Source organism: Bacillus sp. RE35 (assembly GCF_052146655.1).
Classification (GTDB): domain Bacteria; phylum Bacillota; class Bacilli; order Bacillales; family Bacillaceae_G; genus Bacillus_A; species Bacillus_A cereus.
In genome coordinates this window covers 4,815,001-4,872,671 of record NZ_CP197377.1, presented here as the reverse complement: position 1 = coordinate 4,872,671, position 57,671 = coordinate 4,815,001, and the positions used below count along the sequence as shown (strand labels likewise).

Sequence of the window (57,671 nt, the reverse complement as noted above, 5' to 3'; positions counted from 1 at the left end):
ATTTATTACGAACTACAAAGTTCGCTCATATTTACAAAGTAAGCTAAGAGTTCGATTGCTTGTAAAAAATAAAAATGCACAACGAAGATTTTTAAAATTAGTAGAAGAGCAAATAGAAAAACGGCATACAAATTGAAATTTTGTAAAATACAATAAAAAATGAGAATTTGAGGTAGGCTTGTCAATAACGTGAGACTATGGCACTATAAAGAAATGCTATACAAATTTTATTTATCGAGATGTAAACATCAATTTTGATTTTTACGTATAAATAATGAACGGAGGAAATGAATTTATGGCTACTTTACCAAATTGTCCAAAATGTAATTCAGAATATACGTATGAGGATGGCGTTCTTTTCGTATGTCCAGAATGTGCTCATGAGTGGGGCCAAGAAGCAGAAGCTGAAAATAATGATGGTGCGAAAGTTGTAAAAGATGCGAACGGAAACGTTCTTCAAGACGGCGATGCAGTTACTGTTATTAAAGATTTAAAAGTAAAAGGAACTTCTTCAGTTGTGAAGATCGGTACGAAAGTAAAGAGTATCCGTCTAGTTGATGGCGATCACGATATCGATTGCAAAATCGACGGCTTCGGAGCTATGAAGTTAAAATCACAGTTCGTTAAGAAGGCGTAAGTAAATAGAAGAGGAGGCGAATAGCCTCCTCTTTTTATTATGTCACTTTTTGTCGGTAAATCGATATTTCGTACAAAATCGTTGATATATTCTGAGTTATGATAGATATATTTGAAAAATCGTTGATATATTGCAAGTTATGATAGATATATTTGAAAAATCGTTGATATATTGCAAGTTATGATAGATATATTGAAAAAATCGTTAATATAATTTCATTCATCGTGAACTACGCACCATTCACCTCGTACCATAGTCAATTTCTTTCAATTGACATCGCTTATTAAAGAACGTTTTATATCCAAGCTGTAAAAAGATAATGACAGCAAAGGCAGTACTTCCAGAAATACCGAGTATGATGGCGATTTGATATTGAATGGCTGTGAATGGTGATACACCGGATAATATTTGACCAGTCATCATGCCTGGTAAGCTTATAATTCCCATTCCGACCATAGAATTAATTGTTGGTAAAATAGCAGAGTCAAAAGCGTCTCGAATGAGCGGAGCAGCTGCTTCTTTCGGTGTTGCGCCGAGCATAAGTGCACCTTCAATTTGACCTCTTTGCGATTTCATATTGTTTAAGAACGTATTTGCGCCGAGAGAAACACCAGTCATGGCATTCCCAACTAACATTCCTGTAATAGGGACGATATATTGCGGAGCATACCACGGATCATGTCCGATAATAACAAAGATAAATAGTAGAAGTGGCCCAATTGATCCGGCGACCATGGAAAGGGCGGCTACTCGTTTTAATTCTTTAGACATTGGGATGTTAACTCGTTTATAAATATTAAAAATTGCAAAGGTAGTAATAGAAGTAATGAGAGCAATTGTATAAAATGGATTACTGTTTTCAAATACGTATGTAAGGACATATGCAACAAGTACGAGCTGAATGGTCATACGGAATGTTGCGAGCGCGATTTGTTTTTCGCGAGGTATTCCTTTTAATTTTACAAGTCCAATTAAAATAAGAATAAAAATATAGGCAGCTGCAAGTTGCCAAATTTGGAGTTCAATAACGCCCTTCAACAGAGAGCACTTCCTTTCTAGTTGCACCGTTTGCTTTACTAATCTCAATAATGTCGTCTGCAATTTCTTCTGGAAGTTGTTGTGAGTGTGTGATGAAGATAATTGTTTTTTTCTTTTTTCGTGCTAGTTCAGTAAATTGTTTCATAACGCGGCGTTCTGTATCACTGTCTAATGCTGAAGTAGGTTCATCTAATAAATAGACAGGCGGATCCATAAGTACGATACGTGCAAAGGCAAGTCTTTGTTTTTCACCGCCAGATAGTGAGGAGGCGCTATCTTCTAATTGCTTGTCTAAGCTAACGGTTTGTAATGCACTCCGCAGGGCATCATCATTTGGAAATGGTTTTTCAGAAAGACGAAGTCCCATTAATAGGTTGTCTTTAACGGTTCCATCAAAAATAGGTGGAGTTTGCCCAAGCATAACTACGTCACGACGTAATTGAATAGGATGATAATCAGAAATTAATTTTCCGTTATATTCAATTGTGCCGGATGTTGGAGATTGTAAATCGTTTAACATGCGAAGCAACGTGCTTTTTCCGCTTCCGCTTTCACCGATAATGCAAGTAATCTTTTCTTTTTGAATCTGTAAATAAGGAATGTGTAGTATATCTTTATATATAACGTTTTTTAATATAAACATAAATCGCTCCTTTCTGATTCTAGTTATATCGTATCAAAAAAGAGAAGATAACGGTTATAAAGAGCAACGTTTTTTCTTCGTCTTGAGTTTTATTAATAAGTTAAGTAAACGATCTAATTCTTGGCTGAAAGAAATCACTTTATCATGAGTCAATCCGTATCGTTCAACGAGATAGATTAACTCTTTCTTTTTCGCTTCTATTCGATTGTTTAGTTTCGATAAGTTCATAAGTGGAATGTAATGCCTCCTACAAAAGTATTTATCACATAAAAAATAAGACCGAATGAATTCGGTCTTCAAGGAAATAATAAAACAACTTACAAATAGCATACACTGTTTATCCGTAGTTTTTAATATAAAAATGAAAAATAAATCATTATAAATATTGAGAAAGATGTGTCTGATAATTTTTAAAAACTGATGCAAAGAGGCTGCCTACATAGTAGACAGCCTGTAAAGTATTAACCCTTATGATATTTGTACATCCAAAGAAGACCAGATTTTAATAATCTCGGTACACGTCCCATTAACGGTTGGTTTGCGAGTAAACCAAATCCGTGTTTTTTACCAAGAGATCCTAGAACACCTTTTAATTTAATAACAGGTAGTTCATCAGGGAGTGGTTCATTATTCCAACGTTTTAATAATATTTGGACAATTTGTTCTCCTTGACCTTCAGCAAGTTGGGCAGATGGTGCATGTGGAAGTGCTGCGCAATCTCCTACAACGTAAACATGCTCGTTGTTTGGAATATTGTGATATTTCGTTAAGACAACCCGTCCGCTACCATCTTGTTCAACTGGAAGGTTTCGAACAACTTCATTTGCTTGAATACCAGCTGTCCAGACAATTGCATCACATTCAAGTGGTTCATCGTGATTATACACAATATTTGGTTCCACTTTTGTAATGTTAGAGTTTCTTATAATATTAACTTTATGTTTTACGAACCATTCTTCTACGTATCTACTTAATTTCTCTGGATACGGGAATAAAATTCTATCTTTTCGATCAAATAAATAGATTTTTAAATCAGAACGGCTTTCACGAAGTTCACTTGCTACTTCAACGCCACTTAAGCCAGCACCAACAACAGCTACTGTTGCATTTGGTTCTAGACTATTTAATTGTTCATATGTTTTACGTGTTTGTTCAATTGATTGTAGACTATGTGTATATTCCCTAGCCCCAGGAACGTTATGATATTTATCTTCACAGCCAAGTCCGATAATTAAGTCATCATATTGGATTGCTTCGCCGCCATCGAGATGAACAGCTTTTTCTTCGAGGTCAATATTTGTTATTGTGCCGTATTGAATATTGAGGCGTGGGTGTTCAGGAAACGGTATACGAATATGCGTTTCTGAAATAGTACCCGCAACTAATGCATAATATTCAGTTTTGAAGCAATGATATGGTACTTTGTCGATTAATGTCACTTGTACATCATCTGGAAGTTGGTTGCTTGGAAGTAGCCTTTGCAGAATTCTCATTCCACCGTAGCCGCCACCTAGTATTACGAGGTGTTTCATGATGGATTACCCCTTTTCTGTTGAAATATCCCCTAATCATAAAATTTTATATTAATAAAATATTTTGACTTTACTCAATCAAATTATATCGAATTTGTGAACAAATAACAATGCATGAATGAATACTCTGTTGTACAATAAGAAGAAAAGTAAAATAAACTGTTTTTCCTTTGTAGTTACTATTTCATTGGAAGTAGCATGTTATATAGAAGAAGTCATCTACTTTGAAGTGAAGTAATGAAGTAACTAAATAGTTTAGACTGTGTAACGAAAACAACAAGAAACAGCTTAGTTTTCTTCTTATAGATAAAGTGAAAAGGTAATTTGTTTTGTAGTACAGGGGGGAGAATTTTGATTAAACCATTAATTGAATTTTGTGTAGGTAACCTTGCAAGTGGTTCACAAGCAGCTCTAGAAAAATTAGAAAAAGATCCGAATTTAGATGTAATGGAGTACGGTTGTCTAGGGTATTGTGGTATTTGTTTTGAAGGACCGTTTGCACTTGTAAATGGTGAAGTTGTACAAGGTGCAACAGTAGAAGAGCTTGTTAATAATGTATATGAGTATTTGGATGAAAATCCAATGTTTTAAGGTGTTGCGAATTAGCAGCACCTTTTCCATTAGATAAAACTTTATTTTGTGGGGAAGGCTAATGCTGATTATTAGCCTTCCCCAATTGAAAATAGTGGGATAAATAAAAAAAGGCCCTTTTTAGAAGGGCTTTTTTCTTACACAAATTGTGTAAGAGTGGCTCATCGCCAAACGTTGTCAAATATGAGAAACGGGGGACATTCATATTGTGTTCTAAAAGCATGCATTCTATACTTAAAATAACAAATTATTTTTGGAGTGAATACAAATGAGCCAATTTTCTTTTACAAAAATGCATGGTCTTGGCAATAGTTATATATATGTAAATATGTTTGAAGAGCAAATTCCTGAAGAAGATTTAGCTCTTGTGGCGGGAAAGGTTTCAAATATTAATACTGGTATTGGAGCAGACGGGATGATTTTAATTTGCCCTTCAGACGTAGCTCCGGTGAAAATGCGCATGTTTAATAATGATGGTTCTGAAGGAAAGAGCTGTGGTAATGGTTTGCGCTGCGTAGCGAAATATGCGTATGAGCATAAACTAGTAGAAGAAACAGTTTTCACAATTGAAACGTTAGCTGGTATTGTAACGGCTGAAGTAACAGTAGAAGATGGTGTCGTGACATTAGCGAAAATTGATATGGGGGCACCGCGTCTAACACGTGCAGAAATACCGATGCTTGGTGAAGGTGAAACGCCATTTATTCGTGAAAACTTCTTATATAATAATCATCGTTATGCATTTACAGCTGTTTCAATGGGAAATCCGCATGCGGTTATTTTGGTTGATGATGTAGAAAAAGCACCTCTTACAACACTTGGACCAGTCCTCGAGACACATGAAATGTTTCCAGAGCGAGTAAATGTTGAGTTTATCGAAATTTTGAATGATGACGAGATGAACTTCCGCGTTTGGGAACGTGGATCTGGTGTAACGCAAGCTTGCGGAACAGGAGCGTGCGCTGCAGTTGTAGCTGCTATTTTAAATGGAAAGATGGAACGCGGTAAGGAAATTACTGTTCATTTAGCTGGTGGCGATTTAATGATTGCGTGGACTGAAGAAGGAAACGTGTTGATGAAAGGACCTGCGGAAGTAATTTGCCGCGGAGTGTATGAGTACAAGATAGAAGCGTAAAGATGTATAATGGACTAAGAACAGAAAGGAAGGTGTATTTCATGATTAAAGTAACAGAACAAGCAGCTTTTCAAATTAAAGATATGTTAAAAGATGCTGAAGATGGAGAGAAGTATGTGCGCCTTGCTGTACACGGCGGCGGATGTAGCGGTCTTTCTTACGGCTTAGGATTTGAAGTAGAACCAAAAGAAGACGACACAGTTCTTGAGTTTTTCGGTGTTGAATTTGTTATCGATAAAGAAAGTGCTCCAATTGTTAAAGGAGTAAAAATTGACTATAAACAATCTATGCTTGGCGGTGGATTCACAATCGACAATCCAAACGCAATCGCATCATGCGGATGTGGATCATCTTTCCGTACAGCGACGAATGCTGGTAAACCAGAAGAGTGCTAAGTTTTTAGACGAAATAGAAAAGGCCTTTTTAGCGATGGAATAAAATCGTTAGAAAGGTCTTTTCTTTTGGCATTAAAACAGAAAATGCATGTAAAGTTACTTTGGAATTTAATTTAAATGTTATTATATATAGGATATGTGATTTATATTGTGAATTCCAGTTTCATATTGCTCGTTTTAAGATAAGATTTCGTAACGGAAATGTAAAAAAATAGAAGAAATATACTATTTATTAGTTGTATTTAATGTTAATATTTGTAACGAAGATGATTGGCGATCGTGTTCGGACTAGCTGTAGTTTCACCGGTTATTACTAATAGGTAGATTTATCCCATAAAAGCCCGATTGGTGAGGGCTGATTAAAGTTTCACTTTATATAAAAAAGGTGTATGAGGGAGAAGGCTATAGCAAATTGTATAGAACTGAATAGTTCCGTATTCATTAAAATACGTTGATTACTAGATATTAAAAAACACCGGGGGGATTAGAATGAAGTTATTTAAGAAAGTACTTATAGTAGGGGTGGCGTTGACTACAGTATCGATTTTGGGGGCTTGTTCTAGCGATACAGACGTATTAACAAAAGTAGGAGCAAAGCAACCAGCGAAGGCCGAAGGTGAAGAAGTATTAAAAGATCAGAAGAAAACACCTATGACCACGAGTAAACGTGAAAGTATTAAAAATGAGGATGCTCCATCATCAAAGAAGCGTTATATTTCTCATGACGAATCTCAAAAGATTGAGGAAGGTATGACGTATACGGATATTCTTAATACGATTGACTACGGTGGTGAGAATATAAAACATTATAATAATAATGAAAAACGCGTATTTTATACTGAAAAAGATACGGATGGTACATATGAAATTATGGTTGAATTAAATACATATGGTTACGTTGTGAATATTGAACGTACTGCTATAAAGGGTACAGATAAAGAGAATGAGAATGAGGTATCTATGAAACGTATTGAAGAGCCTGTAAAGGAATATGAAGAAAAAAACGATCGTGTACCGTGGTATAAAGATGTAAATAACAATTCGGCAGCAGTAAGTTACAATCACTATTTGAAAATCAAAAAAGGTATGCCCGCGAATCAGGTAAAAGCTGCAATTGGACAGCCACATGTGATTGAGAAATATAAATCTTATTCAGTATATGACTATACTGGTTATGGTGGAGAAGGACCATTACGTGTAATCTTTGAACCGAATGGAACTGTTACGGATGTAGTGGAAGACGGTTTACCACGATAATAAATTAGTTACGGGAAGAGTTGTAGTAAAGTTGTCTTTGATTTTATAAAGTTTTTGGGAGCATCCCCAAATATAGATGAAAAAATAATTCTTTTAGCCATGTTATAGTATTAGTATTTACCGAAGTTTCTTCCAAATTCAATAGCGTTATTGTGGATGTTGTTGACGTATTAGTTTTGTTGATATATGCCGCAGTAGGGCAGCAATTGTAATTGGACGTAAAAGGACGCGGAGGAGTAGCAGCTTCCTTTTGAAAAAAAGGAGGGAAATATGATGGAGGATATTCTTGAATTCATAAGGAAATACGTAATTAAACCTATTATTAGTTTAATAAGATACCTTGTAATAGAGATTATAATTGAGGGTATAATAGAAGGCGTAATAAACGGTATAAGGAAATTACGTGATAAGTGGTGAAATTGGCGTGAAAGACGTTATTGGCGGTAGTGTAGCTGAGAAGCGTGCGAAACAAAAACGTTATACAGAAGTTTAATGAAATGATAGAAATCGACCCGCATTTAGAATCTGTACTCGTTCCAATTGGTGATGGAATGACAATTTCTAAAGTGAAGAAATAATTATTATCTTACAAAAGTGTAATGTTCATGTCATGTTTTTGAATTTCTTCTTTAAGCTCTGGGCTTTAAGATAAGAATATAAGAAAAAACATATGAGGTGAAGGAAATGAAAAGATACATTGCACTATTTAGTATTTTAGTTGTATTCGCAAGCTTGTTAGTTGGTTGTGATTTAAACCGTATGGGTAAAGATGAGTACTACGTTCAAATTACAGTAGATGGAAAAGAAGTTCATAGTAAAGCTGATAATGGTCAAAAATTTAAAGATTATGAGTATAAGCTAACTGGCTTTGATAAAGACGGTAAAGAGAAAGAATTAGAATTTACAGCTCAAAAAAATCTTCGTAAAGAAGCATTCCTACGCGTATATCACTCAGATAAAAAAGGTGTATCAGCTTGGGAAGAAGTAAAGAAAGACGAGCTTCCAGCGAAAGTGAAAGAAAAATTAGGCGTGAAATAAGACAGATAGAAAAGGAATTGACGAACAGGGTCAATTCCTTTTTTTGTTTTCAAATTCTTCTTCTGAAATGACTTTAAATCCGTGTCTTTTAAATAAAGCAGTAGTTACCCCGTAACCAGTTTGCTTATTGCCATTAAATTCACCAGTGTAAATCGTAGAACTGCCACAAGATGGACTACGTTCCTTTAAAATAATATATTCTGGGTGTAAATTTTTAATTTGTTCTAATGCTTTATAAGCACCATTTACGAAAGCTTCTGTGACATCTTCACCATCTTTGGTCATCACTTTCGCTTTTCCGTCCAAAACGTCGTCGCCATTCCCGCCAATAATTTCAGCAGAAGGACGAGGTGTTGGCAGTCCTCCTAATACTTCAGGACAAATGAGGACTGTATCTTCTTTTTGTAGTAGCTCCTCTATTTTTGAAACGAGATTGTCATTTCCGTCATATCGACAAGCTATACCACCTAAACAAGCGCTAATTACGATCATATTTTCATCTCCATTAAAAAAATATTAAATTCAACGCCAAATTCTCTTCCTGCCTCTTACTTATAAATGAGGTGATATAAATGGGAAGCTTATATAATTTAATGAAACCATACAGTGAATTTCGAAGTAAAGAAGAGTTTAATACATATCAAAAACAAGTTTTGAAACATTATCGATTTCAATTAAATAAAACGGATGCTACCATTATTCATTTTTTAGGAAAGTATGCAGTGAATGAGAAACAGAAAACAGTGGGGGTTGCTTGTCCATTAATGGAGACGATTGCTACAAATGTTGGAAAGAGTATTCGTACAGTACGCCGCTCTATTGCAAAGTTAGAGGAACTAGGAATTATAAAGCGTGTTGCGACAAAAGAAAGACATAGGCGCGGCGGATATAGTGCGAACTTATATGTATTTCTTATATCTGTAATTGACCGCATGGATGACCGTATGAAAATGTCCGCATGTGAAAGTGAGGATCGTGCATCTGGCTGTAGTAAAAATGTGCAAAAAAATGAGGGTGAAACAATTCTTTCTAAAAACATTCCACAAATAAAAGAGAATAGAAAAGAAACGTACGAGCTTGATGAGACGTATTGCCGTCACGATATACCAAAGCCTTTTATATACGCACTGGTGCCGATGTCGAGTAATCCGAAGAAAATTAATATATTTTGGAGTAAGGTCGAGCTTGCATATAAAAAGAGCGGGTTACTAGAACAAGGTGTTTTACTAGAGCAAATATTAGCTGACGAAGAAGTGTATGGAAATTTAATTTGGCGTGTGAAAAGTGTTGTAAGAGCATATAAATATGGGGAAATTCGTAAAGACATTGGGGCACTTTTATACAGTACAGTGCGAGATTTATTTTTAGAGATTGGATTAGAATGGGGAGCAGCTGTGAGAAGAAGTAAGGGGATAGCGTTATTTGATCCATTTAAAAAAGAGCCATGCGTATAATACATGACTCCAAGTAGCTAGTCGAACTTTCTTACAACTGGAACACGAATCGCTACAAATAGTACGAAGACGATAACAGCTATTGCACCACTTTTCATAACGGTTACGATTGGAATTCCTATTGCAAGTGCAATGGATGTGAATGCATAAGAGAGCGGGATAAAGCCCATTGATGATAGCATAAGTAAACTCATTACGCGTCCCATCATTTCTTCTTTGACTGTCGATTGAATCATTGCCATAAGCGGTACAATCGCCATTGCGATTGTAATACCGTAAAACATGCCAGCTAATAGTGCTTGCCAAAGTACGGTACTAAAGTTGATGGCTAAGAAGAATATACCAGACAATAGCATCATGATAATACAAAATAGACCGCGTCTACGATTAATATTTTTTAAACCGACAATGACAGCACCGATTGCCATTCCGCCGCCTACAGATGCTTCTAAGTAACTAAACTGGAGCGAATCACCATGCAGCACGTTTTTAACAAAAAGCGGGAAACCAACTTGCATCGGGCCGATTAAAAATAAGTTTAAAAAGGCGCTACAAATAAGGAAAGTTGAAAGGAATGGCGATTCCTTTACATATAAGATTCCTTCTTTAATGGAAGTGAACATACCTTTATCTGTATCTTTTTGTTCTGGCATCGTAAATTGTATTTTTTGAACGAGTATGGCCGCGACAATCAGTAATAAAATCGTAATGGAAAAGATTGTCTCATAGTTCGTAAATTTAATGAGAATTCCGCCAAGTACAGGGCCTAAGATGACCGATGCTTGGTTCGTCATTTGTGTAAGTGAATTCGCTTGTGTTAACCGGCTTTTTTCTACCAATTCGGGTAAGATAGATCCATCTGCTGACCAGAAGAAAGCATCAGCAAGTCCAAAGAATAAAGCGAATAAAGCAAATGTATATAGCGTTACATCACCAACGATAAACCATGTGAGAATGGTTGCGACAAGAATCGCTCGAATGATATTGGAGTAAAACATAATATTTTTTTTCGGGAATTTATCAGCTACAGCGCCGCCGACAATCATAAAAATAAGCCTTGGAACACTAAGGGCTACGAAAACAACACCGAGTGAAGCTTCAAGGTTTAATGTTTTTGCTATGTACCACGTTTGTGAAAAAGTAAAAAAGGCTAAAGCAAAGCTTGAAAAAAGAGTAGCTGCCCAAAGAAAAAGGAAATTCGTATTTTTTAATAACGGTTTTCCGCTTCCTTCTAAAGCAGTTTTATTTTGTTGTAGTTCCTCCATATTGCTTCCTTTCTATGTGACAAATTTAAACTAAAAAACAAGTAAACGCCCGATTGGTGAGGGCTAATACTTAATGGGAGATGCCCCCACTGATTATAGTTTCACTTTATACAGTTTCTAATATTTCTATACTGCACTTTCTCATTGTAGACAATAATAATGAATTTGCCCAGTAGCTATTTAACGACAAAAAAAGATGCCGAATGGGCATCTTTTTTTAGGCTAACGCAATATAAATATCCAATTGTGCATGATTTGGGTCTAATGCTCTTTCGTCGTAAAGCTCGAAGTCTGTTGTGAAGGTACGTTTATTTTCTTTCGACCATTGCCAAATATATTCCCAAGCTTCGCAAACGACTTCAGCAACTGGTCCCTTTCTCGTTGTAAATACCGCATATGTAGCAGCAGGTATTGTTAAAGTTGTCATATTTTCAGGAACGTCTTCTAATGAAGAAACGGGCGTACCGATTGTGAATGTATATGTACCAGTTTCATCTGATTCGTAGTTTGAGTAGAAAGCGAATGTTTCTTTCGTTTTTTGATTTGGGATGTGATGCATCATTTGTTCTTGAAAGTATTTGTTCCAAAGCCCGGGGATTTTTCCTTCAGGAGATGCCTCTATTTCATTAGTTGTCGTAACCGAAACGCCGATTGCTTGGAAAGCTTCTTTTTTTACGATAATGGGTTCGTTTATCATTACAAATTCCTCCTTTAAAATAAGAACATACGTTCTTTAATAATATAATATATTTTTACATGTAACGGTTATTGTTTTTTGAAAATTTTAATCATAAACAACAAACTGAAATAACTAAAAAATGGTAAAAATTCTATTGTATGTATGAATAGGTTAGGGAGTATGTTAAGATTTTTATGTATCCTTTAACTGTTATATAAGCCTATGCAGTAGAACGTTTTTACTATATTAAAAATGGTAAAGGTTTGTATAAGTGTCCGATATATATATGCTATTTTTGATAAATTAAAATAGTAATATTCTATGAGATTTATATTGTTGACATTGGGATTTCAACGATACATTTTCGTAGGTCGGATTGTTGCGAGTGGATATATATTGCTATGTATACGGCTACGAAATTAAGTAGACGGATAGCAAGTATATAGAAAGGAGAAAGGTAGAAAATATGAAGCAAGTATTGAAGTGTTTTAATGTCGTAACGATGATCACACTTCTCCTATCCATCATATTGCCTTCACCCAGTGCTTTTGCTACAGAGATAAATAAAAAAAGCTGGGATGAGCTACAAGGAAATGATGTGAAAATTAAGGCAGAGCAAGTAAATGCTGAAATATATAAGGGAGAAGTAGCAGAGAGGGAGCACGTATTTCAATATACGATTGAAAATACGGGAGCTACACCAATTCAAGAATTGGTGCTTAAACAAAATAATGAAAATGAAATTACGTTCCCTTCGCAATCTGTGAAAGTAAACGGAGAGAAGTTACCTGAAAATAAGGTAGCGGATTTCTATGTAGAGGAAAAAGATAAGGGAGGAAAGGTTCTTTCTTCTAATCTTAAAATTAAAGATTTAAAATCACATGAAAAAATGACTGTGTTAATAAAAGCTCGTCGTGCACAACATTTTAATAATGAGTATAAGCAAAAAATTAGTGTGCAAAAGGATCAACTACAAATAGGGAACATGTCTGTAGATGTTGAGGGAATCCCTTCTGAAGAAAAGGTAGCAGCTAATGCCGATGAGGAGGCTGACAGTAGTAAGAAAGAAGTTGGCCCATCAGCTAATAATACAATTAAAAAAGTTGATGAAAAGCTAAAAGTATCTGTAGAAGATAAAAATAACCCTACATCAAAAACAGAACCACCAAAACAACCAGTAACCGAGGCTGAGAAACTAGAAAAAGAAGCGGAAAATCAGAGCGATGCAAAAGTACAAGCTGCATCAGAGAATGCTTCGAAGGTTCAAATGCAAACAGGGGATAAGCAAGGATTTGGAGATCCACTGTATTCTACAATTACTGCTGGTAATTTAGTACAGACTGGTAATGTAACACTTGGTTTGACGACCGATCATTATGGCAGACAAAGTATGGGTTATAAAACGAATAAAATGACTGTGGACGTTGATAACGATGATAGTACTTTTAATTCGTCAACAGGTGCATTTCCTAATATTCCTGCCGGAAGTAAAGTGAAAAAGGCTTACTTATTCTGGACAGCAGCAATGGGGTTACCAGGAAATATTGCTGATAGAAAGGTTACCGAGGATCAAGTAAGGCAACCAGTCAAAATGAAAATGGGAAATAAAGAATATGCAGATGTAACTGCTGATAGCATACGAAAAGCGGATAGCTTACCTTTTATTTCTAATTACTCAGGTGCTGGTGCTGGTTATGTTGCATATGCGGATGTAACAAATGTAATTGCGCAGCAAGGGATTTCTCAAACTTTGACAGTTGCAAATGTGCCACAAATTAAAGATGTAACAGGTGGCGGCTATTACTGGGGTAACTGGAATCTTATATTAGTTTATGAAAACTATAAAGAAACAGTAAAAGACATGAAGATTTGGGAAGGGCTAGTCTCTCAAAAAAGTACAGCCTGGACAGATATTAGTGTTAATAAAATAAATACACCCAAAGAAGGTACTTTTAAGGCGAAATTTAGTTATTTTTCATCGCAAGGTGATCCAGCTGAGAAAGATGGATATGCATATGATTATGGAGAATATGATTTTGGTGCTGGATATATAAAGATAAAAAATATTAACGGTAAAGATAATGATGCGAATGATTCGTCTATGACAGAAGTACAAGTAGACGGTACTAACGAGTTTGTTACGAAAAAATATCCAGGATATAATCCGGATTGGACGAATTCATTCAGTACTGACATTCATACGTATCATCTTGAAGGACCGAATCAAGTAAAAAATGATTTAAAAGAAGCAAAAATGCGTTTTAGAGCAAATAGTGGCTATGGTGATATTTACGTATTAAATAACGCTACATTTGTTACAGAACATAATGCTCCAAACTTACAAGTTGATAAAAAGGCGTTAGATAGTGCCGGAAAAGAAATTAAGGACATTAAAGCTGGTGAAGAGTTTACGTATCAAATTGAAGTGAAAAATGATACGAAAAATAACCAAGCACCTGTATCTAATGTAAAAGGTTTTGATAAATTAGATGATCGTTTAGAGTATGTTCCGGAATCTATACAATATATTTCTGGAAGTAATAAAGGAAATAAAACAGATAATGCAAGCGATGATGAAGCAGAGTTTGTAAATAATCAAATTGATTTCCGTATGGGTGAAGGGGCAGATGCTAAAGACGGCGGTGTTTTAAAACCTGGTGAGAGTGCTATTATTACATTTAAAGTAAAAGTGAAAGCTTCTGTACAATCAGATACAACAATAAAAAATATCGTTGCGGTAAAGGGAAAAGATAGTACCGAGGTAAATTATGAAACTGCAGATGATGCAAATGTTACGGTTACGCTTCCAAAAGAAGTTCCGGGAGAAATAGAGGCGAGAAAAATAGCTTCTAATAAAACACCGAAGTTAGGTGATGAAGTAGAGTATCGTATTACATTTAAAAATACGGTAAAAGATGGACGTCTAGATGTATTGACAATTGAAGACGAATTACCAAGTAGTCTTGAATACGTGAAAGATAGCTTGAAAGCAGAAGGTGCAAAACCAGAGCCAGTAGAGCTGAAGTTTGAAAATGGTAAAGTAATTGCAAAGTATCCAGAAATTATGGATATGGAAGAAAGAAGTATCGTCTTTAAAACAAAAGTAAAAGAAACTGCAAAAATTGGTGAAGAAATTGTTAATAAAGCAACCGTTAGTGATAAAACAAATCCACCAAAGGATTTAGAAGAGAAGATTACACCACAGCATAAGTCCGGTAAAATTGCTGCAAAGAAAAAAGCAACAAATAAAAAGCCGAAGCTAGGAGAAGAAATTGAATATCAAATTAGCTTCCAAAATACGGTGGAAAACGGAAAACTAGATGCAGTTACAATAGAAGATGAAATTCCAGCTAACTTAGAATTTGTTCAAGGCAGTGAGAGAGCTGAAGGTGCTGAACCAAATCCAGTAGAGTTAAAAGTAGAAAATGGTAAGGTAATCGCAAAATATCCAGAGATTACGGATACAAAAGAGCGAAGCATTGCCTTTAAAGTGAAAGTAAAAGAAGAGGCAAAAGCCGGAGAAACGATCGTTAATAAAGCGGTTGTGAGTGAGCCGAATGGACAAACTGAGCATCCAGAAGAAAAGATTACGCCGGATTATAAATACGGTAAAGTGGATGTTGAAAAAAGCGTAACGAATCAAACACCAAAACTAGGAGAAGAAGTGGAATACCGAATTACATTTTATAATACGGTAGAAAACGGAAAACTAGAAAAGGTGCTAGTAGAAGATACACTACCTAAAGGTGTTGAATACGTGAAAGATAGTTTGAAAGCTGAAGGTATAAAACCAGAGCCAGTAGAACTAAAAGTGGAAGACGGCAAAGTAATGGCAAAGTATCCAGAAATTACGGATACAGAAAAAAGAAGTATTGTTTTTAAAGTGAAAGTAAAAGATTCGGCAAAAGTAGGGGAGGCAATCGTAAATAAAGCAATTGCAAAAGATCCGAAAAATGAGCCTGTTGAATCAAAGGTTGTTATTACACCGCAAAGTAAAAAAGGTGAAATTGCTGCTACAAAGGTAGTTAATAATAAGAAGCCAAAGTTAGGCGAAGAAATCGAGTATCGGATTAGTTTTCATAATACGGTTGAGAACGGAAAACTTGAAGAGGTGCGAGTGGAAGATACAATTCCAAAAGGTCTTGAATATGTAGAAAATAGCATCAAGGCCGAAGGAGAAGCACCTGGACCAGTAGAATTAGCTGTTGAAAATGGGATAGTCAAAGCTAAGTATATCGATATTATGGATATGAAAGAAAGAAGTATCGTCTTTAAAGTAAAGGTGAAGGAAGAAGCAAAAGTAGATAAAGAGATTGTCAATAAAGCAATTGTTGATGATACGAAAAATCCACCGATTGAGCCGGAGGAAAGAATTACTCCGCAACATAAGGATGGAATAATTGATTCGAAGAAGACAGTAGATAATCCATCACCAAAACTAGGAGAAGAAGTAGAATACCGAATTAGCTTTAAGAACACGGTAGAAAACGGAAAACTAGAAAAGGTAATAATAGAGGATACAATTCCTAACGGTTTAGAGTATGTAAAAGGCAGTGAAAAGGCTGAAGGTGATAAACCAGCTCCATTAAAGTTAAGTGTGAAAGATGGAAAAGTCATTGCTGAATACGAAAATATTACGGATATGAAAGAAAGAAGTATTGTCTTTAAGGTAAAGGTAAAGGTGAAGGAAGAAGCGGAAGTAGGTAAGGAAATCATCAATAAGGCAATTGTGGATGATATGAAACATCCGAAAGAACCAGAAGCAAAAATCACACCATTACACAAAGATGGAAAAATTAAAGCGAAGAAAAGCGTAAATAATGAAACACCGAAGTTAGGAGAAGAAGTAGAATACCGAATTAGTATGAAAAACACGGTTAAGTACGGAAAGCTAACAGACGTGATAATAGAGGATACTTTACCAGAAGGTTTAGAGTATGTAGAAAATAGTTTGAAAGCAGAAGGTATCGGAACAGATTCAGTAGAGCTGAAATTTGAAAACGGTAAGGTAATGGCAAAATATCCAGAAATTATGGATACAGAAGAAAGAAGTATCGTTTTTAAAGTGAAAGTAAAAGAAGGAGTAACAGTCGGTAAAAAAATCATTAATAAAGCAACTATTGATGATTCGCAAAATAAGCCAGTTAATCCGACTGCGGAAATTATTCCTCAGTATAAAGATGGAAAACTTGAAGCGAAAAAGATGGTAAATAATGAAACGCCGAAGTTAGGAGAAGAAGTGGAATACCGAATCAGCTTTAAAAATACGGTAGAACATGGAAAGCTAACAGAGGTAAAGATAGAAGATGATTTACCAAATGGATTAGAGTATGTGAAAGATAGTGTAAAAGTAGAAGGTTCTAAGCCAGATCCAGTGGAATTGAAATTTGAAAACGGTAAGGTAATGGCAAAGTATCCTGAGATTACAGATACAAAAGAGAGAAGTATTACCTTTAAAGTGAAAGTAAAAGGTAAAGTGAGCGATTCAATTGTTAATGAAGCGATTGTGAGCGATACGAAACATCCGCCAGAAACACCGACAGCAGAAATTATTCCGCAACATAAAGACGGAAAAGTGAAAGCGAAGAAGACGGTAAATAATGAAACGCCGAAGTTAGGAGAAGAAGTAGAATACCGAATTAGTTTTAAAAACACGGTAGAAGACGGAAAACTAGCAGAGGTGAAAATAGAAGATACTTTACCCGAAGGTTTAGAGTACGTAGAAAACAGTGTGAAAGCAGAAGGTTCTAAGCCGGATCCAGTAGAATTGAAATTTGAAAATGGTAAGGTAATGGCGAAGTATCCAGAGATTACGGATACAGAAGAAAGAAGTATCACTTTTAAAGTGAAAGTAAAAGATGAAGTGAAAGTCGGTAAAAAAATCGTCAATAAAGCAATTATTGATGATACGAAAAATGAGCCAGAAACACCGACGGCAGAAATTACTCCACAGCATAAAGATGGAAAAGTGGAAGCGAAGAAAACGGTAAATAATGAAACACCGAAGTTAGGAGAAGAAGTGGAATACCGAATTAGCTTTAAAAATACGGTAGAAAACGGAAAGCTAGCAGAGGTAACAATAAAAGATGATTTACCAAATGGATTAGAGTATGTGAAAGATAGTTTACGAGCAGAAGGTTCTAAGCCAGATCCGGTAGAACTGAAAGTGAAAGATGGAAAAGTAATCGCAAAATATCCAGAAATTATGGATACAGAAGAAAGAAGTATCGTCTTTAAAGCGAAAGTAAAAGAAGAATTTAAGGTTGGTGAAGGCATTGTCAATAAAGTAGTTGTTGATGATACAAAAGATCCAACAACTTCAGAAGTAACAATTACGCCAGAATATAAAGACGGTAAGCTTAAAGCAGAGAAATTTGTAAACAATAAAAAACCGAAATTAGGAGAAGAAGTAGAATACCGAATTAGTTTTAAAAACACGGTAGAAAACGGAAAACTAGTAGAGGTTACAGTAGAAGATGAAATTCCAGCTGGATTAGAGTACGTGGAGAACAGTTTACAAGCAGAAGGTTCTAAACCAAGTCCGGTAGAATTGAAATTTGAAAACGGCAAGGTAATGGCAAAGTATCTAGAAATTGCGGATACAAAAGAAAGAAGTATTATTTTTAAAGTGAAAGTAAAAGAAGAGGCAGAAATAGGCAAGGAGATTGTTAATAAAGCAATCGTAGTAGATACAAAAAATGAGCCAGAAGAGCCTCGTGTGGAAATTACTCCGCAATATAAAGATGGTAAAATTGCTGCGCAGAAAGTAGCAAATAATCATAAACCGAAACTAGGAGAAGAAGTAGAATACCGAATTAGTTTTAAAAACACGGTAGAAAACGGAAAACTAGTAGAGGTAAATATAAAGGATACATTACCAAATGGTTTAGAGTATGTAGAAGGCAGCATCACAGCAGAAGGTTCTAAACCGAAACCAGTAGAGCTACAGGTGAAAAATAATAAGGTAATGGCAAAGTATCCAGAAATTACAGATACAGAGGAAAGAAGTATTGTCTTTAAAGCGAAGGTAAAAGAAAGCGTAAAAGTGGGAGAAGAAATCGTAAATGAGGCAATTATAGATGATACAAAGAATCTGCCAGAAGAGCCTTATGTACCGATTACACCACAATATAAAGATGGGAAAATTGAGGCAAGAAAAGAAGTAAGTAATCATGAACCGAAGTTAGGTGAGGAAATCGAATATCGAATTATTTTTAATAATACGGTGAAAGATGGAAAACTAGCAGAGGTAAAAATAGAAGATGAAATTCCAGCTGGATTAGAGTTTGTAGAAGGAAGCGAAAAGGCTGAAGGTGAAGAGCCAAAACCAGTGGAGTTGAAAGTAGAAAATGGTAAGGTAATGGCAAAGTATTCAGAGATTATGGATACGAAAGAAAGAAGTATCGTCTTTAAAGTGAAGGTGAAAGATTCAGTTGCAATAGGTAAAGACATCACAAATAAAGCGATTATCCATGTTGATGATCCGAACCATCCAGTAATTGATCCGACAGCAAAAATTACACCGCAATATAAAGACGGTAAAATTGCTACTCATAAAAAGGTGAATAATCATAAACCGAAGCTAGGGGAAGAAATCGAATACCGAATTTCATTTAATAATACGGTGAAAGATGGAAAACTGGCAGAGGTGAAAATTGAGGATGAAATTCCGTCTGGTTTAGAGTATGTGAAAGATAGTCTAAAAGCAGAAGGTGATAAGCCAGCACCAGTAGAGTTGAAAGAAGAAGCTGGTAAGGTTAGTGCGAAGTATGAAAATATCACTGACATGAAAGAAAGAAGCATTATCTTTAAAGTGAAGGTGAAAGATTCTGTTGAAGTGGACAAAGCAATTGTAAATAAAGCAATTGTTGATGATACAAAAAATCCACCAGAGCGACCAGAAGTAGAAATTACCCCGCAGCATAAAGACGGTAAAGTTAAAGCTGATAAAAAGGTAAATAAAAAAGATCCAAAGCTAGGAGAAGAAGTAGAGTACCGAATTAGTTTTAAAAATACGGTAGAAAACGGAAAACTAGCAGAAGTGAAAATTGAGGATCAATTACCAACTGGTTTAGAGTATGTGAAGGATAGTTTAAAATCAGAAGGTAATGAGCCAGCGCCAGTAGAGTTAAAAGAAGAAGCTGGGAAAATTACAGCGAAGTATGAAAATACTATTGATACAGCTGAGCGTAGTATTATCTTTAAAGTGAAAGTAACGGAAGTAGCAAAAGTCGGTAAGAAAATCGTGAATACGGCAATTGTGGATGATGACAATCCGAAGAATCCGCCGCAAAAACCAGAAGCGATTATTACGCCGGAGTATAAGGACGGAAAACTAAAAGCTGAGAAAACAGTAAATAATCCAGCTCCAAAATTAGGAGAAGAAGTAGAGTATCGAATTACTTTCCGTAACGTAGTAGAGCATGGAAAAGTAGCGAAGGTGAAGATTAAGGATGAATTACCAACTGGCTTAGAGTTTGTAGAAGGTAGTGAAAGAGCCGAGGGAGAGAATCCGAAACCGTTGTATGTGAAAGTGAAAAACGGAATCGTCCTTGCGGAATATCCAGAAATTACGGATATGAAAGAAAGAAGTATCGTCTTTAAAGTGAAAGTGAAAGAAAAAGCTAAAGTAGGCGAAGAGATTGTGAACAAGGCGATTGTGGAAGATACAATAAATCCACCAGAGCAACCGAATATCTCTATTCAGCCTCAATATAAAGATGGTGCATTACAAGCAGAAAAAACAGTAAGTAATCATGAACCAAAGTTAGGAGAAGAAGTAGAATATCGAATTAGCTTTGAAAATACGGTAGAGAACGGAAAACTAACTGAGGTAAAGGTAGAAGATGAAATTCCAGCCGGTTTAGAATACGTAAAAGATAGTATAAAGTCTGATGGGCCGGAACCATATCCGGTGGAACTTAAAGTAGAGAATGGAAAAGTAACAGCAAAGTATCCAGAAATTACGGATACGAAAAAAAGAAGTATCATCTTTAAAGTGAGAGTACAAGAGACGGTACAAGTAGGAAAAGAGATTGTAAACAAGGCGATTGTTGATGATAATAATCCGACGACTCCGCCAGTTGAGTCACTTATACCAATCACACCGCAATATAAAGATGGGAAACTAGAGGCAAGGAAAGAAGTAAGTAATCATGAACCAAAGCTAGGGGAAGAAATTGAATATCGAATTACTTTTAACGGCACAGTAGATGGCGGGAAGTTAGTTGATGTAAAGATTGAAGATGAAATTCCGTCTGGTTTAGAGTATGTGAAAGATAGTCTGGAGGCCGTAGGTGATAAGCCTGTGCCTACAGAACTTAAAGTAGAGAATGGAAAAGTAACAGTGAAGTATCCAGAAATTACGGATACGAAAGAAAGAAGTGTCATCTTTAAAGTAAAGGTAAAAGAAACAGCAAAAGTTGGAGGAGAAATAACAAATAAAGCGATTATTGAAGTGGATGATCCGAAACATCCAGTTATAGAACCGACAGCGAAAATAAAGCCAGAATATAAAGATGGTAAGTTAACAGCAGCGAAGACAGTAAGTAATAAAGAGCCAAAGCTAGGAGAAGAAGTAGAATACCGAATTAGCTTCAAAAATACGGTGGAAAACGGAAAACTAGATGTAGTTACAATAGAAGATGAAATTCCAGCCGGTTTAGAATACGTGCAAGGTAGTATTAGATTTGAAGGGGCTGAGCCAAATCCAATAGAGTTAAAAATGGAGTTTGGAAAAGTAATCGCCAAGTATCTAGAAATTACAGATACGAAAGAACGTAGTATTATTTTTAAAGCGAAGGTAAAAGAAGCGCCGAGTAAAGGGATAACAAATAAAGCAGTAGTGGACGATAAAATAAATCCGCCACTTGAGCCTACAGTTACAATTTTACCGAAAACAAAAGAAGATTTTAAGATACCGGAAGATCCGAAAGAACCGAAGGAGCCAGAAGTGAAACCGGAAGATCCGAAGGAGCCAGAAGTGAAACCAGAAGATCCGAAAGAACCGAAGGAGCCAGAAGTGAAACCGGAAGTAAGATTGGAAAAATTAATTAAAGAGCCGCAAGTAAAAACAGAAAGAGAATTACCGAAAACAGGGGCAGCGTCTCCATGGATGATGTCAGTTGGTGCTGGAATTTCATTCTTAGTTGGCGGAGTATTATTCGTATTAGGTAGAAGAAGAAAACAATAATTTTTTTAGACGAAAAGCACACTGAGTTCGATAGTTTATCGAATTCAGTGTGCTTTCGTGGTATATAAAATAAAAGCTCCTTCCACGTATGGAAGGAGCTTTTATTTCTACATATTAAAACATGCTTGAGCTATGCATTGGTTGAAGTTTTGCATTTGGATCGAAGTAAGCTTTTGCATTGTTTACTGCTGTTGGTGCTTCACCGAAGCCGCAAGCAATGAGTTTTACTTTTCCTTCATATGTACAAATGTCACCAGCAGCGTAAATGCCAGGAATATTTGTTTCCATTTTTGAATTTACAAGGATGCTGTTTTTTTGTATATCTAAGCCCCAGTTTTTAATTGGGCCAAGAGAAGAAACGAAGCCATAGTTTACAATTACGTCATCAACATCGATGATAACTTTTTCTTCAGTTTTTACGTGCTGAAGAACGACTTGTTCAATTTTGTCATCACCAATGAGTTCAACTGGAACATACGGTGTACTTACTTCTGCACGAGAATTCATTAAGTTTTCGACGCTATGTTCATGCGCACGGAATTTATCGCGGCGATGAACGATTGTAACTTTTTCAGCGATCGGTTCTAACATCATTGTCCAATCAACAGCTGAATCGCCGCCGCCAAATACTACGACGCGCTTACCGGCAAATTTATTCATATCATCAACGAAATAATGTAAGTTTTTCTTTTCATACTTTGCTGTACCTTCTAATTCTAAGCGGCGTGGTTGGAAAGCACCATTGCCAGCAGTAATAATAACTGATTTAGAATAGTGAGTTTGCTTATTCGTAACAAGTTTAAATATACCGTCAGCTTGTTTCTCAAGCGTATCGACAGCTTCTTCTAAACAAACGGTTGGGTCAAATTTCTTCATTTGCTCTTTTAAGTTATCAACTAATTCTTGTGCGCGCACTTTTGGGAATCCAGCTACATCATAAATGTATTTTTCAGGGTAGAGTGCGGATAATTGTCCTCCAAGTTGAGGTAAGCTTTCAATGATTTTTACACTTGCTTGTCTCATACCGCCATAAAATGCTGTGAACAGCCCTGTTGGACCACCACCAATAATTGTTATGTCGTAAACTTTTTGATTTTCTGCCACTTTCATTCCCCCTATAGATGGAATTTTGATATTGATTTCATATATTGTTCATATGTACACGAAAATCCTGCAAATGATGACACTTTCAAATAAATGATAGCATATTTGAGTTCATAATACTTCTGAAAACGACTGAATTGTGTGTAAGTTTTCGCATAGGTTCTTTTTTATTGTATAAAATATACAGAAAGGAAAATACATGAAAAAAAGTCTAAAAAACCCTTGAAAACGCTATGTTATTTTAAAATATTGATAATTCTCCAGACGCTTGAATTCTGGAATAAAACCGACTAATATAGGGAAGTATTATGTTAAATTTCTATGACAAAATTCGTACGATTTTTTGACTGCGTTTTGTTATGATATAGAATGTGATAAATTCCACATTCTTGACAAATAGAGTTTTTAGTACTTGGTATTATTTCTCATTACTATTATATAAAGAAAAGGGTTGTGATTTGGTGAAGACTCCAAAAATCGTAGTTTTAGGTGCAGGTTATGGCGGGATGATTACGACTGTTCGTCTGCAAAAAGCATTATCTGTAAATGAAGCTGAAATTACGCTAGTAAACAACAACAGCTATCACTACCAAGCGACTTGGTTACACGAGAGCGCAGCTGGTACATTACAAGATGAAAAAATCTGTCTAGATATTCAAGACGTTATTGATACAAATAAAGTGAACTTTGTACAAGACACAGTAGTAGAAATTAAAGCTGCTGAAAAACGCATTATCTTAAAAGACGGCGAGTTAGAGTATGACTACTTAGTAATTGGTCTTGGTTTCGAATCAGAAACATTCGGAATTACAGGATTAAAAGAGCATGCATTCTCAATCGCTAACATTAATGCAACTCGTGAAATTCGTGAGCATATGGAAGCTAGTTTCTCTAAATATGCAACTGAACAACGCGATGAGTTAGTAACAATCGTTGTTGGTGGTGCTGGATTTACTGGTATCGAGTACGTAGGTGAGCTTGCAAACCGTGTTCCTGAACTTTGCAAAGAGTACAATGTACCACGTGAAAAAGCACGTATCATCTGTGTAGAAGCTGCTCCAACAGCACTTCCAGGTTTCGATCCAGCGTTAGTAGAATACGCTGTAAAACAACTTGAGAAAAAAGGTGTAGAATTCCGCATCGGTACAGCAATTAAAGAAGCAACTGAAGAAGGTATTATCGTTGCGAATGGCGATGACACTGAATTAATTAAGTCTGAAACAGTAGTTTGGGCTGCAGGTGTTCGTGGTAACGGTATTGTGGAAGAGTCTGGATTTGAAGCAATGCGCGGACGTGTAAAAGTTGATGAGTACATGCATGCTCCAGGATACGAAGATGTATTTATGGTTGGTGACGCAGCGTTAATCATTAATGAAGAAATTAACCGTCCATACCCACCAACAGCACAAATCGCAATTCAACAAGGTTACAATATTGCACACAACTTAACTGTATTAGTTCGTGGTAAAGGTGAAATGAAAAAATTCGCATTTGATAATAAAGGATCTGTATGTTCTTTAGGTCATGACGATGCAATGGGCGTTGTTATGGGTAAAAAGTTAACAGGTTGGAAAGCTTCCTTCATGAAGAAAGTAATCGATAACCGTTACCTATTCTTATTAGGTGGACCTTTATTAGTTCTTAAAAAAGGTAAATTAAAGTTCTTTTAATATATAGTAGAAAAAGCAGAAACGGCTAAGAGCTGTTTCTGCTTTTTTCATATTAAAAATATAGTATAATATAAAAAGAAAGAATATTCTGTCCGTTCTGAAAGAGGAGGTTATTACATCATGGAGAAACGAGGGAAGGTATGGCTAGCTGTTAGTGGCCTAGTAGCTACAAAAGATGGCAGGTGGCTATTCGTTAAGAAAAAATACAGTGGATTAAAAGGGAAATGGTCTTTACCGGCTGGTTTTGTAAATGAAGGTGAGACGGTTGATGAAGCTGTGAAACGCGAAGTATTAGAAGAGACAGGCATTGTCGCTCATGTGAAGGGGATCATTGGTGTTCGATCGGGTATTATTCGTAATGAGATTAGTGATAATATGATTATTTTCCTTTTGGAGCCTGAAGGAGAAAATATTATTATACAGGAGAAAGAATTGTCTGAAGTGGCGTTTCTACATCCAGATACGATTGCGGACGATCCAAATACGTCTGTGCTTATTAAGTATTTGTTAGAAAGAAAATCAGAATTACATCTTGAAATGGATAAAACATTAAATCCAGGAGAGCAATTTGGTTATACAGCCTATCACGTATTTACGGCGCATGCGAAGGAGAGGGAGAAAGAGTGAGTATACCGGTACTACTTATTTCAATGATGTTATTTTTTATTTTGTTCTTTGGAATTGGATTTTTACTCAACATGATTTTGCGAGCTACTTGGGTGATGGTTATTGTGTATCCGATTGTTTGTATGCTTATTATTAATAAAGCGAGTATGTGGGATTATTTTTCAAAACCGAAAGAAACATTTTCTTCATTTGGGACAAGTGTATCGCACTTAGGACAAGCAGACGTATTTATTCTATCTACTGGATTAGTAGGGGCTGCTTTAGCAGGAGTCGTAATCAAGAAACTTCGGAAAAGCGGATATCAAATGTTTTAATCTCCAATTAAGTTGGAGATTATTTTTTTGCATATTCCTTCATGGTATAGGGAATGATTAACGATGAAGGAGTGTGGAATATAAAAATGTTAAAACGATATTGTATTCGCATTATGATGACTTGTTTACTTGCAATTGCATTATGCGTAACATGGAATGCTTTCACAGGAGTTTCTTTATTAGAGATTGTAAAGAAGTATGAGGGAACGAGTGCAAAAGAAGTACATGCAGCAGAAGTTAAGAGAAATGTTGCTCCGAGTAAAGAAGTGATAAATGCTTTAGAGCAGGCAAACGACTGGTCTAAATATCGTTCAATTGAAATGACGGCAACAGGTTATACGTCGGGAATTGAATCAACTGGTAAGAGGCCGGGACATCCGGAGTATGGTATTACATATTCAGGTGTTAAGGCGAAAAGGGATTTATATTCCACAATCGCAGCAGACTTACGCGTATTCCCAATTGGAACAATTTTATTCGTACCAGGTTATGGGTATGGTGTAGTAGCAGATAAGGGCGGTGCAATAAAAGGAAACCGTCTTGATTTGTACTATGATACGGTGAAAGATGTTTATAGCCAATGGGGTAAGAAAAAAGTAAATGTGTATGTAGTGAAAGTTGGAAACGGTAAGTTTTCAGAAGAAGAATTAACGATGTTAAATCAAGACGAAACGATGCAGGTGTTTCGGGGGCAATATTTGAAATAGAATATATAGTTGATAGGGCTTCCTTCTGTATTTTTTAGAAACATTAATATAGAGGAGAGCCCTTTATTATTGGTATTTAATAACTGATTTTCAATGTTTAATTTATGTGTTATAATTTTTCCTGTATTAGAAGGAAATTACAATTGAATAGGGAGGGAAAGAAGAGAGTGACAAAATAGAAGCACTCTTATTATTATGAGAGAAGGAACTTTATCTCAACAAAATATAGTTGTATTGTTTTTTAAACAGTTACGCCCGAAACAATGGACTAAAAACTTGCTTGTATTTGCAGCGTTAGTCTTTTCAATAAAACAAGTATCTTTAACTATGGTGGCACAAGCTGCAATTTGTTTTGCGCTATTTTGTGCAATATCTGGCTGTGTCTATATTTTAAATGATTTTATGGATATCGAGGCAGATCGACAGCACCCTGTTAAGCGATATCGACCGATGGCATCGGGGGCATTAAATCCGTACTTTGCTATTACGGCAGGTTGTGTTATTTTAGTAGCGTCTTTAGTAGTTTCATATATACTAAATCCGTTATTATGCTTAGTATTAGCAACCTATTTTATTTTAAATGTAGCGTATTCAATTCGTTTAAAGCACGTTGTAATCATTGATATTTTAATTATTGCATCTGGATTTGTTTTACGAGCATTGGCCGGTGGATTAGTTATTCAAGTGCCATTTACACCGTGGTTTTTATTATGTACATTATTACTGTCACTATTCTTGGCTATTAATAAAAGAAGACATGAATTAGTATTGTTACAGAATAATAAAGGTTCTCATAGAAAAGTATTAGAAAGTTATTCCCCTGCTTTGTTAGACCAATTAAGTACAATTGTTACATCGGCAACTATTGTAACTTATGCTATCTTTACTTTTAATGCAGGGAAAAGTATCTATTTAATGTGGACAATCCCATTTGTAATTTACGGGATTTTTCGTTATTTATATTTAGTTCACATGGAAGATAAAGGTGGAGAACCAGATAAAGTTTTATTAGAGGATCAGCATATTTTAATAACAGTGTTGTTATATGCGATAACAGTTATTATTATACTATTGAACTTTTAATTACTCTATTCGGGTTTACTAAAACGTTTAAGAGGAGAGTCTTAAACGTTTTTTATTTGGAATAAAACAGTTAAGGAGTATAGAGATGCAACAATTTTTGATGATTATTTTATCAGTTGGTATGGGAGTTGTAGGGCAAATTTTATTAAAGTTTGGCGCAATGAAATCACAAAGTTCAGCGGCTGTAGGTATTATGAATTTCATTAACGTACCGAACTTTTTCGGACTAGCTTTTTACGGTTTAAGTGCATTATTATGGATGATTGTGCTGAGAAAGGTTGATTTAAGTTATGCATACCCAATGGTGAGTTTCGGATATGTATTTGTTATTATTGCGTCAGCATTATTATTTGGTGAAACAATCAATTTCATGAAAATTACTGGAATGGTATGTATAGTAGCTGGCATTTTATTTATTGCAAAATCATAGGAGGTAAAGCAATGGGAACATATTTATATTGTGTACTTCCATTTATAGCTTGGGTAGCTTCGGGAGTATTGAAATTTTTAGTGAATTATCTTCGTTCTGGAAAAGATGCTTTTCGTTTAGTTGGAAACGGTGGATTTCCTAGTACGCATACAACGATTTTATCAAGTATGGTCATGACAATAGGGTTTCATGAAGGTTTTAATACGCCGATGTTTGGAATCGGGATGGCAATTTTAACAATTGTTATCATTGATGCCACAGGACTTCGCCGTACAGTTGGTAAACATGCAAAAATGTTGAATAAACATATTAGTTCGAAAGAAGAGAAATTAAGAGAGCGTCAAGGACATCATTGGCATGAAATTTTTGGTGGACTTGTGTTAGGAACAGTTATTGGGTACGTGGCACATCTAATTATGGTATTTCTACCTTAGAGAGGAGAAGAAGCATTGAGTATTTGGAATAATTATAAAGGAAAGGGGATATTAGCCCTTGTCCTTTTCATTTTTTATTGTTCGTTTTATTTTTTCATTGGTTGGAAAATGGATACTCACTCCAAAATTTTGAGTGGGGAGTGGAGTGATACCTATTTTTCTTTTGATCAAGGATATTACATTTTTGGTTTTTTCCTTGAGAGAGGAGAGATAGTAGGGATGAGCTGGTTCCGACATCCATTCCTTTATTATTTTGTTCAAGGATTCATGTGGATACTTGAAACAGTAAAAGTAGGGAATATAGTACACGGTATTATATTCATTCAAGCATTCTTAAGCGCAATTAGTGTAGTGATGATCTATGCATTATGCTGTAAAATTTGTAAGAATGTAATTGTTTCTTTCCTATTAGCGGTTATGTACGGATTTTCAGCTACTATGTTAGTTATTACGTGGACACCGGAATCTTTTATTTATGCAAATTTCACATTGGTACTGATGTGTTTTGTGTGTTATCCATTTATTAATGGGGAAAAAGAAGCAAAAATGGGGTTCAATATTACCAATATATTATTGGCATTAGGAATAACTGGGGTCACTTTAACTAATTCGTTTCTGTGGTTTTTAGGTAGTGTAATGAGTTATAAAAAATTGCAGAAAAAAATTATTTGGACTAGTATTTCTATTGTTATTGTCGTGATTACGTTTGTTTTAGTAATGAACGCAAATAATGTAGTTCTTATCGAGGCAGTGAAGTCTAGTATGGGCTTTACGCAAGAACAGAGTTTTTCACCAGAATACGTCAAACCAGTAGGTATATTGATGTTTCATCTATTATTAGGATCTTCCTTTATCTTTGGTAAATTTTCAGAAGTACCATTGCGAGTAGGAAGTGAAGTTGCACATTTGAACCTTCTTCCTTCACATACTATAATCGGTTGGATTGTAGTTGTATCCGTGTATGCTTTTATATTGGTAGTTGTATGGAAAAACTTTTTAAAAGAACCTTTTGTAAGGTTTTTAAGTTTATGTTTACTATTTAATATTGTTTTACATGGAATTGTTGGCTTTGGAGCATCTGAAGCATTTATTTATGGGGCACATATGGTATTTACAATACCTTTATTATTGGCATATGGCTTTAAAGTGATGAGACGTATAAAAGTAGTCGGTTTATGTATAATATTACTATTAATATTAATAAATAATTTTGAGAGTATGTTATATTTCTATCATTTTGCAGTCTCGAACTACTCTTTATAATAAAATAGATTTTTAATAAAAGGGTACTTTAGATAGGATGTCTAAAGTACCCTTTTATTATTCCTTAAAAATAGATACAAAATAAAAGTCCGAATTATCGCATTTTAGAAAAAATATAGTTATAATAAAAATAGAGAAATTTAGGGGGTCTGAACATGTTTCAAGTACAAAAAGAATTAGCAGGTCATGAAGCGGTAATTGTTGCTTTATTTGAAGAAGAGAAAATGAGTAGTTTTGTACAAGAACTGGACAAAGCGTTTGAAGGGCAATTACAAGTTTTACTAGAAGAGAAAGAATTATCTACGAAGAAAAAGGCCATTTCAAAAGTACATAGCTTAGGGAAAACAAATGTGAAACGTTATTACTTTGTTGGTTTAGGAAAGAAGGAATCTTACACGACAGAAACGTTACGTGTGGCTCTTGGTAAAGCGTTTAAAACACTGCAAGCAGCAAAAGTACAAGATGCAGCAATCTTACTTGATTCTTTCGTAACAGAGAAATTAGACGCGATTGATGTCGCTCATATTGTAGCAGAGGTACAAGGCCTTGGTACATATGAATTACAAACGTATAAATCAGATAAAAAGGATCGTGTAGAGTTAGAGAAGTTCACGGCTATTACAGCGGAAGATGCACAAGAAATTGAAGCCGCATTAACAGTTGGCTACGTACATGGACGTGCAACAAATTCAGCTCGTACACTTGTAAATATGCCGCCAAACGTATTAACAGCGACAAAGCTTGCTGAGTATGCTGTTGAATTAGCGGAGAAGTATGATATGGACTATAAAGTTCTTGAGAAAGAAGAAATGGAAGACCTTGGTATGGGTGCGTTACTTGCAGTAAACCAAGGTAGTGTAGAGCCACCAAAAATGATCGCTCTTATTTATAAAGGAAAAGAAGAGTGGACAGATGTCATTGGGTTCGTTGGAAAAGGTATTACATACGATACAGGTGGTTATTCTTTAAAACCACGTGAAGGCATGGTTGGTATGAAAGGTGATATGGGCGGTGCAGCTGCTGTATTAGGTGCGATGGAAATTATCGGTGAACTTCGCCCAGAACAAAATGTGATCGCTGTTATTCCTTCAACTGATAACGTTGTAAGTGGTACGGCATTTAAGCCAGACGATGTAATCACATCTATGAGCGGAAAAACAATTGAAGTATTAAATACGGATGCAGAAGGTCGTCTAGCTTTAGCTGACGGTATTACGTATGCGAAAAAACTTGGTGCAAACTATCTTGTTGATGTTGCAACATTAACAGGCGGTGTAATTGTTGCACTTGGAAACTATACGACAGGCGCAATGACAAATAATGAAGAGTTATTTGAGCAAGTGCTAGAGGCTTCTATGGAAACAGATGAGCCAATTTGGCAACTACCGATTTTTGATCGTGATAAAGAACGCGTTCGAAACAGCAAGTTTGCTGATTTAAATAACTCACCAGGCCGTGAAGGACATGCGGTTATGGCAGGTACATTCTTAGGCGAATTCGCTGAAGATACACCGTGGGTACACTTAGATATCGCTGGAACATCAGAAACAAAAGGCGCGCACGACTTAGGTCCAGCTGGAGCAACTGGTGCAATGGTACGTACACTTGCAACACTTGTGGAGCGTTTTGGAGAAGAATAATTTTTTGAAGAAAAGGCTGTCTCAAATTTTTGAGGCAGCCTTTTTTATTGGTATTTAATAGTTGATTTTCAATGTTATACTTATGTGATATAATCTTTCCTGTATTAGAAGTAAATAACAATTGAATAGGGAGGGAAAGAAGAGAGTGACAAAATAGAAGCACTCTTATTATTATGAGGGAAGGAACTTTATCTCAACAAAATATAGTTGTATTGTTTTTTAAACAGTTACGCCCGAAACAGTGGACTAAAAACTTGCTTGTATTTGCAGCGTTAGTCTTTTCGATAAAACAAGTATCTTTAACTATGGTGGCACAAGCTGCAATTTGTTTTGCACTATTTTGTGCAATATCTGGCTGTGTCTATATTTTAAATGATTTTATGGATATTGAGGCAGATCGACAACACCCTGTTAAGCGATATCGACCGATGGCATCGGGTGCATTAAATCCGTATTTTGCTATTACGGCAGGTTGTGTTATTTTAGTAGCGTCTTTAGTAGTTTCATATATACTAAATCCGTTATTATGCTTAGTATTAGCAGTCTATTTTATTTTAAATGTAGCGTATTCAATTCGTTTAAAGCATGTTGTAATCATTGATATTTTAATTATTGCATCTGGATTTGTTTTACGAGCATTGGCCGGTGGATTAGTTATTCAAGTGCCATTTACACCGTGGTTTTTATTATGTACATTATTACTGTCACTATTCTTGGCCATTAATAAAAGAAGACATGAATTAGTATTGTTACAGAATAATAAAGGTTCTCATAGAAAAGTATTAGAAAGTTATTCTCCTGCTTTGTTAGACCAATTAAGTACAATTGTTACGTCGGCAACTATTGTAACTTATGCTATCTTTACTTTTAATGCAGGGAAAAGTATCTATTTAATGTGGACAATCCCATTTGTAATTTACGGGATTTTTCGTTATTTATATTTAGTTCACATGGAAGATAAAGGTGGAGAACCAGATAAAGTTTTATTAGAGGATCAGCATATTTTAATAACAGTGTTGTTATATGCGATAACAGTTATTATTATACTATTGAACTTTTAATTACTCTATTCGGGTTTGTTAAAACGTTTAAGAGGAGTGTCTTAAACGTTTTTTATTTGGAATAAAACATTTTTTGAATATAAACAGTTAAGGAGTATAGAGATGCAACAATTTTTGATGATTATTTTATCAGTTGGTATGGGAGTTGTAGGGCAAATTTTATTAAAGTTTGGCGCAATGAAATCACAAAGTTCAGCGGCTGTAGGTATTATGAATTTCATTAACGTACCGAACTTTTTCGGACTAGCTTTTTACGGTTTAAGTGCATTATTATGGATGATTGTGCTGAGAAAGGTTGATTTAAGTTATGCATACCCAATGGTGAGTTTCGGATATGTGTTTGTTATTATTGCATCAGCATTATTATTTGGTGAAACAATCAATTTCATGAAAATTGCTGGAATGGTATGTATAGTAGCTGGCATTTTATTTATTGCAAAATCATAGGAGGTAAAGCAATGGGAACATATTTATATTGTGTACTTCCATTTATAGCTTGGGTAGCTTCGGGAGTATTGAAATTTTTAGTGAATTATCTTCGTTCTGGAAAAGATGCTTTTCGTTTAGTAGGAAATGGTGGATTTCCTAGTACGCATACAACGATTTTATCAAGTATGGTCATGACAATAGGGTTTCATGAAGGTTTTAATACCCCGATGTTTGGAATCGGGATGGCAATTTTAACAATTGTTATCATTGATGCCACAGGACTTCGCCGTACAGTTGGTAAACATGCAAGAATGTTGAATAAACATATAAGTTCGGAAGAAGAAAAATTAAGAGAGCGCCAAGGACATCATTGGCATGAGATTTTTGGTGGACTTGTGTTAGGAACAGTTATTGGGTATGTAGCACATCTAATTATGGTATTTCTACCTTAGAGAGGAGAAGAAGTATTGAGTATTTGGAATGGTTATAAAGGAAAGGGGATATTAGCCCTTGTCCTTTTCATTTTTTATTGGTCATTTTATTTTTTTATCGGTTGGAAAATGGAAAACGACTCTAAGATTTTAACAGCTTCCTGGTATGACATGTATTTTTCTTTTGATCAGGGTTATTACATTTTAAGTTTTTTCTTGGCTAAAATACCAATTGCAGATGAAGTGTTGTTTCGACATCCATTTTTAAATTTTTTAACTGAGGAAATAGCAACAGTGGTATCATCACTAGGTGTAAAAAATGTAGTGCAAGGTATTATATTTTTCCAAGCATTCTTAAGTACGATAAGTGTAGTCATGATTTACATGTTATGTTGTAAAATTTGTAAGAATGTAATTGTTTCTTTCCTATTAGCGGTTATGTACGGATTTTCAGCTACTATGTTAGTTATTACGTGGACACCGGAATCTTTTGTTTATGCCAATTTCACATTGGTACTGATGTGCTTTGTATGTTATCCGTTTATTACAGGAGAAAAAGAAGCGAAAGCAGGATTCAGCGTTGCTAATATGTTATTGGCAATAGGAATAACGGGAGTTACATTAACAAATTCGTTTATGTGGTTTTTAGGTAGTGTAATGAGTTATAAAACATTAAAGAAAAGAATCATTTGGACTGGTATTTCTATCATTGTGGTCGTTCTTCTTTTCGTATTAGTGATTATAGAAAATAACATATCACTTATTGATGTGATCAATACTAATATTAAATTTACAGAGAAACAAGGTTTTTCAGAGGAATATGTAGGGTCTAAGTATATACTAGCATTTCATTTAGTATTAGGATCTTCATTCATCTTTGGATCATTCTCGGAAGTTACTTTAAGACAAGGTGAGCAATTCGCACAATTAAATATGCTTCCATCGCATACTATGATCGGATGGATTGTGATTGTATCTGTGTATGCTTTTATAATAGTAGCTGTATGGAAAAACTTTAGAAAAGAACCTTTTGTAAGGTTTTTAAGTTTCTGTTTACTATTTAATATTGTTTTACATGGAATTATTGGTTTTGGGGCATCTGAAGCATTTATTTATGGTGCACATATGCTGTTTACAATACCGTTATTATTGGCATATGGTTTTAAAGTGATGAGACGTGTAAAAGTAGTTGCTTTATGTTTAATATTAATATTAATAATTATAAATAATTTTGAAAGTATGCTATATTTTTACCATTTTGCAGTCTCCAATTATTCTTTATAATAAAATAGATTTTTAATAAAAGGGTACTTTAGATAGGATGTCTAAAGTACCCTTTTTTACTATTTCTTAAAAATAGATACAAAATAATAGCCGGAAGTGTAGCATTTTAGAAAAAATATAGTTGTTATGAAAGAGGTCTAAACATGTTTTGAGTACAAAAAGAGTTAGCAAGACATGAAGTGATAATTATTGTACTTAGATATCGCTGTGTGCACATAATTTATGGGGCAGTTCCAGCAATGGGTAGGTAATTCGTATACTTTTCGAGCATTTTGTAGAAGAATAATTTTTTGAAGAAAAAGCTGTCTCAAATTTTGGAGACAGCCTTTTTTATTGATATAGTAGGTATATTTGTTGGTAATTCGATATAACTTCATTTACTACCGCGCTGTTCAAAAAAGTGTTTATAAAGAAATCGTATACAAAACCCCATTTAAAGCAAAAGAAGTACGGCCCGTTTCTTCAGAGACAACTAATATAAGTGCATCACTCTTTTCTGATAAGCCAATTGCAGCTCTGTGACGTGTTCCTAGCTCAGGATCAACTTCTGTACTTTTCGTTAAAGGAAGAATATTAGCAGCTGAGACAATATGATTATTTTTTACGAGAACGGCACCGTCATGAAGAGGGTTACCTGGATAAAATATTGATTCGAGTAATGGTGCAGTTAAATGAGCGTTTAATGTCGTTCCAGTTTGAATGAGAGCTTCAAGCGTCTCGTTTCGTTCCACAACGATAAGAGCACCATGTTTTCTGGCGCTTAAATGTTGGATAGCTGTCGTAATAAAAGATGAACTTTCCGTATAAGGTGATAAATATGCCTGAATGTAGTATGTAGCTGCCAATGTTTGTACATTTGCTAACATATGATGAATATCTTCCATTTTGCATAAAATACATTCGTCTTCTTTATCGATTGCGTTCCTCATAATCGATAGTTCTTTTTCAGCAATTTCAATCATATGCTTTGTTTGTATTTTGAGCTCTTCTGACAAGCCCCATTCGTGCATAATCCTCATTCCCTTTAGTGGAGTATTTAACAATAGTGTATACAAATATTCCTAGTAAAATCCTGTTAGATTTTATAAAATATTGAGATACAGCATGTTTTTTTCATATAATAAAGGTATGACGAGCGAGAGGAGAGAGAAGAATGAATTGGAAACAAGAATTTAGTCGCTGGCTTTCTTACGCACAATTAGATGCAGAATTAAAAGAACAGCTAGAAAATATGAAGCAAGATGAGAAGAAAATCGAGGATAGCTTTTATAAAAATCTAGAGTTTGGCACAGGTGGTATGCGTGGTGAACTTGGTGCTGGTACGAACCGTTTAAACGTATATACAGTTCGTAAAGCAACAAAAGGATTAGCAAGCTTTATTGAAAAATTAGGTGAGGAAGCGAAAAAACGCGGTGTTGTTGTAGCCTATGATTCTCGTCATAAATCACCTGAGTTCGCAATGGAAGTTGCTGCTACACTTGGGGCACGCGGTATCACAACATATGTGTTTGAAAGCTTACGTCCAACGCCAGTACTTTCTTTCGCAGTTCGTCATTTACATACAGTAAGTGGAATCGTTCTTACGGCAAGCCATAATCCACCTGAATATAACGGATACAAAGTATACGGTGAAGATGGTGGACAGTTACCTCCAAAAGAAGCAGATGAGTTAATTAGCTACGTAAATGCAGTAGAAGATGAATTAACAGTTGAAGTCGCTGATGTAGAGCAATTAAAAGCTGACGGTTTATTACATATTATTGGACAAGAAGTAGATGATGCATATGCTGCAGAATTGAACAATGTCATCATTAATAAAGAAATGGTGCAAAAGGTCGGCAAAGACTTAAAAATCGTCTTTACACCATTACATGGAACATCAAATATTTCTGTACGCCGTGGTTTAAAAGAAGTTGGATTTACAGATGTAACAGTTGTAAAAGAGCAAGAGTTACCAGATCCAAACTTCTCTACAGTAAAATCACCGAACCCAGAAGAGCACGCAGCGTTTGAGTATGCCATTCGTGACGGTGAAAAGGTAGGCGCAGATGTATTAATCGCAACTGATCCTGACGCAGACCGCCTTGGTGTAGCAGTGCGTAATCATAATGGTGAGTTCCAAGTATTAACAGGAAACCAAACAGGTGCATTAATGCTTGATTACTTACTATCTCAAAAGAAAGAAAACGGAACGCTTCCGGAGAACGGTGTCGTATTAAAAACAATCGTAACGTCTGAGATTGGCCGTACAATTGCGAAAGCATACGGTTTAGATACAGTTGATACGTTAACTGGATTTAAATTTATCGGTGAGAAAATTAGGCAGTATGAAGAAAGCGGACAATATGAATTCCAATTCGGTTATGAGGAAAGCTATGGTTATTTAATCCGCCCATTCTGCCGTGATAAAGATGCAGTACAATCTGTCCTATTTGCATGTGAAGTAGCTGCATACTACAAATCACAAGGGAAAACGTTATATGACGGTCTATTAGAAGTATTTGAGAAGTACGGTTTCTTCCGTGAAGACCTTGTATCGTTAACGTTAAAAGGAAAAGATGGAGCGGAAAAAATCCAAGAGATGATGGCAACGTTCCGTGAGAATCCGCCGAAAGAAGTAGCAGGCTTAACAGTCGTAGCAGTGGAAGACTATAAAGCAAGCATCGTTACATCTTTACAAGATGGACATAAAGAAGAGATTCACTTACCGAAATCAAATGTGTTAAAATATCAATTAGAGGATGGTTCATGGTTCTGCCTACGTCCATCTGGAACTGAGCCGAAGATTAAGTTTTACTTTGGTGTAAAAGATAGTTCTTTACAAAATAGTGAACAAAAGTTACTTACTATTAAAGAAGACATTATGAATCGTTTATAATACAAAGTAATTTTAAGTAGTAAGGAACAAAAGGGAGCGAAATCTCCCTTTTGTTTTATGTAGGAAATAATTGCTATTGATTCCGACAGGAGAGAGGGTATTTTGTGATGAAAAAAGTAAGAAAAGCGATAATCCCAGCAGCTGGATTAGGAACACGTTTTTTACCAGCAACGAAAGCAATGCCGAAAGAAATGTTACCGATAGTAGATAAACCAACGATCCAATACATTGTAGAAGAAGCAGTGAAATCGGGTATCGAAGATATTATTATCGTTACTGGTAAAACAAAGCGTTCTATTGAAGATCATTTTGATAATGCATTTGAACTAGAACAAAACTTATTAGAGAAGAAAAAATATGAGTTGCTTGAAAAAGTACAAGCTTCTTCAAAAATGGTAGATATTCATTATATCCGTCAAAAAGAGCCGAAGGGACTAGGACATGCTGTTTGGTGTGCGCGTAAATTCATTGGTGATGAGCCGTTTGCAGTGTTACTAGGTGATGATATTGTCCAAGCTGAGAAACCGTGTTTACGTCAATTAATGGATGAGTATGAAAAAACACTTTCTTCTGTTATTGGTGTACAAACTGTTCCAGAGTCGGAAACACATCGCTATGGAATTATCGATCCATTAGAACAAGAAGGTCGTCGTTACCAAGTTCGCAATTTCGTTGAGAAACCAGCACAAGGTACAGCTCCTTCAAACTTAGCAATTATGGGCCGTTACATTTTAACGCCTGAAATCTTTATGTTCTTAGAACAGCAACATGTCGGTGCTGGTGGTGAAATTCAATTAACAGATGCAATCCAAAGCTTAAATGAAATCCAACGTGTATTTGCTTACGATTTCGAAGGAAAGCGCTACGACGTAGGTGAAAAGCTAGGATTCGTTCAAACGACAATTGAAATGGCCCTGCAACACCCAGAATTGCGTGATGACATGGTTGCAATGATGAAGAAAATTTTAGAAGAACAAGCGAATCAAGAGTCTTAATATAAAAAAAGAGTTATTGCAGCAATCTGCAATAACTCTTTTTTATTATGAAATCGTCGAATGAGAATGCTGATAAGCAGAACGACGCACAGCATAGTATATGCGAGGTGCGATAATAGCACCGATAATTGTAAATGCAATATCTTTTACTGCAAACCACATCATAACCATCCAAGCAGCTTTATAGCTCATATTACCGCCCATAAAGAGATTGACTGCTCCGTACATGTAAGTAGTACCGATTATATAAGTTAAAATAATTCCAGTGAAAGAGGCAATTGCAAATGTAATGAAAGTTGGTCTTTCTTTTTGTTCTACTAGTTTTCCTGATACGTAAGCAACGATAATAAAGGCGATAATAAAACCACCAGTAGGATCTAAAAGTGCTCCAAATCCAGCTTTGAAGTTAGCGAAGATTGGTGCGCCGGCTAAGCCAACGAGCATATATACAGTCATGGATAAGGCACCAAGTCTACTTCCAAGAAGAAGACCTGCTAAAATTGCGAAAAATGGTTGCATAGATAATGGGATGCCTGCTACTTGTAAGAAAGGTGCCCAAGATACAATATTTGCACCGATGGCCATAAGAGCAACGAACATGGCAGCTAATGCTAAATCTAAAACATGAAATCTTCTCATAATGTTAACCTCCTGTTGTTTTTAGGTTAACATTATCGTAGCGAAAATATTTACTTGTTGTCAATCAAAATATTTTGATAAGAAGGCTTTAAATAGTCTCTTAGCAACGTATATGGAATACGAAATTGCGGAATTCCACTTGAATAGGGAGCAATCTCATATAAAGGGAAATAAATGACGAGATTGTCTGGCTCTAAAAAGAAGTGAAATTTTTTCATACTCATTACTTTTTCAGTTGCATCAGGAAAATAAATGCTTTCATTTTGTTTAATTTGTCGTACAATCTCTGCACGGATTACATCTTTATATTTATCCTTTTGTTGAAATAAATCGTCTAAGTGCAGCACCTTTTTTTCGTTTAAATCAAATGTATTTGCCTTCCACGTATAAAGACCGTGTGCTCCGCCAGTATATTGATAGTAATTCACATATAGGCTAAGAAAAGGTGGTTTGTTTAAAGAGACTTTATAATCAACATTTGCTACGTACGGATGAAAGGGTGTACTAGATCCTTCTGTCTCTTTATAATATTTTTTTGCTTCTTTTTCTAATTTGTTTTTAAATTTGTCAGTGGATTTTTTGTAGTATAAATTGAGTTTATTTTGAAATTTAGAATCAGAAAAGTTGTGAAAAGAAGGCCTATTTATTTGATATTCTATATAAGGTTTCTTACCTTTTTGCGTTACAGTCTTAACATCGATTGTCAGGTTAGATGCTTTGGCTGTTATTGCACAATTTGGTACAATAGTCAGCAAGGAGAACATAAGCAGTAATATACAAAATTTCTGTTTCATTTAGGTGAAGCCTCCTTATATAAGTGTTATAAGTAGTTTGAAAATAAATAGGTAAAATTATACATTTAATTAAAGTAAGAGAAGGGGGAAGCGATATGGCAAAAACTTTAATGGATTCACTTGGAATTGAGTTGTTAGAGATGACAGAAGATAAGGTAGTTGCTACGATGCCTGTTGATGAGCGTACGCATCAACCGTTTGGATTTTTACATGGAGGTGCATCGGTTGCATTAGCGGAAACAGTGGCAAGTGTTGGTTCATATAATTTAATTGATCAAGAAAAATGTGTTTGTTTCGGATTAGAAATTAATGCAAACCACATTCGCTCAAAGAAAGATGGAATTGTAACAGCGATCGGAACACCGATACATAGAGGACAATCGACAATGGTTTGGGATGTTCGTATTATTGATGAAAATGATGATTTACTATGTATATCAAGATGTACAGTAGCAATTAAAGAAAAACGTGAAAAGTAAAAAAGAGGTGCTCTTATGAGCAGCCTCTTTTTCTTATAATTAGAACTGGATTTTCTTCTCTAAGAAACCTTTTAGTTCGCTAATTGGCATACGAACTTGTTCCATTGTGTCACGGTCACGTACTGTAACAGCTTTGTCTTCAACTGAGTCGAAGTCGTATGTGATACAGAATGGTGTACCGATTTCGTCTTGACGACGGTAACGTTTACCGATAGAACCAGTTTCATCAAAGACTACCATGAAGTCTTTAGCTAATTCTGCGAATACTTCAGTAGCACCTTCAGATAGCTTCTTAGATAATGGTAAGATAGCTGCTTTGTATGGTGCTAAAGCAGGGTGGAAACGAAGAACTGTACGAGAATCGTTTTCTAATTGCTCTTCTTCATATGCATCACATAAGAATGCTAATGTTACGCGGTCTGCGCCTAAAGATGGCTCGATGCAGTATGGCACGTAACGCTCATTCGTTTGTGGATCAATATAGTTAAAGTCTTCGTTTGAATGTTCCATGTGACGTTTTAAGTCGAAGTCTGTACGAGATGCAACGCCCCAAAGTTCGCCCCAACCGAATGGGAATTTGAATTCAATGTCAGTTGTTGCATTACTGTAGTGAGATAACTCTTCTTCACCGTGGTCACGAAGACGCATGCTCTCTTCAGACATACCAAGTGAAAGTAACCAGTTTTTACAAGTTTCACGCCAGAATGCAAACCACTCTAAATCTTCACCAGGCTTACAGAAGAATTCAAGTTCCATTTGTTCGAATTCACGTGTACGGAATGTGAAGTTACCAGGCGTGATTTCGTTACGGAAACTCTTACCGATTTGGCCGATACCAAATGGAAGCTTTTTACGCATAGAGCGTTGAACGTTTTTGAAGTTTACGAAAATACCTTGTGCTGTTTCAGGACGAAGGAAGATTTCGTTTGTGCTAGACTCTGTAACACCTTGGAATGTTTTGAACATTAAGTTGAACTGACGGATTTCAGTGAATTCTTCACTACCGCAATCAGGACATTTTACTTCATGTTCTTTCATTAAGTCAGCCATTTGGTCGAAAGTAAGACCATCAACAACCATTTCGATGCCTTTTGCATCTAAAGCATCCTCAATTAATTTGTCAGCACGGTGACGAGCTTTACATTTTTTACAGTCGATCATTGGATCGTTGAAGTTACCAACGTGACCAGAAGCGATCCAAGTTTTAGGGTTCATTAAAATAGCTGCGTCTAAACCAACGTTGTATGGAGATTCTTGAATGAATTTTTTCCACCAAGCTTTTTTAACATTATTTTTTAATTCGATTCCAAGTGGACCGTAATCCCAAGTGTTTGCAAGACCACCGTAAATTTCAGAACCAGGGAAAACAAAACCGCGATGTTTCGCTAAGTTTACAACTTGTTCCATTGAATACATAAGAAAATCCTCCTTTTGAAAGTTAACGTATTGGCGATGACATACTCTGATACTTTGGAAACGAGCAGTATATGCTAAAAAGAACATAAAAAAACGCTCATCCCAAGGCTTATTTGCCTAGGGACGAGCGTTTGCCCGCGGTTCCACCCTAGTTGATACACAAAAGGTGCATCCACTTTATCATGTATTGCTCGGGACTGCCGTTTCCTTGCGGCTTCAGGCTTTCACTATCCCTGAATCGCTTTTTATGCAAGTACTTATAAGTCCGTCATCGCTACTTATATTAATAATAATGAACATATTCTAACACGTTCTTTTTTAAATCTCAATAGAGGAACGCGTCTATCTATGATAGAGTCTCGCCTATTTTTTCATTATTTATTCCGTAATTTTGCTTAATATGCTTAATTGCTTCACGCTTACTTAATGGAGCGAGCTCATTGTTTTGAACGTATTCCCAAACTACATCCGGATTTGTTTTTGCATATTCACGAAGGACCCAGCCAATCGCTTTTTGAATGAAAAATTCTTTTGAAGAATGTAGTTGTCCAATAATCCAGAAAAGAAGTTCTTCATCCATCTTTTGTTTATATTTTAGTTGGAATAAAATAGCGGCACGTTGTAACCATATGTTATCTGATGCAATCCATTTTGGAATATAGGCAGAAATTAATTCTGGATGTTTTAAAAAGATATCGCCTAAAAATGTAGGGACGATGCTATCGACAGAGTCCCACCAAGATTTTGTGACAATCAGTTCTTCTAAGAAGGGGATATGAGTTTCGTTTATATGCTTTTTATATTTTTGCATAATATCAAGTGCGGCCGCTTGGAATTCACGTTCTGGTAAGTCCCAAAGCTCACGTATGATAATTTGGAAGTCTTTTTGATCTGGGAGAGTATGTATTTGAATGATGTCTTTTAATAATTGGCGTCTTTCCGGTGTTTGAATACCTAGAAATGGGAAGTGATTTTTCATATAACGAGCCATAGGTTCTGCTTTTTCAGGATTTTGATGAGCTGTGAAATGCTCTTGTAATGCTTTTACAAATGGATGCATAAGTGTTGCTCCTCTCTTATTCTCTTTCTTCTCTTATTATACAAAGAGTTTGGATAAATTTTAAAACATAACTTGCAATGTAATGAAATATGTTGAAAGTAGAGAGGAGAGGATAAGATGGAGGATCAAGGCGTATTAGCAGGTTTCTTTGCTCTTAGTTTTGCGTTTATTCTTGTTATATTAATTTGGGCAATTATTTCATATTTGTTAACGGCTTTTGCACTTTATTCGATGGCGAAAAATGATGGTGCAACGGACGGGGTGCTTGCGTTTATTCCGTTTTTGAATAGTAAGACATGGGGTGACTTAGCGAAAGATAAATTACCAGATTTTTTGAAAGAAGAAGCAGGGTGGAAAGTATTCGGTATATACGTTGCATGTTTTATTTTTAATTTCGTACCAATTATAAGTTTACTAGCAACAGCTGTATCGATTGTATTGTCCATTTATCTTATCTACGCTATTTTAGACAGATACGGAACGAACTCTATATTATTTACGATTATTCATGTAATCACATTTTCAGTGTTCTTACCGATTCATTTATTTATCATTCGAAATGAACCGGTGAGATATAAAGAGTAGATTTTTCTTTTTTGTTGATAAGTCGATATATTTTAGATATAAGTAAAAAAGCGCCCTGATTATCAGAGCGCTTTTTTTACTACATAAGGTAGCGTAAATAAATATAAATGTGAGAAATGATTAATGAAACGATCATAATTGGGAAACCGACTTTTAGGAAGTCCATGTAACTAAATTTATGTCCTTCGCGGCTCGCGATACCTGCAACGATTACGTTAGCAGAAGCTCCGATTAATGTTCCGTTTCCGCCCAGACAAGCACCTAGTGCTAATGCCCACCATAATACATCGATTTGTGCGTCAGATGGTGATAAGCCTAGCCCAACTGCCATATCGTTAATAAGTGGAATCATTGTTGCAACGAATGGGATGTTATCAATTGTTGCAGAGGCGATACCAGATACCCATAAAATAAGGATGGATGCGTAAGAAATATCTCCGCCTGTTATACCAATTACTTTTTGAGCTAACATTTTGATAAGACCGATATCGATAAGTCCTCCAACAAGTACGAATAGCCCTGCGAAGAAGAAGATTGTTACCCATTCTACACTTGCGAATACCTCTTCAATTTCATGTTCTTTCACACCAATTAACATAAGTACAGTAGCACCAGTTAAGGCGATAATAGCGGCATCAATATGGAAAATAGAATGAGTCATGAAACCTACAATTGTAAGTCCAAGTACCGTTAAAGATTTTTTCATTAATACTGGATCTTTAATGTATTGTTTTTCATCTAAGCTCATTAATTTTTTAACTTGTACAGGATCGGCAATTAATTGTTTACGGTACATGAAGTAAAGTATTGTTGCTGTAACTGCAATAATAATAATTACGATTGGTGCTAGATTCAATAGGAAAGCATTGAAGTCTAAATGCTTATTTGCAGAACCAATCATAATGTTAGGTGGATCACCAATTAATGTTGCTGTTCCTCCAATATTTGAAAAAATAATTTCAGAAAGTAAATAAGGAACAGGATTTACTTGCAGTATGCGCGTAATAGATAAAGTAACTGGAACAACAAGAAGTACAGTTGTAACGTTATCTAAAAATGCGGAGCCAAGCGCGGTAAGTAGGGAAAGGGAAATTAAAATTTTAATTGGATTTCCTTGTGCCCCTTTTGCTGCTTTAATGGCAACGTATTGGAAAACACCTGATTTACTCGTAATGTTCACCAAAATCATCATACCGATGAGTAGCGTAATCGTTCCCCATTCAATATGTTTCGTAAAGGCGTTATGTAAATCGACGACCCCCACAATTACCATGAATGCTGCACCGAGAAGTGCGATGACAGCGCGATTAATTTTTTCAGAAATAATAATGGCATATGTAATTAAAAAGACTGCGATAGCAAAATAATACTGCCAGTTAGCGAGTTCTTGCGTTGTTTCGTGCAAAAATCTCATCTCCTTTCATTCATTTTTCTTAGTGTGTCAAATATTAACTAGATGAAACACACATAACGTCATTATAAAGTAGAAAAACTGCGGATGTAAATGAAAGGAGAGATTTTGTCATATTTTCTGCATAGGTCATTTTTTCTTATTTTTTAAAATATTTGTGGGCATTTGACATATATATAAGATACATCCAATCTGAATATTTAAAATGGAATTAGCATTCGAGCTTGTTCGTGTAGGAGTGTCAAATAGAAAGGAATGACAAAAATGATAAGGAAGGGATCGTATGGATGAACAACGATTTTTATTTTTAGACTTTGAGTTTACGATGCCCCAGCATAGAAAGAAACCGAAAGGATTTTTTCCAGAGATTATTGAGGTAGGACTCGTTTCAGTTGCTGGCTGTAAGGTAGAAGATACGTATTCATCACATGTCAGGCCGAAAACATTTCCTTCTTTAACGGATCGATGTAAGAAGTTTTTAGGAATAAAACAAGAAGTCGTGGATAAAGGGATTTCATTTCCTGAACTCGTTAAGAAGCTTGCAGAATACGAAACGAAATGTAAACCGACAATTGTAACGTGGGGAAATATGGATATGAAAGTGCTGAAACATAATTGTGAAATGGCAGGGATAGCTTTTCCATTCTTCGGACAGTGTCGTGATTTATCGCTTGAGTATAAGAAGTTTTTTGGAGAAAGAAATCAAACAGGATTATGGAAAGCAATTGAGGCGTATGGAAAAGTAGGGACAGGGAAGCATCATTGTGCGCTTGATGATGCGATGACGACGTACAATATTTTTAAACTAGTAGAAAAAGATAAAGAGTATTTAGTAAAGCCAGCACCTCCAACATTAGGAGAACTTGTTGATTTTTCAAAAGTGTTAAAGAAAGTGAGCACACAGTAACGACCAAATTGCACATTATGTAATTTGGTCGTTTTGTTTTTTAGAGTTTGTAGTCTTTCTTTAACTGTTGTAATGTTTCTAGACTACGCTCTGCAAAAGGTGAATCATCTTCAGAAAATGAATTCATTTGAGTTTCTAATGCTAATTTTAGTGACTCGGTATAATCCGGAATTTCTCCTTCATATTTTTTCACCATTTGCTCTGGAATGTTCGTCTGTTCACGGAAAGCTAAAGCGCGTCTTTCATGGAAAAATGGTACGTCAGCTTGTTTTACGTTATGTAAGTCACCTTGCACCGGATGTTTTAAAACAGCTAATACTTTTACGACGTAACTGCCAGGGCGGCTATTTGTAACTTCGCCGATGTATTTTCCTGTTTTATAAATACCAGTAACGATTTCGCCAATTTCAAATGTTTCTCTCATATTTTTCACCTCAAGTTTATAGTAAGGAAAGTAGGAGAAGGAGTCAAAGAAATCATTTGCTTTCAGAACGCCCCTTGAGAATATGGATAGGTTCCACTATAATTTAAAATGATATAACAGAAAATTCTGATGTTTTATAAATCCTATAATAAGGAGTGTTCTATATGATGCCTTTATATTTTCCGGAAGATAAAACAGAATATATTATTCCAGGGATTGTTTGCGTTCTATTTATTATCGGTGCTATTGCCACGTGGCGTATGTTTATTCGTGTATCAAAAAGAGAAGCAGAGCGATTGCAGAAAGTTGAAGAAAAACTATTAGCTGAAAAGAAACAGTAATGCATTTTTGTATGTTTCCCTCTATGCTCGGACAATCTAAGGGCAGAATATATTTTGGAGGGAATAAAATGAAGAAACGGCTTTTTTTCAGTTGTTGTTTATTATTTCTGATGGCAGGTTGTGACCAAGGAAAGCCGAAAGAAATTGAAGTGAAATTACATAATGCTTCAGGAGATGAAGTAGGGACTGCGAAAGTAGTGCAGCAAACAAGTGGCGTGAAAATTACGATTAAAGGAGAAGGTTTCACGCCAGGACCACACGGACTACATGTACATGAAATTGGAGAGTGTAAGGCACCTCGTTTTGAATCATCCGGGAATCATTTTAATCCTGATGATAAAAAACATGGTCTTCTTAATCCGAAGGGTGCAGAAAACGGTGATTTACCGAACGTAGTTGCAGATGGTTCTGGAAAGATTAAAGCGGAAATCGATGCACCTCACATCACACTTGAAGAAGGAAAAACGACGATTCATAGAAAAGATGGAGCGTCTATTATTATTACAGAAAACCCTGATGATGGTATGACTCAACCGACAGGTAAATCAGGGGATCGAATTGCTTGTGGCGTAATTGTAAAAAAAGCATCGGATATGAAGAAAAAGTAAAAGCTACCGTGAATGGTAGCTTTCTTTGTGAAATGTAATTGAAAATATATCAGCGATTATTGGAATATATCGACTGTAACTCAAATTATATCGGCGATTATTGGAATATATCGACCGTAACTTGAAATATATCGACTTACCGACAAAATATTACAAAGGAGTCTGTCCAAGAATGATTAGGGGGACAGACTCCTTTCTTATTATGAAAACGTATGACACAGTCTGTTTAAAATTTCTTCTAAAACAGATCGTGGACAGCCGATATTAATTCGAATATGTTCTTCGCCACCTAACCCGTATTTCTCACCAGGTTCAACAATGATTTTTCCTTTTTCCTCAAGTAATGCAGTACGCTCGTTTTGAGAAAGCTTTAGACGAGAACAGTCAATCCATAATAAAAAGCTACCTTCTGGCTTCGTTACGGAAAGAGCAGGTATGTGAGTTTTAATATATTCACAAGCAAATTGAGCATTATCTTCTATATATAATCGAATTTCGTTTAGCCAATCATTACATTCTGTATAGGCACTTTGCATCGCTGTATAAGCGAAGATATTTAATCCGTGGAAGCCTTGTCTATATTGGATAGATGTAAAGGCTTGACGGAGTTTTTCATTTGGAATGATAATAATCGATGCTTGTAATCCAGCGATATTAAATGTTTTACTTGGAGCCATACAAGTGATAGTGCGCTCTGCTAATTCTTCAGATAAGGAAGCGAACGGTGTATGTGTATGATCTGCATAAATAATATCGGAATGAATTTCATCCGCCACAACGATTACGTTATATTTAGTACATAACGATCCGAGCTGCACAAGTTCCTCTTTCGTCCAAACGCGCCCGATTGGGTTATGAGGGCTACAAAGAAGCATGAGTTTGATGCCTTGCTGAAACTGCTTTTCTAAATTCTGGAAGTCTATCGCATATGTATCATTTTGTTTCTGTAATGGACTCACGTATAACTGTCTGTTGTTTGTTGTGACCATTTCGAAAAATGGAGGATAAATAGGTGGTTGTACGAGAACGGATTCGTTTTCTTTTGTGAAAGCCTGTATGCTCGTACTAAGAGCTGGAACGATTCCGGCGCTAAAGACAATCCATTCTTTTTGAATATCCCAGTCGTATTGTTGTTTTGTCCAGTTACAAATAATATTCCCAATATTTTCGGGAGGAAGTGTATAGCCAAAAATCGGATGTTCGATTCGTTGTTTTAAGGCAGTTTGAATTGGTTTTGGTACTTCAAAATCCATATCAGCAATCCAAGCATGGATAAGTTCTTCGTTTTTATATGTATCCCATTTTATACTATGCGTTCCACGTCGATTGATTGCTTTATGAAATAGTTGCATAAGTTTGCTCCCTTCTTCTGTAAAACCAATAAGTTATGAAAGTTCTCTCTCTTCTTATAGAATAGCTGATGTGATAGGATAAAGAAAAGTATTAAAAAGTGAAAAGGCGGGAAGCGAATGGGTACATATGAAAAGATGATAGAGGTTGTGAAGAATTGGGATCCGTTTCAAATGGGACCGGAGTTTTATGAAACAGAAGCGAGCGATGTTGTGAACGTCATAAGTGTGTTTGACGATCCAAAATACATCGCAAAGAAGATTCAACATATATACTTTATGTCTTTTGAGGAAGTACCTGCGCTTGAAAAATGTGAGAAATTAGCTATGGAATTACTTGTAATAAAAGAAAGTGGAAGCTGTTCATTATAGGCTGTCGGAATTTCCGACAGCCTTTTTTATATTATCCCGCTATTTTCCGGGCAGTAAGACCCCGACCTCAAAATTCAGCGGAAGCAAAGAAGTTAGGTGGGGACTGATTAAAGTTTCATTTTATTGCGCGGAAAAAGCGATAATTTCTTCATAAACATGTTCAGGCTTTTCTTCAGGTAGTAAATGTCCTGTATTTTCATAAGAAATAAATTTTGAATTCGGTAAATCTTTGTGTAGACGATGACCTACATGTACAGGGACGACGCGGTCTTTTTCACCCCAAATGAGTAGGATAGGTGTTTCGATTTTTTGTAATTCAGTTGAAGATAAGTCACCTTCACGGTCTCGTATCATGCGAGTTAAAGCGGGAAATATACGGTTGTCATAAAAAGGAGCGGAGTAACCTTTTTTCATTTCATCGTCAATTAATGAGTGATCATGAACGACATTCATTAAGTTATGAACAATGCCGCGCCGTATAATCCAGTTCTTTACGTATAAATGAAAGAACGGTAAATAAGAAGAGTATAGTAAAGGTAAGGTTGCGCGCGCTAAATAGCTCGAGCTACATAGTAAAATCGTCTTTGAAATGAGTTCAGGACGTATACGGTTTACATAGAGAGAAATTTGCCCACCCATAGAATGCCCAACTAATACAATGTTTGAGAGAGATAAATGTTCAATTAAATCAATAATAATCGTTGCTAAATTGTGATAAGAATACTTAAACAGATGAGACTTATCACTTTTTCCGAACGGTGGTAAATCAAGAGCAATGACTGTTCCTTCCTTCGCTAGTAAAGGAATGAGACGGCGGTAACTGAATGAGGAAGATAAAAAGCCGTGAACGAGTACGAAAGTAGGGCGTTCTGTTTTATTATCATGTTCATACAATTCGTAATGAACAGTAGTGCCGCGAGTGGAAAAAGTGAAATAAGGACAAGTATATTTATGATTCATTTTTTGTCACTCCATTGATTTTTGTTCATATCATCTCCAAGGAAGAAGAAAATATGTTAACAAAAAAAGGCAAGATGACGATGTCATCTTGCCTTTCGTTTATTCAGTATTACCCGCGAACAATATTAGGCGGTGTTTTTCCTTGTAACCCTGCAACTAAATTTTCAGCGGCGATCATGGCCATTTGCTGACGAGTTTTTAATGTTGCAGATCCGATATGTGGTAAAGTCACAACATTTTGTAATGATAAGAGTGGATTATCTTTTTGAATCGGCTCTTGTGTAAATGTATCGATACCTGCTGCAAAGATTTTCTTTTCTGTTAAAGCATGGATTAACGCTTCTTCATCTACTGTTTTCCCCCGAGAAGCATTAATGAAGATTGCTGTTTCTTTCATTAATGAAAATTCCTTTTCTCCGATAAGGTGATATGTTTCATCTGTTAATGGAGTAAGAAGAACAATAAAGTCAGACTGCTTCAGTAGCGTCTGTAAATCACAATATGTAGCATCGAATTTTTGTTCAGCTTCTTCTTTACGACGGCGGTTATAATAAAGAACATTCATATCAAATCCGAATTTTGCTCGTTTTGCAACGGCTTCTCCAATTCGGCCCATACCGATAATACCAATTGTGCTATGGTGTACATCTAGTCCGAAGTGTTCTTTTCCGATTTCAGCGTTCCATTCACCATTTTTTACGTAAGAATCGAGTTCGCAAACGCGGCGCCCAGCTGATAGCATAAGGGCGAAAACGAGATCAGCTACTGTATCATCTAATACGTATGGTGTATTTGTTCCGATAACCTTTCGATTTTTCATCGCTTGTAAATCAAAATTATCGTAACCAACAGAAATGTTGCTCACTACTTTTAAGTTAGGAGCCACTGTCAGTAATTCTTCATTAATAGCAGATCCGAAATTTAATAACCCATCTTTATCTTGTATTTTCTCTAATAGAACATCACGAGGTACTTTCTCATTTTGATCCCATTTTTCATAATCACAGTGTTCTGATAAATAGTTTTCTACAAATGTCGGAACTGGTTCAGCAATATAAATTTTTGGTTTCACGGTTCCATCCCCTTTCGCTTTATCACGCATTTTTCCGCTGATTAAAGTTTCACTTTATTTTGACATAATTCAATAGAAAAATCTTCTTTTCAAACTGGAAAGGGTATTTGTATAATTTAGACACAAACGAAAAGGAAGGATGATTTATATGGTGACAGAAAAAGAATTAGAATTATTAGCTTGTCTTGAAAAGAGTAGTCGATTATCTGTAGATACATTAGCGAAGCTGTTAAATATAGAAGTAGAAGAAGTAAAGAAGATGGTTGCGAGATTAGAAAATGAAAAGATTATTGTGGATTATGTAACACATATCGATTGGACGAAAGTGAAAGAACATACAGGTTTAACGGCAATGATCGATGTGAAAGTTACGCCAAAGCACGGCGTTGGGTTTGATGCGGTTGCTGAGCAAATTTATCGTTATTCAGAAGTGAAATCCGTTTATTTAATGTCAGGGACATATGATCTTTCTATTACATTAGAAGGTAAAACGATGGGGGAAGTAGCGATGTTTGTTTCTGAGAAATTAGCAACAATTGAATCTGTCGTTTCTACAACTACTCATTTCATTTTGAAGAAGTATAAACATGAGGGCGTTATTTATGAAAAAGACGATGATGATAAGCGAATTGTGGTGACACCATGAAGCAATTTGAACTATCTAGATCAGCAGAATCTTTAAAACCATCTGGTATTCGAAAATTTTTTGATTTAGCAGCAAATATGAAAGGTGTTATTTCCCTCGGGGTAGGAGAGCCGGATTTTGTTACCCCTTGGAATGTAAGGCAAGCATGTATTCGTTCTTTGGAACAAGGGTATACGTCATATACAGCAAATGCAGGATTATTGGAGCTCCGTCAAGAAATAGCAAAGTATCTAAAAAAACAATTTGCAGTATCTTATGATCCAAGTGATGAAATCATTGTTACAGTTGGAGCGAGCCAGGCGTTAGATGTAGCGATGCGTGCCATTATAAATCCTGATGATGAAGTGCTCATTGTTGAACCAAGCTTCGTTTCTTATGCACCACTTGTGACATTAGCTGGAGGAGTTCCGGTTCCTGTGGAGACTAAGCTAGAAAACGAGTTTAAAGTACAACCAGAACAAATTGAAGCAGCTATTACAGCGAAAACAAAGGCGATTTTACTTTGTTCACCAAATAACCCGACAGGTGCAATGCTAAATAAATTCGAGCTTGAAGAAATAGCAGTGATTGTTGAGAAGTACAATCTAATTGTATTATCTGATGAAATTTATGCAGAGCTTGTATACGACGAAGCATATACAAGTTTCGCGAGTATTAAAAATATGCGCGAGCATACGATTTTAATTTCAGGATTTTCAAAAGGATTTGCGATGACAGGATGGCGTCTCGGTATGATTGCAGCTCCTGTTCAGTTTTCAGAATTGATGCTCAAAATTCACCAATATTCCATGATGTGTGCACCGACGATGTCTCAGTTCGCAGCACTTGAAGCGTTACGTGCGGGGAATGATGAAGTAATTCGGATGAGAGATAGTTATAAGAAGCGTCGTAATTTTATGACGACATCTTTCAATGAAATGGGCTTAACGTGTCATGTGCCGGGCGGAGCATTTTATGTTTTCCCTTCTATATCTTCAACAGGATTATCTTCAGCGGAATTTGCAGAACAGTTATTGCTGGAAGAAAAAGTAGCTGTTGTCCCTGGTAGCGTATTTGGCGAAAGTGGTGAAGGGTTTATTCGTTGTTCTTATGCGACGTCGCTTGAACAACTTATGGAAGCAATGAAGAGAATGGAACGGTTTGTTGAAAATAAAAAAAGGACAAAACGTAATACGTTTTGTCCATAAAAGGGGGGGAATACTAGAAAGCCATGTGTTAGTAGTCTATCCCAATATTGGAGAATTATACTTCTTTAAGGGAAATTTTTCATGAATTTTGAATGAGTTCTGTCATAGTGGTATAATTTACTAATATAAGGTATGCGCATTCTAGATATTGTTATCTAGAATGCGTACTAACCAATCGGATATTTAAAATAAATATATCTGCTTTGCTCTCTATAATTGTAGAGAGAATGGTAAACGTATGGGAGTGTTTCATATGTCAGAACAATATACAACAGGAGTGGTTGTAACAGGGAAAGTGACTGGAATTCAAGATTACGGTGCGTTTGTAGCGTTAGATGCAGAAACACAAGGACTTGTGCATATATCTGAAATTACAAATGGATATGTAAAGGATATTCATGACTTTTTAAAGGTCGGCGATACAGTAGAAGTAAAGGTACTTTCAATTGATGAAGAGCACAGAAAAATGAGTTTATCGTTAAAAGCGGCGAAAAGAAAACAAGGAAGGATTCTTATACCGAACCCATCTGAAAACGGATTTAATACGCTGCGAGAAAAGTTGGCAGAATGGATTGAAGAGTCCGAGTTAACAAAGTAAAAGAGGAACGCATATGAGCGTTCCTCTTTTACTTTATCTTATGATATATATTTGCAAATATGATTGCATGCAATCATATTCGTATGTCGGAGGTGAAAGGACATACTGATTATCGAATTTCGTTTGTTTCTGGGTGCGTACCAAGATTTTCAGATGGTTTAAACAGTAAACCAAGGTTGATAAGCCCAGATATACCAACGATGCCGTAAATAATACGTGCAAGAGCTGAATTTTGTCCACCGAAAATGGCTGCTACTAAGTCAAACTGGAAAAACCCGATTAATCCCCAGTTCACAGCGCCAATTACAGTAAAGACTAATGCGATACGTTGCAAAGTACTCATGAAAAAGCCCCCCTTAATTGTGAAGCATGAGCAAGCGATGAGTTAATTAACTCTTTTATAGAATGGGGTAGTTATGTTGTTTTTATACATAAAAAATGTTTGGAAAGGGATGTATATACATCTATACCGAAAAATGCGAATTTTTATGCAAAAAATGAACTTTTTCTAAAAAATATATATTGGTTACGTTTACAATTGCCTAATCGCTTGATTTACAACTTCAGTTTCGCTAAAGTGAATACAGAAATACATATCCATAATTGGAGGGAAAAAGATGAGTACACATGTAACGTTCGACTATTCTAAAGCGTTATCCTTCATCGGTGAACATGAAATCACTTATTTACGTGATGCAGTGAAAGTAACACATCACGCAATCCACGAAAAAACTGGAGCTGGGAACGATTTCCTTGGGTGGGTAGACCTTCCGCTTCAATATGACAAAGAAGAATTCGCTCGCATTCAAAAATGCGCAGAAAAAATTAAAAATGACTCTGACATTTTACTTGTTGTAGGTATTGGTGGTTCTTACCTAGGAGCACGCGCAGCAATCGAAATGTTAAACCATTCTTTCTACAACACGCTTTCTAAAGAACAACGTAAAACTCCACAAGTGCTATTTGTTGGACAAAACATTAGCTCCACTTACATGAAAGATTTAATGGACGTATTAGAAGGTAAAGACTTCTCTATTAACGTTATTTCCAAATCAGGTACAACAACAGAGCCAGCACTAGCATTCCGTATCTTCCGTAAGTTATTAGAAGAAAAGTATGGAAAAGAAGAAGCTCGCAAACGTATTTATGCAACTACAGATAAAGCGCGTGGTGCATTAAAAACATTAGCTGATAACGAAGGTTACGAAACATTTGTTATTCCAGATGATGTTGGAGGTCGTTTCTCTGTATTAACGCCAGTTGGTTTATTACCAATCGCAGTAAGTGGCTTAAATATTGAAGAGATGATGAAAGGTGCAGCTGCTGGTCATGATGACTTCGGAACATCAGAACTAGAAGAAAATCCAGCTTACCAATACGCAGTAGTTCGTAACGCTTTATACAATAAAGGAAAAACAATTGAAATGCTTGTTAACTATGAGCCAGCACTTCAATACTTCGCTGAGTGGTGGAAACAGTTATTTGGTGAAAGTGAAGGAAAAGATCAAAAAGGCATTTTCCCATCTTCAGCAAACTTCTCAACTGATTTACACTCATTAGGTCAATACGTTCAAGAAGGGCGTCGTGACTTATTTGAAACAGTTCTTAAAGTAGGTAAATCTACACATGAACTAACAATCGAATCAGAAGAAAACGATTTAGACGGATTAAACTACCTTGCTGGTGAAACTGTAGACTTCGTAAACACAAAAGCATACGAAGGTACATTACTTGCACATAGCGACGGGGGAGTACCAAACTTAATCGTAAATATTCCTGAATTAAATGAGTACACATTCGGTTACCTTGTATACTTCTTCGAAAAAGCATGTGCGATGAGCGGCTACTTATTAGGCGTGAATCCATTTGACCAACCTGGAGTAGAAGCATACAAGAAAAACATGTTTGCTTTACTTGGTAAACCAGGATTTGAAGAATTAAAAGCAGAATTAGAAGAGCGTTTAAAATAATAAAAAGCGACCGGATTCCGGTCGCTTTTTATTATTTTATCGAAAAGTCCATCAGTATATTCAAACTAAAGTGGGTATGCTAAAGGAAAAGTCTAGGAGGGATGGGCTTGATTCCGATTCAATCAAATTTAGAAGGACGTACATATGCGTTATATAAGTTAGAAGAGATTATGAAACCACTTGGATATAGCATCGGTGGTAATTGGGATTATGATAAAGGATGCTTCGATTACAAAATTGATGAAGAAGATGGGTATCAATTTTTACGAGTTCCATTTACAGCCATTGATGGAGAACTAGATGTACCAGGCGTAATAGTTCGTCTTGGAACGCCGTATATTCTTTCGCACGTATATCAAGACGAACTAGATGATAATGTGAATACTTTAACAGCTGGAACGAGTGGAATGGATCAATTTGCTGAGCCGAAAGATCCAGATGGAGATGTGAAAAGAAAATATATCAATATTGGGAAAGTGCTCATGCAAGAATTAGAGCGTCATTTTACTAATGGTGAATAACAATGAGTATGTCGCTTTCAATGAGAACAAAGGAATGAACTGGATTAATCATATATTGTTCGTCGCGCTTTATACCTAGTAAGAGAATGTTTTGCTTTAAAAGAGTATAGCTACAATTGGCAAAAGTTTGTCCGGTGCAGGACGATGGAAGCTCCATCAGTTGTAATTTATTATCAGAGATTTCGTCGTAAAGTGAAAATAGTACACCTGAAATGGAAGGGAATAAAAGAGAAGCGGTAAATACATAGCTCGTTAATTTATTTCCTTCTATAATTTCTGACACGCCAGCTCTCGTTGCATTTTGTATTTGTTCAGAAGTAAGAAGTTCAGCGATGCAGTGAATGTTCGGGTTGAGCCCTTTTGCAGTTAAAATATTTAAAATGGACTGTGTATCCGCTAAGCTTTCGTTTTTTTCTTTATCAGCTGTTATTAATATGGTGTGTGCCGTTGCAATATTGGCCTTTAATAAAGTTTGATCGTGATGCGGACAACCTTTTATAAATTCTAAATGATGAAATGGTTTTGGGAGTAAAGAAAGTGTTTCATCAATTAAAACGATATCAAGGTTTGGTTGTAATACGTGCATTTGCTTTACGACATGTTTTGCGCGCTCATTCCAGCCAACGATAATCATATGACCGTTAGAAGTAGCGGCTTCTTCACCTTTAATTTTCATATATTGTTTATTAATCATTTCAGTAGCAAACAGCACCATATAATAAGAACAAAAGCCAGTTCCTAATAAAATAATACTTATACCTATTAGTTTTCCTATCGTCGTATGGGGAGCAAAGTCGCCATATCCAACTGTAAAAATGGTAACGATTGACCACCAAATTCCGTCAAACCATGTAGTGAAATGAAAAGGTTCTAATCTATGTATAAGAAAACCGGAAAAAGCAGTCAGTACAATAATAAAACAAATTAAACGAAAAATAATGGAATCACGAAATGTATCTACTAAATTCGGACGGGATTTCAATTGCCTATTCCTCCTTACTTTGTAGGACTACATTCATTGTTGCCATTATAGAAAAAAGAAAAACTCTCTAATTAAAGAGAGTTTGTTTTACGTTACATACTTTCCACTTCAGTTTGTTGGACACTTTCAAGATGCTGGAGAGCATAGTAAACATCAGCAGTATGTCTTTTTTGATCAATGGATAGTTTAAGATGTAAATAGTGAGAACCGTTTTCTAATGTTTTAAGCTTCATATTCTTAACTTTTATATCCATTTCTTTTATTTCTTCAATTACGATTGGGATATTGTCCATATTTCGTACAACAAGTTTCACAGCGATATCACGTTGACGAAATGATCTAGGGCCTACATATTTCATCGCGAGTGGTATAAGTTCGACACTAATCATAAGGAAACACATTCCGAATATCGCTTCAATATAGAATCCGGCCCCAACAGCAATACCAATACCAGAAGCACCCCAGATCATAGCGGCAGTCGTGAGCCCTGCAATGCTATCGTTGCCTCTTCTTAAAATTACGCCAGCACCTAAAAAACCAATTCCTGATACAATTTGAGCGGCAAGCCGAAGTGGATCCATATTCATATGATCGGTATGTGGTAAGTTATAAGCTGCTTTAATAGAAACAATCGTTAGGAGGCAACTAATAATAGAAATAACTAAACACGTTTTTAAACCAAGTGGTTTCCGTTTTAATTCACGTTCTAAACCAATGGCAAATCCTAAAATAGCCGAGAGACCTAGTTTGATTAATAAATCGGTATAGTCCATATATATTCCTCCCTGTATGATATGCTATATGAATAAAACGCTTATTATAGAAAGAAACGTCTTTTGATAGAGTAACTTTATATAAAATATATGTAGGAATTACTCATACATGAAAGAGATATTTCGTTTAAGTATATGATATAAAAAAAGAAATGTGGGCAGTTTTAAAAAAAGTTTATAAAAGGTGTTGCATTTCATTTTTCACCATGATATATTAATAACCGTCGCTGATGCGGAAACGCAGAAAACGACAAAAAAGAAATTGAAAAACTTAGTTGACATCGAAAAACGAAGATGTTAACATAAGGAAGTCGCAAATGAGCGACCAAGTAGTTCTTTGAAAACTGAACGAAACAAACAACGTGAAACGT

56 protein-coding genes and 1 pseudogene (1 of these 57 running past the window's edge) are annotated in these 57,671 nt (G+C 35.7%); 36 read left to right on the top strand and 21 right to left on the bottom strand.

Going from position 1 to position 57,671, the window contains the following annotated elements; genetic code table 11:
- Together ACTL4X_RS25005 and phnA are read left to right on the top strand one after the other, a co-directional pair.
- On the top strand, positions 1-136 hold the end of the coding sequence (locus ACTL4X_RS25005) for a hypothetical protein (RefSeq protein WP_000626487.1). Its footprint begins 146 nt before the window's first position; the window shows 136 of its 282 coding nt (coding positions 147-282); its start codon lies beyond the left edge, outside the window; it ends in the stop codon at positions 134-136.
- A gap of 159 nt (positions 137-295) precedes the next feature.
- Positions 296-637: an alkylphosphonate utilization operon protein PhnA gene (gene phnA, locus ACTL4X_RS25000; protein WP_000212737.1), complete on the top strand. Its 342-nt coding sequence runs from the start codon at positions 296-298 to the stop codon at positions 635-637.
- A 240-nt stretch (positions 638-877) separates the two neighbouring features.
- On the opposite strand, the gene ACTL4X_RS24995 is transcribed toward phnA, so the two are convergent.
- The 4 genes from ACTL4X_RS24995 to ACTL4X_RS24980 all read right to left on the bottom strand — a co-directional run bounded on the left by ACTL4X_RS24995 (position 878) and on the right by ACTL4X_RS24980 (position 3,850).
- On the bottom strand, positions 878-1,675 hold the full coding sequence (locus tag ACTL4X_RS24995; RefSeq protein WP_000679256.1) for an ABC transporter permease: 798 nt from the start codon (positions 1,673-1,675) through the stop codon (positions 878-880).
- Complete coding sequence (locus ACTL4X_RS24990; protein WP_000470312.1) at positions 1,659-2,318, bottom strand: ABC transporter ATP-binding protein; 660 nt, start codon at positions 2,316-2,318, stop codon at positions 1,659-1,661. Before ACTL4X_RS24990 ends, ACTL4X_RS24995 begins: the two co-directional genes overlap by 17 nt.
- A gap of 54 nt (positions 2,319-2,372) precedes the next feature.
- A complete protein-coding gene (locus ACTL4X_RS24985; RefSeq protein ID WP_001054091.1) occupies positions 2,373-2,546 on the bottom strand; it encodes an aspartyl-phosphate phosphatase Spo0E family protein in 174 nt (57 codons plus the stop codon).
- Between the two features lie 233 nt (positions 2,547-2,779).
- The gene (locus ACTL4X_RS24980) at positions 2,780-3,850 is read right to left on the bottom strand and encodes an NAD(P)/FAD-dependent oxidoreductase (protein ID WP_000682068.1); all 1,071 of its coding nucleotides are present in this window, start codon (positions 3,848-3,850) and stop codon (positions 2,780-2,782) included.
- A 351-nt stretch (positions 3,851-4,201) separates the two neighbouring features.
- Here ACTL4X_RS24980 and ACTL4X_RS24975 point away from each other — a divergent pair, with 351 nt between their 5' ends.
- From ACTL4X_RS24975 to ACTL4X_RS24950, 6 genes and pseudogenes are all read left to right on the top strand, one after another.
- On the top strand, positions 4,202-4,441 hold the full coding sequence (locus ACTL4X_RS24975; protein ID WP_000595026.1) for a YuzB family protein: 240 nt from the start codon (positions 4,202-4,204) through the stop codon (positions 4,439-4,441).
- Between the two features lie 268 nt (positions 4,442-4,709).
- Positions 4,710-5,576, top strand: a complete 867-nt coding sequence (gene dapF / locus ACTL4X_RS24970; protein WP_000077405.1) for a diaminopimelate epimerase — start codon at positions 4,710-4,712, stop codon at positions 5,574-5,576.
- Between the two features lie 41 nt (positions 5,577-5,617).
- Positions 5,618-5,971, top strand: coding sequence for a HesB/IscA family protein (locus ACTL4X_RS24965; protein WP_000598775.1), 354 nt, complete (start codon positions 5,618-5,620; stop codon positions 5,969-5,971).
- A gap of 489 nt (positions 5,972-6,460) precedes the next feature.
- The gene (locus tag ACTL4X_RS24960) at positions 6,461-7,228 is read left to right on the top strand and encodes a hypothetical protein (RefSeq protein ID WP_151640301.1); all 768 of its coding nucleotides are present in this window, start codon (positions 6,461-6,463) and stop codon (positions 7,226-7,228) included.
- A gap of 403 nt (positions 7,229-7,631) precedes the next feature.
- A pseudogene (locus ACTL4X_RS24955) lies at positions 7,632-7,806 on the top strand (methyltransferase).
- Positions 7,807-7,912: 106 nt separating this feature from the next.
- A complete protein-coding gene (locus tag ACTL4X_RS24950) occupies positions 7,913-8,266 on the top strand; it encodes a YxeA family protein (protein ID WP_000833148.1) in 354 nt (117 codons plus the stop codon).
- Positions 8,267-8,296: 30 nt separating this feature from the next.
- Here the strand turns inward: ACTL4X_RS24950 and ACTL4X_RS24945 are convergent, their stop codons facing one another.
- Complete coding sequence (locus ACTL4X_RS24945) at positions 8,297-8,758, bottom strand: DUF523 domain-containing protein (protein WP_000635488.1); 462 nt, start codon at positions 8,756-8,758, stop codon at positions 8,297-8,299.
- An 80-nt stretch (positions 8,759-8,838) separates the two neighbouring features.
- On the opposite strand from ACTL4X_RS24945, the gene ACTL4X_RS24940 reads away from it, so the two are divergent.
- Positions 8,839-9,720: a helix-turn-helix domain-containing protein gene (locus ACTL4X_RS24940; RefSeq protein ID WP_086692134.1), complete on the top strand. Its 882-nt coding sequence runs from the start codon at positions 8,839-8,841 to the stop codon at positions 9,718-9,720.
- A gap of 17 nt (positions 9,721-9,737) precedes the next feature.
- Here ACTL4X_RS24940 and ACTL4X_RS24935 read toward each other — a convergent pair whose 3' ends face one another.
- Together ACTL4X_RS24935 and ACTL4X_RS24930 are read right to left on the bottom strand one after the other, a co-directional pair.
- Positions 9,738-10,985: an MFS transporter gene (locus ACTL4X_RS24935; protein ID WP_000391944.1), complete on the bottom strand. Its 1,248-nt coding sequence runs from the start codon at positions 10,983-10,985 to the stop codon at positions 9,738-9,740.
- A gap of 217 nt (positions 10,986-11,202) precedes the next feature.
- Positions 11,203-11,682, bottom strand: coding sequence for a GyrI-like domain-containing protein (locus tag ACTL4X_RS24930; protein ID WP_086692130.1), 480 nt, complete (start codon positions 11,680-11,682; stop codon positions 11,203-11,205).
- A gap of 448 nt (positions 11,683-12,130) precedes the next feature.
- Here ACTL4X_RS24930 and ACTL4X_RS24925 point away from each other — a divergent pair, with 448 nt between their 5' ends.
- Positions 12,131-21,856 carry an isopeptide-forming domain-containing fimbrial protein gene (locus ACTL4X_RS24925; RefSeq protein ID WP_086692127.1) on the top strand — a complete coding sequence of 3,242 codons (9,726 nt, stop codon included), beginning with the start codon at positions 12,131-12,133 and terminating at the stop codon, positions 21,854-21,856.
- A gap of 114 nt (positions 21,857-21,970) precedes the next feature.
- Here the strand turns inward: ACTL4X_RS24925 and ACTL4X_RS24920 are convergent, their stop codons facing one another.
- Positions 21,971-22,960, bottom strand: coding sequence for an NAD(P)/FAD-dependent oxidoreductase (locus ACTL4X_RS24920; protein WP_000829785.1), 990 nt, complete (start codon positions 22,958-22,960; stop codon positions 21,971-21,973).
- 461 nt (positions 22,961-23,421) lie between these two features.
- Here ACTL4X_RS24920 and ACTL4X_RS24915 point away from each other — a divergent pair, with 461 nt between their 5' ends.
- The 13 genes from ACTL4X_RS24915 to ACTL4X_RS24855 all read left to right on the top strand — a co-directional run bounded on the left by ACTL4X_RS24915 (position 23,422) and on the right by ACTL4X_RS24855 (position 34,333).
- Positions 23,422-24,630 carry an NAD(P)/FAD-dependent oxidoreductase gene (locus tag ACTL4X_RS24915; protein ID WP_000856612.1) on the top strand — a complete coding sequence of 403 codons (1,209 nt, stop codon included), beginning with the start codon at positions 23,422-23,424 and terminating at the stop codon, positions 24,628-24,630.
- A gap of 120 nt (positions 24,631-24,750) precedes the next feature.
- Positions 24,751-25,257 carry an NUDIX hydrolase gene (locus ACTL4X_RS24910; protein ID WP_086692124.1) on the top strand — a complete coding sequence of 169 codons (507 nt, stop codon included), beginning with the start codon at positions 24,751-24,753 and terminating at the stop codon, positions 25,255-25,257.
- Positions 25,254-25,571 (top strand): YuiB family protein, encoded by a 318-nt coding sequence (locus ACTL4X_RS24905; protein WP_000027016.1) that lies wholly within the window; start codon positions 25,254-25,256, stop codon positions 25,569-25,571. The genes ACTL4X_RS24910 and ACTL4X_RS24905 overlap by 4 nt, the downstream gene beginning before the upstream one ends.
- 86 nt (positions 25,572-25,657) lie before the next feature.
- Positions 25,658-26,278 (top strand): 3D domain-containing protein, encoded by a 621-nt coding sequence (locus ACTL4X_RS24900; RefSeq protein ID WP_002204854.1) that lies wholly within the window; start codon positions 25,658-25,660, stop codon positions 26,276-26,278.
- 195 nt (positions 26,279-26,473) lie between these two features.
- Positions 26,474-27,361, top strand: a complete 888-nt coding sequence (locus ACTL4X_RS24895) for a decaprenyl-phosphate phosphoribosyltransferase (RefSeq protein ID WP_121868784.1) — start codon at positions 26,474-26,476, stop codon at positions 27,359-27,361.
- A gap of 85 nt (positions 27,362-27,446) precedes the next feature.
- The gene (locus ACTL4X_RS24890) at positions 27,447-27,791 is read left to right on the top strand and encodes an EamA family transporter (RefSeq protein ID WP_086691816.1); all 345 of its coding nucleotides are present in this window, start codon (positions 27,447-27,449) and stop codon (positions 27,789-27,791) included.
- A gap of 11 nt (positions 27,792-27,802) precedes the next feature.
- Positions 27,803-28,225, top strand: a complete 423-nt coding sequence (locus ACTL4X_RS24885) for a divergent PAP2 family protein (RefSeq protein WP_000537663.1) — start codon at positions 27,803-27,805, stop codon at positions 28,223-28,225.
- Between the two features lie 15 nt (positions 28,226-28,240).
- Positions 28,241-29,488, top strand: coding sequence for a DUF6080 domain-containing protein (locus ACTL4X_RS24880; RefSeq protein ID WP_071740797.1), 1,248 nt, complete (start codon positions 28,241-28,243; stop codon positions 29,486-29,488).
- A 155-nt stretch (positions 29,489-29,643) separates the two neighbouring features.
- Positions 29,644-31,128: a cytosol aminopeptidase gene (gene pepA, locus ACTL4X_RS24875; RefSeq protein WP_086692533.1), complete on the top strand. Its 1,485-nt coding sequence runs from the start codon at positions 29,644-29,646 to the stop codon at positions 31,126-31,128.
- A gap of 173 nt (positions 31,129-31,301) precedes the next feature.
- Positions 31,302-32,189, top strand: coding sequence for a decaprenyl-phosphate phosphoribosyltransferase (locus ACTL4X_RS24870; protein ID WP_001206694.1), 888 nt, complete (start codon positions 31,302-31,304; stop codon positions 32,187-32,189).
- A 102-nt stretch (positions 32,190-32,291) separates the two neighbouring features.
- Entirely contained in the window at positions 32,292-32,636 is a 345-nt protein-coding gene (locus ACTL4X_RS24865) for an EamA family transporter (RefSeq protein ID WP_001183889.1), read from the top strand.
- 11 nt (positions 32,637-32,647) lie between these two features.
- Complete coding sequence (locus ACTL4X_RS24860) at positions 32,648-33,070, top strand: divergent PAP2 family protein (protein ID WP_000537666.1); 423 nt, start codon at positions 32,648-32,650, stop codon at positions 33,068-33,070.
- A gap of 15 nt (positions 33,071-33,085) precedes the next feature.
- Complete coding sequence (locus ACTL4X_RS24855; RefSeq protein ID WP_086691991.1) at positions 33,086-34,333, top strand: DUF6080 domain-containing protein; 1,248 nt, start codon at positions 33,086-33,088, stop codon at positions 34,331-34,333.
- Between the two features lie 404 nt (positions 34,334-34,737).
- On the opposite strand, the gene cdaS is transcribed toward ACTL4X_RS24855, so the two are convergent.
- Entirely contained in the window at positions 34,738-35,343 is a 606-nt protein-coding gene (gene cdaS / locus ACTL4X_RS24850) for a sporulation-specific diadenylate cyclase CdaS (protein WP_441394964.1), read from the bottom strand.
- Between the two features lie 143 nt (positions 35,344-35,486).
- On the opposite strand from cdaS, the gene ACTL4X_RS24845 reads away from it, so the two are divergent.
- On the top strand, positions 35,487-37,211 hold the full coding sequence (locus ACTL4X_RS24845) for a phospho-sugar mutase (protein WP_001104221.1): 1,725 nt from the start codon (positions 35,487-35,489) through the stop codon (positions 37,209-37,211).
- Positions 37,212-37,318: 107 nt separating this feature from the next.
- Positions 37,319-38,206, top strand: coding sequence for a UTP--glucose-1-phosphate uridylyltransferase GalU (gene galU / locus ACTL4X_RS24840; RefSeq protein ID WP_002097988.1), 888 nt, complete (start codon positions 37,319-37,321; stop codon positions 38,204-38,206).
- 45 nt (positions 38,207-38,251) lie between these two features.
- Here galU and ACTL4X_RS24835 read toward each other — a convergent pair whose 3' ends face one another.
- Both ACTL4X_RS24835 and ACTL4X_RS24830 read right to left on the bottom strand, forming a co-directional pair.
- Positions 38,252-38,845, bottom strand: coding sequence for a biotin transporter BioY (locus ACTL4X_RS24835; RefSeq protein ID WP_086407891.1), 594 nt, complete (start codon positions 38,843-38,845; stop codon positions 38,252-38,254).
- A gap of 50 nt (positions 38,846-38,895) precedes the next feature.
- On the bottom strand, positions 38,896-39,639 hold the full coding sequence (locus ACTL4X_RS24830) for a DUF3298 and DUF4163 domain-containing protein (RefSeq protein ID WP_000810329.1): 744 nt from the start codon (positions 39,637-39,639) through the stop codon (positions 38,896-38,898).
- Between the two features lie 95 nt (positions 39,640-39,734).
- Between ACTL4X_RS24830 and ACTL4X_RS24825 the strand changes: the two genes are divergently transcribed.
- A complete protein-coding gene (locus ACTL4X_RS24825) occupies positions 39,735-40,118 on the top strand; it encodes a hotdog fold thioesterase (protein WP_086407892.1) in 384 nt (127 codons plus the stop codon).
- A 39-nt stretch (positions 40,119-40,157) separates the two neighbouring features.
- On the opposite strand, the gene ACTL4X_RS24820 is transcribed toward ACTL4X_RS24825, so the two are convergent.
- Both ACTL4X_RS24820 and ACTL4X_RS24815 read right to left on the bottom strand, forming a co-directional pair.
- Entirely contained in the window at positions 40,158-41,534 is a 1,377-nt protein-coding gene (locus ACTL4X_RS24820) for a glycine--tRNA ligase (protein WP_441394963.1), read from the bottom strand.
- 346 nt (positions 41,535-41,880) lie between these two features.
- Positions 41,881-42,594 carry a DNA alkylation repair protein gene (locus tag ACTL4X_RS24815; protein ID WP_000553309.1) on the bottom strand — a complete coding sequence of 238 codons (714 nt, stop codon included), beginning with the start codon at positions 42,592-42,594 and terminating at the stop codon, positions 41,881-41,883.
- 117 nt (positions 42,595-42,711) lie between these two features.
- On the opposite strand from ACTL4X_RS24815, the gene ACTL4X_RS24810 reads away from it, so the two are divergent.
- A complete protein-coding gene (locus ACTL4X_RS24810; RefSeq protein ID WP_000390061.1) occupies positions 42,712-43,179 on the top strand; it encodes a hypothetical protein in 468 nt (155 codons plus the stop codon).
- Between the two features lie 79 nt (positions 43,180-43,258).
- Here the strand turns inward: ACTL4X_RS24810 and ACTL4X_RS24805 are convergent, their stop codons facing one another.
- The gene (locus ACTL4X_RS24805) at positions 43,259-44,584 is read right to left on the bottom strand and encodes an ArsB/NhaD family transporter (protein WP_000545209.1); all 1,326 of its coding nucleotides are present in this window, start codon (positions 44,582-44,584) and stop codon (positions 43,259-43,261) included.
- Between the two features lie 289 nt (positions 44,585-44,873).
- On the opposite strand from ACTL4X_RS24805, the gene kapD reads away from it, so the two are divergent.
- Entirely contained in the window at positions 44,874-45,497 is a 624-nt protein-coding gene (gene kapD, locus ACTL4X_RS24800; RefSeq protein ID WP_000344356.1) for a 3'-5' exonuclease KapD, read from the top strand.
- Between the two features lie 40 nt (positions 45,498-45,537).
- On the opposite strand, the gene ACTL4X_RS24795 is transcribed toward kapD, so the two are convergent.
- Positions 45,538-45,921: a kinase-associated lipoprotein B gene (locus tag ACTL4X_RS24795; protein ID WP_001209344.1), complete on the bottom strand. Its 384-nt coding sequence runs from the start codon at positions 45,919-45,921 to the stop codon at positions 45,538-45,540.
- A 164-nt stretch (positions 45,922-46,085) separates the two neighbouring features.
- Between ACTL4X_RS24795 and ACTL4X_RS24790 the strand changes: the two genes are divergently transcribed.
- Positions 46,086-46,262 (top strand): hypothetical protein, encoded by a 177-nt coding sequence (locus ACTL4X_RS24790; RefSeq protein ID WP_000982757.1) that lies wholly within the window; start codon positions 46,086-46,088, stop codon positions 46,260-46,262.
- Positions 46,263-46,330: 68 nt separating this feature from the next.
- Positions 46,331-46,870: a superoxide dismutase [Cu-Zn] gene (gene sodC, locus ACTL4X_RS24785; protein ID WP_000746520.1), complete on the top strand. Its 540-nt coding sequence runs from the start codon at positions 46,331-46,333 to the stop codon at positions 46,868-46,870.
- A 200-nt stretch (positions 46,871-47,070) separates the two neighbouring features.
- On the opposite strand, the gene ACTL4X_RS24780 is transcribed toward sodC, so the two are convergent.
- Positions 47,071-48,222 carry a MalY/PatB family protein gene (locus tag ACTL4X_RS24780; protein WP_001175820.1) on the bottom strand — a complete coding sequence of 384 codons (1,152 nt, stop codon included), beginning with the start codon at positions 48,220-48,222 and terminating at the stop codon, positions 47,071-47,073.
- 117 nt (positions 48,223-48,339) lie between these two features.
- On the opposite strand from ACTL4X_RS24780, the gene ACTL4X_RS24775 reads away from it, so the two are divergent.
- Positions 48,340-48,591, top strand: coding sequence for a YugE family protein (locus ACTL4X_RS24775; protein WP_000537639.1), 252 nt, complete (start codon positions 48,340-48,342; stop codon positions 48,589-48,591).
- 120 nt (positions 48,592-48,711) lie between these two features.
- Here ACTL4X_RS24775 and ACTL4X_RS24770 read toward each other — a convergent pair whose 3' ends face one another.
- The gene (locus tag ACTL4X_RS24770) at positions 48,712-49,551 is read right to left on the bottom strand and encodes an alpha/beta fold hydrolase (protein WP_001015860.1); all 840 of its coding nucleotides are present in this window, start codon (positions 49,549-49,551) and stop codon (positions 48,712-48,714) included.
- A 109-nt stretch (positions 49,552-49,660) separates the two neighbouring features.
- A complete protein-coding gene (locus ACTL4X_RS24765; protein ID WP_441394962.1) occupies positions 49,661-50,653 on the bottom strand; it encodes a 2-hydroxyacid dehydrogenase in 993 nt (330 codons plus the stop codon).
- Positions 50,654-50,771: 118 nt separating this feature from the next.
- On the opposite strand from ACTL4X_RS24765, the gene ACTL4X_RS24760 reads away from it, so the two are divergent.
- From ACTL4X_RS24760 to yugI, 3 genes are all read left to right on the top strand, one after another.
- Positions 50,772-51,269, top strand: a complete 498-nt coding sequence (locus tag ACTL4X_RS24760; protein ID WP_000255696.1) for an Lrp/AsnC family transcriptional regulator — start codon at positions 50,772-50,774, stop codon at positions 51,267-51,269.
- Positions 51,266-52,456 carry an aminotransferase gene (locus ACTL4X_RS24755; RefSeq protein WP_000808536.1) on the top strand — a complete coding sequence of 397 codons (1,191 nt, stop codon included), beginning with the start codon at positions 51,266-51,268 and terminating at the stop codon, positions 52,454-52,456. Before ACTL4X_RS24760 ends, ACTL4X_RS24755 begins: the two co-directional genes overlap by 4 nt.
- A gap of 253 nt (positions 52,457-52,709) precedes the next feature.
- Positions 52,710-53,054 carry a S1 domain-containing post-transcriptional regulator GSP13 gene (yugI, locus tag ACTL4X_RS24750; RefSeq protein ID WP_000003764.1) on the top strand — a complete coding sequence of 115 codons (345 nt, stop codon included), beginning with the start codon at positions 52,710-52,712 and terminating at the stop codon, positions 53,052-53,054.
- A gap of 109 nt (positions 53,055-53,163) precedes the next feature.
- On the opposite strand, the gene ACTL4X_RS24745 is transcribed toward yugI, so the two are convergent.
- Entirely contained in the window at positions 53,164-53,397 is a 234-nt protein-coding gene (locus tag ACTL4X_RS24745; protein WP_000105788.1) for a DUF378 domain-containing protein, read from the bottom strand.
- A 274-nt stretch (positions 53,398-53,671) separates the two neighbouring features.
- Here ACTL4X_RS24745 and ACTL4X_RS24740 point away from each other — a divergent pair, with 274 nt between their 5' ends.
- Positions 53,672-55,024, top strand: coding sequence for a glucose-6-phosphate isomerase (locus ACTL4X_RS24740; RefSeq protein ID WP_000103654.1), 1,353 nt, complete (start codon positions 53,672-53,674; stop codon positions 55,022-55,024).
- Positions 55,025-55,131: 107 nt separating this feature from the next.
- The gene (locus ACTL4X_RS24735) at positions 55,132-55,545 is read left to right on the top strand and encodes a YugN-like family protein (protein ID WP_000612334.1); all 414 of its coding nucleotides are present in this window, start codon (positions 55,132-55,134) and stop codon (positions 55,543-55,545) included.
- On the opposite strand, the gene ACTL4X_RS24730 is transcribed toward ACTL4X_RS24735, so the two are convergent.
- On the bottom strand, positions 55,532-56,527 hold the full coding sequence (locus ACTL4X_RS24730; protein WP_000842320.1) for a potassium channel family protein: 996 nt from the start codon (positions 56,525-56,527) through the stop codon (positions 55,532-55,534). The genes ACTL4X_RS24735 and ACTL4X_RS24730 overlap by 14 nt on opposite strands.
- Positions 56,528-56,619: 92 nt before the next feature.
- On the bottom strand, positions 56,620-57,300 hold the full coding sequence (locus ACTL4X_RS24725; protein WP_000386676.1) for an MgtC/SapB family protein: 681 nt from the start codon (positions 57,298-57,300) through the stop codon (positions 56,620-56,622).
- Positions 57,301-57,671: the final 371 nt, after the last annotated feature.

Excerpts from the sequence above, each read along its gene's own strand:
- phnA (WP_000212737.1), top strand. The coding sequence starts at position 296 with ATGGCTACTTTACCAAATTGTCCAAAATGTAATTCAGAATATACGTAT.
- ACTL4X_RS24990 (WP_000470312.1), bottom strand. The coding sequence starts at position 2,318 with ATGTTTATATTAAAAAACGTTATATATAAAGATATACTACACATTCCT.
- ACTL4X_RS24985 (WP_001054091.1), bottom strand. The coding sequence starts at position 2,546 with ATGAACTTATCGAAACTAAACAATCGAATAGAAGCGAAAAAGAAAGAG.
- ACTL4X_RS24980 (WP_000682068.1), bottom strand. The coding sequence starts at position 3,850 with ATGAAACACCTCGTAATACTAGGTGGCGGCTACGGTGGAATGAGAATT.
- dapF (WP_000077405.1), top strand. The coding sequence starts at position 4,710 with ATGAGCCAATTTTCTTTTACAAAAATGCATGGTCTTGGCAATAGTTAT.
- ACTL4X_RS24965 (WP_000598775.1), top strand. The coding sequence starts at position 5,618 with ATGATTAAAGTAACAGAACAAGCAGCTTTTCAAATTAAAGATATGTTA.
- ACTL4X_RS24960 (WP_151640301.1), top strand. The coding sequence starts at position 6,461 with ATGAAGTTATTTAAGAAAGTACTTATAGTAGGGGTGGCGTTGACTACA.
- ACTL4X_RS24950 (WP_000833148.1), top strand. The coding sequence starts at position 7,913 with ATGAAAAGATACATTGCACTATTTAGTATTTTAGTTGTATTCGCAAGC.
- ACTL4X_RS24945 (WP_000635488.1), bottom strand. The coding sequence starts at position 8,758 with ATGATCGTAATTAGCGCTTGTTTAGGTGGTATAGCTTGTCGATATGAC.
- ACTL4X_RS24940 (WP_086692134.1), top strand. The coding sequence starts at position 8,839 with ATGGGAAGCTTATATAATTTAATGAAACCATACAGTGAATTTCGAAGT.
- ACTL4X_RS24935 (WP_000391944.1), bottom strand. The coding sequence starts at position 10,985 with ATGGAGGAACTACAACAAAATAAAACTGCTTTAGAAGGAAGCGGAAAA.
- ACTL4X_RS24930 (WP_086692130.1), bottom strand. The coding sequence starts at position 11,682 with ATGATAAACGAACCCATTATCGTAAAAAAAGAAGCTTTCCAAGCAATC.
- ACTL4X_RS24925 (WP_086692127.1), top strand. The coding sequence starts at position 12,131 with ATGAAGCAAGTATTGAAGTGTTTTAATGTCGTAACGATGATCACACTT.
- ACTL4X_RS24910 (WP_086692124.1), top strand. The coding sequence starts at position 24,751 with ATGGAGAAACGAGGGAAGGTATGGCTAGCTGTTAGTGGCCTAGTAGCT.
- ACTL4X_RS24900 (WP_002204854.1), top strand. The coding sequence starts at position 25,658 with ATGTTAAAACGATATTGTATTCGCATTATGATGACTTGTTTACTTGCA.
- ACTL4X_RS24895 (WP_121868784.1), top strand. The coding sequence starts at position 26,474 with ATGAGAGAAGGAACTTTATCTCAACAAAATATAGTTGTATTGTTTTTT.
- ACTL4X_RS24890 (WP_086691816.1), top strand. The coding sequence starts at position 27,447 with ATGCAACAATTTTTGATGATTATTTTATCAGTTGGTATGGGAGTTGTA.
- ACTL4X_RS24885 (WP_000537663.1), top strand. The coding sequence starts at position 27,803 with ATGGGAACATATTTATATTGTGTACTTCCATTTATAGCTTGGGTAGCT.
- pepA (WP_086692533.1), top strand. The coding sequence starts at position 29,644 with ATGTTTCAAGTACAAAAAGAATTAGCAGGTCATGAAGCGGTAATTGTT.
- ACTL4X_RS24870 (WP_001206694.1), top strand. The coding sequence starts at position 31,302 with ATGAGGGAAGGAACTTTATCTCAACAAAATATAGTTGTATTGTTTTTT.
- ACTL4X_RS24865 (WP_001183889.1), top strand. The coding sequence starts at position 32,292 with ATGCAACAATTTTTGATGATTATTTTATCAGTTGGTATGGGAGTTGTA.
- ACTL4X_RS24860 (WP_000537666.1), top strand. The coding sequence starts at position 32,648 with ATGGGAACATATTTATATTGTGTACTTCCATTTATAGCTTGGGTAGCT.
- cdaS (WP_441394964.1), bottom strand. The coding sequence starts at position 35,343 with ATGCACGAATGGGGCTTGTCAGAAGAGCTCAAAATACAAACAAAGCAT.
- ACTL4X_RS24845 (WP_001104221.1), top strand. The coding sequence starts at position 35,487 with ATGAATTGGAAACAAGAATTTAGTCGCTGGCTTTCTTACGCACAATTA.
- galU (WP_002097988.1), top strand. The coding sequence starts at position 37,319 with ATGAAAAAAGTAAGAAAAGCGATAATCCCAGCAGCTGGATTAGGAACA.
- ACTL4X_RS24835 (WP_086407891.1), bottom strand. The coding sequence starts at position 38,845 with ATGAGAAGATTTCATGTTTTAGATTTAGCATTAGCTGCCATGTTCGTT.
- ACTL4X_RS24830 (WP_000810329.1), bottom strand. The coding sequence starts at position 39,639 with ATGAAACAGAAATTTTGTATATTACTGCTTATGTTCTCCTTGCTGACT.
- ACTL4X_RS24825 (WP_086407892.1), top strand. The coding sequence starts at position 39,735 with ATGGCAAAAACTTTAATGGATTCACTTGGAATTGAGTTGTTAGAGATG.
- ACTL4X_RS24820 (WP_441394963.1), bottom strand. The coding sequence starts at position 41,534 with ATGTATTCAATGGAACAAGTTGTAAACTTAGCGAAACATCGCGGTTTT.
- ACTL4X_RS24815 (WP_000553309.1), bottom strand. The coding sequence starts at position 42,594 with ATGCATCCATTTGTAAAAGCATTACAAGAGCATTTCACAGCTCATCAA.
- ACTL4X_RS24810 (WP_000390061.1), top strand. The coding sequence starts at position 42,712 with ATGGAGGATCAAGGCGTATTAGCAGGTTTCTTTGCTCTTAGTTTTGCG.
- kapD (WP_000344356.1), top strand. The coding sequence starts at position 44,874 with ATGGATGAACAACGATTTTTATTTTTAGACTTTGAGTTTACGATGCCC.
- ACTL4X_RS24795 (WP_001209344.1), bottom strand. The coding sequence starts at position 45,921 with ATGAGAGAAACATTTGAAATTGGCGAAATCGTTACTGGTATTTATAAA.
- ACTL4X_RS24790 (WP_000982757.1), top strand. The coding sequence starts at position 46,086 with ATGATGCCTTTATATTTTCCGGAAGATAAAACAGAATATATTATTCCA.
- sodC (WP_000746520.1), top strand. The coding sequence starts at position 46,331 with ATGAAGAAACGGCTTTTTTTCAGTTGTTGTTTATTATTTCTGATGGCA.
- ACTL4X_RS24780 (WP_001175820.1), bottom strand. The coding sequence starts at position 48,222 with ATGCAACTATTTCATAAAGCAATCAATCGACGTGGAACGCATAGTATA.
- ACTL4X_RS24775 (WP_000537639.1), top strand. The coding sequence starts at position 48,340 with ATGGGTACATATGAAAAGATGATAGAGGTTGTGAAGAATTGGGATCCG.
- ACTL4X_RS24770 (WP_001015860.1), bottom strand. The coding sequence starts at position 49,551 with ATGAATCATAAATATACTTGTCCTTATTTCACTTTTTCCACTCGCGGC.
- ACTL4X_RS24765 (WP_441394962.1), bottom strand. The coding sequence starts at position 50,653 with ATGCGTGATAAAGCGAAAGGGGATGGAACCGTGAAACCAAAAATTTAT.
- ACTL4X_RS24760 (WP_000255696.1), top strand. The coding sequence starts at position 50,772 with ATGGTGACAGAAAAAGAATTAGAATTATTAGCTTGTCTTGAAAAGAGT.
- ACTL4X_RS24755 (WP_000808536.1), top strand. The coding sequence starts at position 51,266 with ATGAAGCAATTTGAACTATCTAGATCAGCAGAATCTTTAAAACCATCT.
- yugI (WP_000003764.1), top strand. The coding sequence starts at position 52,710 with ATGTCAGAACAATATACAACAGGAGTGGTTGTAACAGGGAAAGTGACT.
- ACTL4X_RS24745 (WP_000105788.1), bottom strand. The coding sequence starts at position 53,397 with ATGAGTACTTTGCAACGTATCGCATTAGTCTTTACTGTAATTGGCGCT.
- ACTL4X_RS24740 (WP_000103654.1), top strand. The coding sequence starts at position 53,672 with ATGAGTACACATGTAACGTTCGACTATTCTAAAGCGTTATCCTTCATC.
- ACTL4X_RS24725 (WP_000386676.1), bottom strand. The coding sequence starts at position 57,300 with ATGGACTATACCGATTTATTAATCAAACTAGGTCTCTCGGCTATTTTA.